We start from the raw sequence: 56379 nt of genomic DNA, 5'->3' as shown, positions 1-56379 counted from the left end.
AAACTTGGGTGAATTAATAACCCGTATTGCCCAGAACAAGAGTGAGGTGGACGATCTCACCGGTGGCCCGATTGTAGCCGAACATGAAGGTCTTGTTGGTTACAGAGAAAAGAAAAATAAATTTCCGGGAACGGACGAGGAATTCGAATATTGGAATCGGATGATGAGAGTTCAATATGACGACGAAATGAAATTTATCTGGGATACTCTCAGTAATATACAGAAATACAATCTCATGTTCGGTGACCCTTGCTATCAAGAACTGATCGAAGAGCGATCGGGGAATCTGGACGACGAGAGCGGATTTTTCGACGTGGGGATGGAAGAGTATCGTCGACAATTGAAAACGAGGAGTGTAGATGATGCTGTTATGGAGGACTTGGAGGATCTCGGTTATCTATGAGTGAGTTCATTCTTGGCACGGATATGTCAATTGGCTCTGCCAAATTGACATAGAAAAAATAACCAGAAAATATAATCCACCGAGATTACCAGAGGCACACGGTGAACCGAATTATTAGCGCACTGCGACGATTCGCTCGGCTCTGGGTACTCGGCGTTCACCATACCCTCGCCAGCCGGAATCGTCGCCCCTTCGAACTCGGAACAACCGACGTACAGACTGCGCTGAACCGCCTCGAACACGCCCAACTGCCTGGACCTGTTTTCCGCACCAGCGACGTGACGAACCACGGTAACCTCGGATTCGTCGCTGACCCCTTTCTCCACGTAGAAGGCAGGACCGTTCACCTCTTCTTTGAAGTGTTCAGTCCACACCGCGATCCGACGGCGGCAATCGGGCACGCCGTCAGTGACGACGAGGGGAAGTCATGGACGCACACGGGTCTAGCCCTCGAAGCCGACCACCACCTCTCGTTCCCGTACGTTTTCACCGCCGCCGATGAGATCTACATGGTTCCGGACATTGCGAACTCGGACGACTACAGAGCTCCGGCACGGCTCTACCGGACGACATCGTTTCCGCTCAAGTGGGAGCCTGTTGCCGACATAATCACCGGGCCCGACAAGTACCAAGACACAATCGTCTTCCAGTGGGGGTCCCGGTGGTGGGCAATCACAGGTACCGGCTCAAACGACGAACTCAGCGTATACTACTCCAAGACGCTGACGGCTCCCGATTGGACGCCACACCCGGAAAACCCGGTGGTCACAGATCGCCCGAGTGCTGGACGTCCAGCAGGCCGCCCACTCATGCGAGAGGACAGCATCGTCGCGTTCTTCCAAGATTGTACCGCCGAGTACGGCGACAAACTTCGGGCCTACGAGATTACTTCGTTGGATACGCTGACGTACGAGGATCGACCGATGTACGACGGCGCGCTGCTAGAAGGAAGCAGTGGACTGGGATGGAACTCCGGTCGAATGCATCACCTCGACATCCAATCAGTCAACGGGAAAATCCATTGTGCGTACGACGGTGACGTGGGTGTCGGCCGGAACCAAATCAGTGGGTCGATGTGGGCTATCGGAGTCGGCACGACGGACTCGACGGGCAATGGCCAGTGATTTCATGAGATGATATTAATTTCGATCATGAAAATATACGGATATTACACAATAACACTAGCGTACAACACTGGATGAAGTCGTCCAGAATATTGTTCTTCCGATAATACATTATTTGTGAACAGCTTTCGTCACCGTTGAGGCTTATTTAACGGTGCCTCGATGACTTACGAGTCGGGTTTTGAAGTCAACAGATGTCGAACTGATCCGTTCACACTCTCATCCGGATCCCACCCGAGCTGCTCTCTCGCCGCCGAAATATCCACTCCAAACTCCTCTACCATCGTCTCTCCACTCCGTGGATTTTCGACTAACTCCACGTCCACGTCGATCCCGCGCACTTCACGCGACACTTCCCGCACGATTTCCGCGACCTCCATCACGCTCATGTCCTCGTCACTCGCAATCTCATACGTCTCCGTCCCCGTCTCACCGTTCGAAAGGTGCTCCACCAACCGCTCCGCGCTCCGCACGTACGCCCGCGCTACGTCCTTCACGTGAACGAAGTTCCGCGCCTGCGTCCCGGGCTCGTACACCGTCAACGTCTCACCGGCGAGCGCCCGGTTCACGAAGAAGTTGATCACGGTCGGTTTCCCCACCTTCGTCCCGTCAACGACGTGCTCGCCGTAGAGGTTCGACTTCAAGAAGAGGTGCGCAGGGAACGCGCCGTCCGCGAACGACTCAATCGACCGCTCGCCGAGCAACTTCGTCCGCCCGTACCAATTCAACGGATCCCGCGGCTGGTCGGCCGTGATCGGGAACTCCTCGGGATCGCCTAACACGGCCATACTGAACGGGAAGGCCAACGCGGCGCCCGTCTTCCGGCAGAACCACGCCACGTTGTTCGTCCCGGTGACGTTCACCTCGTACGCGAGGTCGGGGTTCTTGTCGCAGTCGTCGACGCCGCTGATCGCCGCGAGGTGACACACCACGTCCGCGCCAGCGAGCGCGTCCTCCAGCCGGTCGCGGTTCCGAACGTCCACGTGCTCGATGTCGACGTCACCGATCGAGTCCACCTGCCCGCGGTACTGGTTGTCGATCGCGATGAGCTCCCAGTCGGGGTACGCCTCCTGGAACTCGACGATCACGCGACTGCCGATGTACCCGGCTGCGCCAGTGACCGCGATCGTCGGCGTCTCGGTTGACCTGCCGCTGCTCTTGCTGTCCGCCTCGGTGCCTGTTGTATCAGTCATGCCTGTGTCGCCTCCGTGCCGGTCAGCTCCCTCGCGATATCACGGACCCCCTCCCGCAGCGTCCACTCCGTCTCAAAGCCCGTCTCGGCCAGGCGGTCGAAGTTCACGTGATAGGAGGGGCCGGGCTGTTCGTCCTCGAGATACGTCACGTCTAGGTCGCGCTCCAGTTCCTCGCGGACGATTTCCGCGATTTCGCTGATGCGGTAGTTCCCCTCGTTCGATCCGACGTTGTACACCCGCTTGGGCCACGCGTCCGGATCCAAGGCGGCGTCGAGGTACGCTCTCGCCGCGTCGCGCACGTGGATGAACGGGCGCCAGTTCGAGCCGTCGCCGTACACCGTCAGCGGCCGGTCAGTGAGCCCGCGGAAGACGAAGTGGTTCACCACGAGGTTGAAGCGGACCCCCGGCGACCACCCGTAGTTCGTGCTCATGCGGAGCGCGGTCGCGTCGAAGTCGTAGGCGTCGACCGCCTCGTCGAGCAGCCGCTCGCAGGCTACCTTCGACTCGGCGTACGGGTTCAGCGGGTTCTGCTCTGTCGTCTCGTCGATGTCGCGGCTCGCCGCACGCCCGTAGTTGTTACACGAGGAGGCGACAACGACGCTGTCGACGTCGAACTTCCCCGCGGCCGTGAGCACGTTCTCGGTGCCGTCGCGGTTCACCGCGAACGTCTCCTCGCGCCGGTCGTGCGTCGACGCGGCGCCCGTAATCGCCGCGAGGTGGATCACGGCGTCGACGCTGCGAGTCGCGTTCTCGACGGCGCCGTAGTCGCGGACATCACCCCGGCGGAAATCTAAATTTGGCCCGACATAGCCCGCGAGATGCGCGGGCGAACCGTCAGCCAGCGAGTCGAGCATGACGGCCTCACTCACACGTTCGTCATTGAGCAGTCGCGGGACGAGCGCGCTGCCGATGTAGCCGCAGCCGCCCGTAACGAGGACCCGTTGGCCGTCGGTGGCAGCGTGGTCTCCCGGTTTACTCATCGGTCAGCACGCCGGGTAGGAACCGGTCCTCGTGGGCCGCGATCCGGTCCTGCTCTTCGACGAGCGTGCCGAGCACGTCGCGGATGCCGGCTTCGAGCTCCTGCCGCTGGCCGCCGACCAGCTCGAGGAACTTGTCGTTCTCCATCTCCATTTTGTGTTCTTCGTCCTCGTTGCGCGGGTTCTCGTAGTGTTTCACCTCGGCGTCGAGGTCGAACTCGTCACCCACTTCGGCGATCGTCTCCGCGAGCTCGACGATGGCGACCGGTCGGGTGACCTGGTTGTAGATGTCGATCCCGTCGTCACCGGAGTGGCCTTCCTCGACGAGCCGGACGAGGCTCTCGACGGTGTCTTCTAAGCTCACCATCGGCTTGCGCTGTTCGCCTTTCCCGTACACCGTGATCGGGTACCCTGCCACGGCCTGCGCGCAGAACCGGTTGACGACCGTCCCGAAGTAGTAGTCGAAGTCGAACCGCGTTGGACTCTCATGGGCGCGGGTCTCTGCGGTCTCGGTGCCGTAGACAATAGCGGTCCGGATCTCGCTCATCGGGAAGTCGAACTGCGACTCCGCGAGCCGCATGTTCGCCGCGTCGAACGACTTCGTCTGGTGGTACCAGCTACCGCCCATCGCCGGGAACGGCACCTCGTCTGTCCCCCCCTTCCGGTCGACTTCGAGCCCGCCCTCCGGGATCGGGAAGTGCGGCGCACCGTAGATGCCGGTGGTCGTCGTCTCGATGAAGTGGGTGTCCGACAGCCCCGTCTCGTGGAGCCCGTGGAGGAGGTTCAACGTCATCGAGACGTTATTGCGCTGGGTGTACAGCGCGCGCTCGCCGTTGATCGACGAGTAGGGCGCGCTGGGCTGAGCGGCCGTGTGGAGCACGGTGTCGGGCTCGTGAGTGTCCAGCAGTTGGAGGACGAAGTCGCGATCGGCGAGGTCGCCCTCGACCAAGCTGAGGTTCTCGACGCGCTCGAAGCGCTCCTCGGGGCTCTCGATTCGCGTCGCGGAAACGCTCCCCGACTCGGCGACCCAGTCGCGCCGCGAGAAGTCGTCGACGCAGACGATGCGCTCGTCGAGGCGATCCGCCAGTCGCAGCGCGGTCGGCCAGCCGAGATAGCCATCGGCACCGGTGAGTAGGACCGTCATGGTTACTCGATAGTCGAGTAACTACGAGTAAAGGCTTTCCGGTTGATCCTGTTCGCTGGTAACGCCCCATTCAGAATCGCGGCGGTCGCCTCACTCCCTAACGGTATCGCTGGCTGATGGGTCTGGGTCAGCTGGAACGCTCTCATGGCGCCACAGTAGGTCGAAATACTGCCACATCCCGGCTACGAACGATGGGTTCTCGGTAACGGCGGCCTGTCGATGGTGGTTCGGCACCTCTTCTTGTTCGACCATAAGCAGTCCTTGGCCCGACTCATACGAGAGACTCGGGTCAACGAACGTGCCCCGCCATGGCAGCATGCGGTCGCTAACGCGGACAGTAACTGACGGGAACTCGTTGGCGAGCAGTTCACGGATCTCGGCCTGCCGTTGCCGATTGTCTGGCGACAACGAGTCAGGGTGTAACAACAGGACGTCGACCGTGACGCCGCGGTCAACCGCATTTCGGATCGCAGGCCGGACCGCGTCAATGTACCCAAAGCTCTTCGAAAGCACGTACACCGCCTCCGCTGCGTCGCGAAAGAGCCGCCGCGTCTCCCGTTCGCTCGGCTCGCCCACGTCAACCACGTAAAATAGGTCCTCTGTCGGGCTGAGTTCATCAACGCCGCGGTCCCGGACTGGTGTGTATTCATCAACGAACGCTTCCTCGACGGCCTCAACATCCTCACGGAACCGCTCATATGTGTGCCGGCGGTTTTCGACCGCCCGCTCAGCGATCGCTGCCGGCTCGTGTGGCTCGTACTGTTTCGGCCGACCCGGAATCACCTTTAGGTACCCCGCCTCTGAGAGCGCGTCGAGTACGCCGTAGATCCGCGCCTTTGGGATGCCAGTCGCCTCAGCGAGGTCGGGCGCTGTTGTCCGCCCCAACAGTAGCAGTTCCTCTAACGCGTCGGCTTCGTACTCCGTCAGATCAAGCAACGAAAAGAGGTCGTCTGCGGAATCAGTCATAGATGCTCGTCCTCATTTGTTCCATAAGTACGTACTGGTGGTGCCGGAACAATTATATGCTATCCACTAATACGGTTACTCAGAAGATGAGTAACCAGACGCCCTCTGAAGAAGATGACGCTCACCTCGCTGACATTCCTGATGGAGCGGGCTGTACTGAGATCTGGGAGCGCCTCTCGGACGATCGCGATGAAGAGCCAACTGGAGAGTGAGCTCGCCACCGATACCGAACTGACGGCCGTCTACCTGATCTAGTGTACAGTCCTCCTCAAGCGCGGTGAGCGTCTGGGCCACTTGTTGTAGATGAACCCGCGAATGCGGGGCAGCCGCAAGTAGCAACAAGACGGCCCGCTTGCGATGATGGCTCAGCAAGTAGAACACGTCATCATCGCGGAGCAGTGAGAGTTCCGACCCCTCGCCGGGTCCGTCGTACGTCTCGTCACTCATCACGACGGTCTGTAGTTGCTTCACTCGAACCCCCCAGATCGCTGACCCGTCCGTCGTGGAGACAGATATCCTCAACTGGTTCACGGCCGACCGGCCGCCACGTACAGCCGGTCCACTTGTCTTCGATCCGCCACCAGCCCGGGCCGTCCGAGCGTGGTTCAAATCGTGTTCGACATCGACCTGCGCGTGTAGGCGTGTACTCGATCGCGAACGGTTCGTCATCTTGCTTTTCATTGTTGACGCCGCTGTCCGGCGTCTGTTCTGTATGGTCGCTCATCACATAGCGGGATTTTCTTGTCAGCCCGCCACCCCCACCGGGCTTATAAACAGGACTCTCAGAGCATATCTCCTGAAACAACTTACAGCTCACGCGGATGCGGCCGAGCCTGACCCTTCATCGCGCGGCAGGCCAAACTCAAACTCAAGCCGGACCGTGTCGTACGGGACATACGGTTTCTTCGCACGACCCCCCTCTTCGAAGTGGATGATGTCGTACTCAGCCAGCAGGTTGAGATCGTCGTGAACATCGTGTACGTCACGATCGAGTCGGTCGGCCGGTGAACGGATGCTCTCCGGTGGTCGCTCCATCACCTCTTCGAGTAGCTCCATCTGCCGATCCGTGAGAAGCTGACGAAGCCGAGCACGATCTTCGAAGTTGACGACGTGTGGGATATCATCGCCCTGTTCCCACTGTTCAGCGCGATTTACTGCCGCCGCCTGCGCCTGTTCAGCTGGGAGCGAGGTGATACGCAGCGTCGATGGAAACTCGACCTCCTCGCGAGCCTTCCCCGCGTCGTCACCGTTGCTGCCGTCGAACGAGAGTTCGAATCGGGGGTCGAAACGCACCCGTATCTCGACACGGCCCTCACGGCCCTCGACGCAACCGTCCCGGTCGTTGCGCCGTCACTCGCGGCGGCGCGTATCGAAGCGGAACTGCGTGAGACCCTCGATCCGGGAGAGACGCAAGCGCTGGCGGTCGCCGACGCGAGCGACGGCACGATAGTCACCGACGATGGCGACGCACGCGAGATCGCGAGCCGACGCGAAGTGGCGGTGACCGGGTCGACCGGCGTTCTCATCCGGGCCATCGAGTCAGGCGACCTCGATGCGGAGACCGCAGATACGCACTTCAAACGCTGGATCGACGAGGCGGGATTCCGATCGCCGGCCCGCGAATTCGCTGCGTTTCTCGATCGGTACTGAAGATAGGGTCATCCCTGTCGTACATATATAGCCGCCGCGTCGAGAGGTTCAGAATCTCCTGTTGGGCGCCGGACGGACGTCAATATCTGGGCACCGTCGGCCCAACGCCGATCGGAGATCGCAAGGTCGCTCACCTCGATATCGAGACTTAGAAGCGATCGACTAATCCACGACGGACCGATTGAGTTGCCAGTCAGGTTCGAATACCAGCGATTCAGGCCGTCGGACAGCTCGTCAATACTGAGTGACTCCCCCTCCGCGTGCTCGGTGAACACGGAGATGAACTGTGCGACGGCAGTCTCATATGCCTCTCTCTGTGAGCCGTCCGTCTCCAAGAGCTGGAGGTCGCGGATCGTGTCATCGTCTGCGTAGCAGATCCGCACCTCCGTGTTGATCGTGTCTGGATGAGCGACGACCGTCTCAGCGATCTCGACGGCCGCCGTGATATCGTTGAGGCAGGGTTCGATCCGCCACACCTCTGTCCTCTCAAGCAGACTCTCGATGTGATCGACTCCATCGTCTTCGAGCGCGGTCGTGGTAATTTCCGATCCGGTAACGTGCGATACGGTGTGCGGTTCTTTCGACATCTCCCGCATAGTCCGTGTGAGGGACTTCCGGGCCGCGTACTTTTCGACTGTCTCAGCTGTGTGCTTGCCGTTCATCGGCACTCGAAGGATCAGGCCATAAACACATGCGGGTTATGACGGATCGAACATCGCCGATCGGTCGACACATTCATAGATCCCCATGCTAAAAATACTGTTTCACGATACTGGTGAAAAAATGAATATCGACGGTTACACAACCCTTTAGGGACCATTTTCACCTAATCTCGTAGTCGTTGTCACGGGCGCCGACGTCCTCGCTGTTGCCCGTCCGATCGGGGAGGTAACACGGGCCGTAGCTTGCTCCAGAGAACACCGGCGCCTCGATGTCGAGGGAGCTTCGACGGTGCAACAGCAGCAGCCGATCACGCAACTCCCGGACGAACGGTTCTCGCCGCGCGCCGAGCGTTGTCTCGAGGTCGATCGCCGGGCCGCTCATTGCGGATCCTCGCTCGTCGTCGGCTGTGCGTTTGTCGTCGATGCGACTGTCGTCGAGGTGGGTGGGTTCGTCATTGGATGTTCGAGGGAGTGGTGAGCGATCTGTGCGACTCGCGACGGCTGGTCGGGGTGAACGCTCGCGACTGCCCATGGGTGCCAGTTTTGACCCGCCGGAAGCGACGTATGCCTTCGTGGCTGGAGCTCCGTCTGAACACCACGGACTTCCACAAGAGTAGCTGGCCGCCGAGACGGCACCAGCGGCGTCGAGGTGGAGCTGCCCCTGCCCTGTATGAACCCCTTGCTGGTGGAGCGTGAGTGACCGACCGGCGCTGGCGCCGCGTCGCCGGTGCTCCACCGGCGGTGGCCATCCACCTGGACGGCAACCACTCGACCGAGATTGCGGACGGCACTCAGACGGCGATCGTAGCTATTCGCCGAGATGCCGGCTCGCTCGATCAGGTCGGTCCGACCGAGCGGCCGGCCGGCGCGAAGCAGGGCGGCGTACAGGGTGGTGGCCGTCGGCGTGAGATCGGGCCGGAAGCGCGTGGGCGGGAGCGTGGCCGCCGCCCGTTCCACGTCGAGACACATCGGCGTCCGAGACTCGTTCAGCGCTCGCAGGAGGCTCGCTACAACGTCGTACGGACACGCTCTTGGGGTCGTGTCCGACAGGCCGAACGAGCGCAGACACACCCGAACTAGCCGCTGGCGCTCGCGGGCGGTCTACTGAACACTGTGGCTCATCGCAATTTCGTCGATCACCCGCCGGATGGCGGGGTAGGTCATCCCGTCGACGACCGGAATCTCGAGAGTCGGTGCGGCTTCGGTGCCATCGGCGATCGCCTCGCGGACCGTCGTGAGCTCTGTCGAGAGGGTGTCAGCGATCTCGTCGCGGAGCTCAGTGACCGTCGGACCGGTGAGCACCCACGACATCGTGAGATCCATCGTCGCGTTGCGATCGATTTCGGAGGGGAGCCGCCGGCACAGCTTTGCGGGCCGGTCTTCGAACAGCATCCGGTACCCAGAGTGGATCCCGTAGACGGACTGTTTGGGCGCCGTTTTGGCGAGGAACCCACAGAGGTCCGCACGCCGAGTCTCGTTGCGAGCGAGCGCGTCGGTGTCGGAGATCCTGATCGTCGTTGTGAGATCGATGCCGACCGCGTGGTACAGCTGCGTCGCCGAGGCGATGAGGCTGTGGAGATCTTCAAACAGTTCGCTGCGCGCGGCGGTGTCATCACTCCCTATGAGCGCGGCGACTCGTTCAAGGAGGCGGTCGCGAACGGTCGTGATCCGATCGCGCCACGCCCCGTAGGTGGTTTCCTCGTCGCTGTACCACCCGACTTGGTGGCCCCGGCGGAGGATGCGGTCGGTGGGATACTCGTGGGTGCCTTCATCGATCGCGTCGAATTCGTGGCCGAGTCGCGAGGGCGTCAGAATTGTCGAGAGTGCCTTCTCGCCCAGTAAGGTGCCCGCGAGACGTCCCAAAGTGGCGAGGGGCCCGCCCCACTAGAGGACGATGAGCGTCTCACCGTTTCTGTGACTGAGGTACGCGACACGGCCGTCGTCGAACGAGTGCGGCTGGTCGTCGACGAGCGTGAGCGCGTCGTCAGTGGCGACGGTGGCGAATCGCTCGTGAAGCCGGTGGTCGCAGGTGCGCTCCGGGCCGGTGAGCTACTGGACGTAGTCAGCGTCCGCGTCTGGGTCGCCGGTCGTCGCCAGCCACTCGTCGCTACTGGGAGTCACTTCTGGTCCCCTCCGGTGGGACGACACTGTACTTGTGAGTTCGTGAGGGGTTACAGTAAGACCCCCATCGAGTCGAGGCTGATTCGGGTGAACGAGGGCAGAGTCGCCGTCGAGGCACTCTTGGACGGCCAAGTGGCCCAGATCGGTGAGCCGGACGGTGTTGTGCTGGCCGCGACTGTCGACACTCGCAAGGCCGCGCGCTTCGAGGTCGAGGACGTACCGGCTGACGGTGCCGTGAGCGATATCGATCGCGTCGTCGTGAGCGAGGTCGCGATAGGCTCGACCGTTGGCGCGCTTGAGATTGCTGAGGAGGCGTCGTTTTCCCGGCTCGCTATCGAGATCACAGATCGCCTCCCAAACCGTATCGACCGTGGTCTCGGTGGGAGTACACTGCGTGGAACGCCTACCCTGTAGGGACCGATCCCGGCGCTCAGTAAGACCGAGGTGAATCCCGGTCCACTCAGGATACCGCTTGGCGAGGTGTCGTCGCACGGCGGGCGAGGCGACGAGTCTCACATTGAATCCGTCGGCGAGCACGGTGATCGCCGCGACTGCGCGGACGCCCGTGCGTCGACCCGTGAGCGTGGTCCACGCCTCGCCGTCCAACAAGAGTGTGAGGACGCGAGGCTGGTCGGCGAGTTCGCGGTGTACTGCGACCGGTCCCTTCGCGAGTGCGCCGAGACCGGCATTGACTGGGCCACGGCCCGTCCCGATGGTGGTGACGGTGTCAGCCAGCTCGTCATGTCGGTGGCGGTGATGCGATGAGCATTCCTTGACGGGGTCATCCTCATAGGTGAGCGCGAGTGCCGTGACCGCGCGGGTGTACGCGACGCCTTCGGCGACATCATCGGTCCACGGCTGGTCGAGATCCTGCCACGCTGGGCAGTTTTCCGAGAGGATTTGTGTACTTGCGCGTCACGGATCTGTGTCGGTAGCGGAGGTACGGATCGTCCGTTCGGTGTGCGGGTGGAGCTCACTGAGTAGCTGTGGAACCCACTCGGTCAGCCGCGGCGAGACCGCTGAACAGACGGGTCCCTCGGTGGAACGCTCCGTCTCATGGCTAATGAGCCGGATCCCCCGCTCACGACCCGCAGGCTGGCGTGGTCCCACGAGCGATCACCGACGAATGTGCTGGTGGGCGACAGCGGCCAGGATCATTCCGATCCTCCACGTGGCGTACCACCATCAGAGCGGGCGTGCTCGCGAACGGCAGTAAGCAACGGCGTTGGCTCCTGCTGTGGTGGGTGGATTGGGGTGCGGGGTGTTGGAGCGGCCGACTGGACGTGCGGCTCCGAGCTCCTTGCCGGACTCCTGACGACAACGGTTGGATCGAGGAGGATGTACGTCGTCGACTGGGTACGCACGTCAGCACAGGTTCCGATGTGACCTATGAGAACCTCCTCGCGAACCCCGCGGGTGAAGACGGTCGGATGTTCGTGACCGTCGCCTCCGCACATGACGTAGCCGATTTCGTACGCGGGGTCACCTGCCGCTCGGTAGGCGTAGGCGGTGACGTCGGCACCCTCCTGAAGCGGTTGCCCGCACACTTGGCAGATCAGGTTGTCGGTATCGAGTGAGATGCGTGCGAGTTGCTGGCGATCTGCGACTGTCCTGTCGGCGGTGGGCCGCGTCATTCGTCCTCCCTCTCCGTGGTGGAAAGATTGCCAGCCTGCCACGCTTGCCGGGCAGACAGTGCGCGTCGAGCCGACTCGGTGAGCCGGTACGTGGTGGTGTCGTAGGTCTGTTTGGCAATGAGGTCGCGTTCTCTGAGAGCCTCAAGTGTGTCACAGCAGTGGGTTCGATCGATACCGTCGGTGTAGTAGTCGGCGAGTGCTTGCCGGAGTGGAGGGAGTTCACTCGGGCCAGTCTGTGAGAGTAGCCAGAGCAGGTCGCGGTGGGTGGCTGAGAGACCGGCGAGTGGATGTGCGGTGTCGCTTTCGGCGTGGGAGTTAGGCATCGTCCCCCTCCACGGTCTCTTCGTCGACACTGCGTGTTTCAGCGCATGTCGTACAGAGTGGGCCATCGACGACAACGTCGTACCCATCAGCGGTGTTTGTACAACGGCGACAGGTGGTGCTGTTGCTGTTCGATCCGTCAGTCGTCTCGCAGGGCTTAAGCCCCGCAGTTGCCAGCGTTAGCATGGTTCTGTGTTACTGCACAGAACCCGTCCCGGCCGGGTGTTGGAGCACCGCGGTCGGGGTTTCTACACTTTCTCACGAGCCGAAGATTCGTCACTTGGGTTCCGTGATTAATCACATACGCTCTTGTCTTATTAATATGACGGCGACAATTCTAGTAGCCACCAATACTCAAGAGTGCGATCCGACCGTAATATAGACCTTGGAACAACAGAAAGACCTATGAGATATGCGGGTAGTTGGATGACTGCGGCAGATGACCGTATTCTAGAGTATCTATCTGAGCATAAATCTGGGTCACCCACCAAGATGAAGCGAGAAGGTCCAATCCGATATTCACGTCAACAAGTGGATCGGAGATGTAAGAAATTAGCTGAAGAGGGATTAGTCGATCATCTTGGAAATGGGGTCTATGTGATCACTGAAGACGGCGAGGCGTATCTCGAAGGTCGTTTGGACACTGAAGATTGGCGGTATCTCGACGAAGAGACGGGAGATCACGACACGGCCTGAACGGGAAGCTGAATGTACTGATCACGGTGGCTGACCAAACTACCGTGTTCGAAACCAGTACGACTGCGGTGACTCAAAAATGCCTCGTGCGATCTCCACTCTCGGGCTCTAGATCTGGGTCTTTTCGCTGAGGAACCGAATATACTACAGTATCGATTCCACTTGGTCCTCCCACCCTCCTTCACTATAGATATCATCATCGGGTGTATATTCAAACAGACGTACCACAGCATCAATTGATTTGAGTCTGCGTTTGAGTTCAGGTCCTTGATCTGGATCGACGTAGTAGGTCTCCGCAGAGTGGCAGATGAGTTGGTGTTCGAGTAAGTACTCCATCGTTTCGGAAATTTCTCGTTCACTAACAGTCGTCTGCTCGACGATCTCAGGTGGAGTAAAGCGCTCACCGCTGTATCGGACGAGAAAGCTGAGGACTGTATACTCGTCCGTATCAGGAAGGACCGGGAATGGGGTGTGATCATTAGATTCGCTCATACATGTTGGGTTTTATAGTACAGATCCGTGAATCCTAGCATGGTACTTTGATCGCTCAGGAGTATCGTTAGACTGCGATTCCACGACTACTGGAAGCGGATACGATCGGACCCTGTGACCTGTACGGGCTAGCGGAGCGACGGCCCGTTACACTTAGTGTCAGATATGGCACCCACTATTCAAACTAGTTTATAAATAGTATGATTAAGACACGTCACACAAAATCTAATTCAAAATGAGAACGCAATATTTGCTTTCGGAGGCACCGGGACACTACCGGGAGTCACATCCTCGTCCCTACTACATTCCAGAGAAGTTGTCCGTCTAATCCCCAATCGAGATCGATGACGAGTTCACAGCGACGATATCGGACGCGACGTTTCCGCTCGGTCGCATTGATGGAGTCAGTCCAACAACCGATTTCTCGTCGGTGTTGTACACGTCGCTTCTCAGCCTCGAGGCTCTCGAAACTGCCGAAATTGAAGGCGCAGATGTCGATATGGATGAGGTGTACGCGTATCACACACGAGGCAAGTCCGGCGACACCGAGAATGTAAGTCGTGACTTACAACAAGCACTCAACGCTGAACAAGCTCTCAGAGACGGGGCTGATGCGATCAAAAGCGGAGTGTCGATCTCGGTAGCACTACTCAAATCCCTCCATGAAACACTTCTCAAAGGGGTCCGGAATGAAGGTGAAATTGTCGGAGAGTGGCGAGATAGCGACGTTCACATTCCGTCACCACACCGAAGTCAGTCGCCGTTTGTCCCGCCGCCAGCAAGTACCGTCACAGAGTTAATGGACTTACTGGAGGCGTACATTCAGATAGGGGGCGAGTATCACCCGTTAGTTGACCTGGCGATCACTCATTACCATTTCGAGACAATTCACCCCTGTTCAGATGTCAATGGGCGCCTTGGACGCATCTTGATCGTGTTACAACTCCTCGAGGCCAGCTATCTGTCCGATCTGTATCTCTATCCGAGTGCCTATTTCAATCGGAACAAGCAGGAGTACGTTGTAAAGATGCGGGCGGTCAGCGAAGAGGGCAACTGGCGTGACTGGATTACGTTCTTTATTGACGGCATTGAAGATCAAGCCCGCAATTCCTACGAGCGGACGTTCGAGCTGATCGAACTTCGCCGAGAGTACGAAACATAATATTCGGCTCAAAAGACGAGTCACAAACTCGTGTGAAATCTATTCGAGCTTCCCTACTTCACTGCGAACGATATTACGGAGCGATTTAATGTGAGCCGACAGACAGCCTACAACTCGATCGAAGAAGTCGAAACAGAGGGCTTGATTATCGAGGTAACTGGCCAACAGCGCAACCGGGAGTACAAAGCAGTCGACATCTTCGATATCCTAGAGCGCGCCCCACACCGTTGACTGGGTTTCCGGAGGGTTCCGGAAACGGTGTGGTTCTACTCGGCGTCCTCGATAAAGGACAGATCCGGTGACTCGAGCCCCTCAGAGAACCGGAACGTCCGACCGACGAGGGTCTTGTTGTGATCGTCCTCGTCGTCAACCTCGAAGTAGGCGCGGAGTGCGCGCCCGAACCAGGTCTCATTCGGCTCCTTCAGATCGGTCTGTTCGGTGTACCAGGCTTTGAACCGCCGGCGAAGCGTGGGAATTGGGATCTCGGCGCCTTCGTCTTCGATCGTGAATAACTCGACGAATGCTTTCGCAGCATCTTCGTACCGAATTGACGCGTTTTGCTGTGGTTGCTCCCACAGCGGGGGCTTCTCGAAGATCGTGAAGCCGTTCTCCGACTGGAACTCGACGGTCGTGTTCGCGAGGTACTCGAACTGCGTCGGAATAAGCGGCTTCCAGACGAACGTGTAGCCGCTTGTGGCGGCGTCTTTTGTCCGTCGCCGGCGAAGTTCCTCGCCGGAGGCCGACTCCAGTACCCAGTCGCTGCCGTCTTTTTTCACGCGGGGCGTGTGGAACTCGTACGACTCAACCGGCTGTTCCGCGTCGCCTTCTGCGAGGATGGATCCGTCTTTGCCAACCAACTGGACAGTATCCGTTGGTAGTACCCGCCACGTTGATTCGGAGAGATCGCGGGGCAAGAGATACCAGCACGCTTCAGTCGAGACATCTTTCTGTTGGTTGTACATGATTGTCCCTCTCTCGTCAGTGTCTTTGAATGCCATACTGACAGGACCATCTTTGGCGGTGGGCGGATCCGACCACAGTTTGCCTTGCGCCTCAGACTGGGATTCGGTGATGACGTGAACAGGATGATCGTGATAGACGCCCCGTGCGAGATTCGTGAGCAGCGCTGCCGGCTTCGAGTCGTTTTCGACTTCGATCTCATGAAAGAGAATCTCGCCGTCTTTTTTGCTCACAATATCAGGCCGAGACTCGCCGCTCAGATATTGTGACTCGGTTGGATCGGGATCTGAGAGGTCAACCTCGATAACGTCCTGATCCACGGCTATAATCTTGTGACCGTGCCGAAGGAGAAACTTGATCCGCTCGATGACCAACTCTTTGTGCCTGTCTGACTCTTCGTCAGAGCTGTCAGACAGTGTTGTCGAATCACCGGGATGATCCGTGCCGTAGGACTGACGCGTACCGGGTGCATGGCTCCCGAGTTGCTCCGTCGAGAAGTCTGGTTCATCGATGGTCGTGAGTCGGCCAAACGAACTCGCCTCGAAATACGTGGGGAGGGCGGCGAAGAAGTGTTTCAGTTCGGATTTCTCAATTGGGATCCGGCCGTAGGCCCCGAAGAGTTCTTCGTAGCGATCGTCGTTATGGACGCGCCCACCAAGCATCGCGCGGAACTCGGGGTCGCCCGCAGCAAGTGCTTCGATCGATCCATCGCGGAGGCTCATCTCATCGAGCTGTTCGAGTTGCGACGGGTGTGTGGTCTGCTTGTTCGCGTATCGCTTGTGTTTCTCGATTGGGAGCCCCCAGTTATCTGTGGACGGCCCCGGCACGTAATCGGAGATTCGGTAGTCGTTGTCCGCCTCAACATGCCGCGTGAGGTCGTCTTCGGTGACGATCCCGTGGCCGGTTCCAAACGGCGCGAGTCGTGAGGTAATGAGATAATCGTGCGGCGCCGAACTCCCGGCCGGCCCCAGCAGACTCTGGTGTAGATACGAAATCCGTTCGTCGTTGAGGTCGTGAACGAGGTCAGCCGTCGCGGACTTTCGAGAGACCTCTGGCGACGTGATCGAGAGATTTGCCGGTTGGAGCAGCCGACTTGTGGGAACCGGCATCTTCCCGATGGGGCCGAGATCGACGGTACAGATCTCAGTGCCGAGTTTATCACCGTAGTGATCGTCGACGATCGCTTTGATGCGCTCAGCCCGCGTGTCTCGGTCTCCGTCTCGCCCGTCTGAGACGGGTTGGTCGGGCTCTCCGTCCGACGATCCCGTAGTGTCACCCTCACTGTCGGCATCGTCTTCACCGTTGCCACCGTCGGTTGCGGCTGAGAGCGTCGTTTGCGTGTCCGTGGTACTCACATCAGCGTCATCGGTAGTGTCTGATTCCGATTCCTCCGGATTCTTAAGTCGGGAGTCTGCTCTGCCCTGGCTACTGTGGCCGATCAGGAAATACTCCTGCTGGGCTTTCCCGGGCCACGTCAACAACTCAAGCAGGTCGATCCCGTACTCGTCAAGAATATCTTCGGCGACATCGTCCAACGGCAGCAGGCCATCGAGGCGCCGCTCGTCGGTATCGTCGGCAATCCCAGGGAAGATCAGTCGAACGGCATCAAGCCGATACGCCCGAAGATTCCCGTTTTTATCAACATACAGTCGGCTGCTGGGGTTTCGTTGCATTATCTGATGGTGGATTCCTGCGTCGGTATCACGACGGCAAGCACAGATAGGCACAGCAACGCCTGATAGCTGTGCCGCCGATCGGGGACGATACGTCGTGCTACTGATGTCCGCAGAGCGTGGAGCCCCCCCAGCCGTGATAGGCTGTGGTGACTCCCGCTTAGCAGATCGATCAATTCGAGTTCAGTGTTGTTCATGAAGTGGTTAGTTTGTGTTCGGGTGGTCAGCTGCGACGATTGTGTCGTCAGCGTGGCCGTGTGCGAGTGCGAGCGGGAGCGAGTCAGCCGGGGTCCACCACGAATGGCGGGTCAATGCCCCGGCGTCGGTGATCTCGCTGCGCCCCCGGAGCTGATCTATCTGATCAGCAACGCGCAATCGCGACGGTGGTGATCGGGTCGAATGTCCGTCATACCAACGCCGGAACTGCTCGACGAACCGCGGTGCGGTGCTGGTGTCAGCGGACGGTTGCGTCGATGTCCGTCGCGTGTAAGTCTCGATGAACTCCACGAGTCCGCGCTTGTAATGTTCTGGGCGGCGCTGGTGATCCGACCCCTCGAACTGGCCGAATGGGACGGGCGGTTCACGGAGAGAACTGCCATCCCGGGCGGCGACCGTGACATCCGTACAGAACAGCGGTCGGACTGGCATGATCGGACGCGGCACGCCCAAATACTCGGCATGGAGAGCCTCGGCAGAGGCGAACCGTTTTCGAACGTCTCCCTCGGGAGTCATGACGTACAGCGAGCCGTCGCGCTTGCGCACCCGCGGCGCCTCGAAGGCGTACGAGGCGATCGGCTCCGTCACCGGCCCCGACGCGAGACACCGATCCGCTTGATAGACCGCTCGGCGGCCAGTATCGGAGACGGTCCAGTAGACGGGGTCCGACTCCCGGGGAGCAACGACGACATCACCTTGTACTGTCTGGATGTCCATCGGGACGGTGTACAGCTGCGCGGTATCGCCCTGACGGCGAAGATAAGGGACTGTCAGCACGTCTCTGGCCCACTCGGCAGTCTGCTCTGAGGGCGTGATCACGAGGAGATGTGCGTCTGATCGGCGCGCCCGATTCGCCGCCATAATGAGTCCCCCAGCAGACGTGAGGATATTCTCCGTCGGGTCGGCCTCCGGGTCGGCGACCACGACAGGTCCCTCCGGGTCATGCGGATGTCCCCGAAAGTGCGGGTCACCACGTGAGCGGTCAGCGACCGACTCGTGAGTAATACCGCTCTCCGAGAGCCACCCGTCGACAAAGTCGGGAATCGAGTTCCCGTCTTGGACGCCAAGCAACGTCATGAGCCGTTGTGGACCGGCGAGGACTGACTCGTTGTCCGTCCCAGCGGCGTCAGAATGGACCGTGTCGCGGATGAACCGCGGCGCGAACCGTGACGGTGCTACCGGCCAGTCGCAGGATTCGTAGTGCGGCGTGACGTCAACAAGCGCCGCCAACCCCGGCTCCGAGAGGGTCATCGTCGGCGCAACCCCCAGCGATGTATACGGTTCCGCTCCCGCCGTCCCCGCCAGCAACGACGCGAACTCGTGGGTGCTGGTCCGGAGCTCTAAGGCCGTCACCGCCGCGTCCGATGCGGGCGTGAGTCCGTCGCTCGCCGCCAGCCCTGGTGTCCGAGTATGACCGGACTCAATGCTGGTCTCCCACCTGTCGGTCGCCAGACACCGACTAGAGGTGATCTCCGACGGCGTTTCGCGATCGATCGGACAGGGCGTCGGCGACGCCAGCGACGACGCCAGCCCGTACCGACCGAGGGGGCGGCACGGGACCCCGAGTTCGGCGACGCGAGCCGTCACCTGATACTGATCGGTTCCTGCGAGACGGACGAGCAGCTGACAGAGCGTCGGGACGTTGCGATTGTGGTTACGGGTGAGAATCGTCCGCAGTAGCGAATCGAGCGTTGCCGCATCAGGTGCCCCCTCGCGAACGACGAGCCGACTTGTCGGGACCGCGGCCAGCCCGACCGTATCGAGAACGAGCGTTCCCGTTTCGATGCCGTACCAGTCCGGGAACTCCTCGGTACAGATCGCCGCTAACGCCTCGCTCGGCTCTTGTGTCGACGGCGTCGACACGGGACCTATCCACCCCGTATTATGCATCTCTGTTCCGCTCCCGTGGAGCACGACAGTGGGAACCTCGACGCCGGTCAGCCCGAGCAGCTCGATCGACGGATACCCTGTTTCTCCGAGTCCGCGTGTCAGGACCCGGGATAGTGCCAGAGCAAGCGACGTAGAGATCCGGTATGAGGGATCGTCGACACCGCTTTCGCAAGCGTGAACTGCGCCATGTCGCGCGATCGCTGGCGTCTGTGCGTCCGGCGGATCAGCCGCGTTTGGAACGCGTTTGAACATCTGTACAGTGTATCCGTGCTCGGTTAGCGGTGCCCGAGGCGTCCGTCGGTGATGGTGTCGATCCTTCTCGCGAGCGCGGCGTTCTGGTCGTTGCCGATCGTGTTCCCCGGTGCTGCCAGTTGGGTCATCCTCGCCGCAGCCAGCCGGCGTGGGGGGAAAGCGACAGTGTAATTGGTCATGTATATCGGAGTGTCGGTGCGTTAGAGTCTGCCGACGCAGTCAGTTGTGAGCTCTCGGTTCGTCCGTTGGTGTGGCAGTTGCCCTCTCGTGTGACTAGAGAGAGTGACGGGAGGAAGATAATCCGCGCCGACCGATCGACGAGTCTCTATTAGTCGATGTATTTATATTGATAGAGGACACTAACCACTCATTAGTTTAGTGAGCAAAGAGAACCGATACGTCAATATTCAGAAGGAGAAAACGACAACATCCGATTTTCTCGGAGAACTATCTAGTGATAGAAATAATCTTCTGTGAAATATGGAGAGTCTGTTCTCAAGACGATCGAGATCAAAACCCGCAGCACACATATGCGGGCTAGTCACACGTCTATCATTTTCAGAAAAAGATTCAAAACGACGCACTGCGGTACAGAAACTAATGACTACAGACACTATCAATATTGATCGAGCACTCGATCAGGATCTGGGCGATCACTTACCAGACTGGGTCTTCGATGAAATTGACCAGAGCGAGACACACGCCCTCAAGGATATCTTTCCGAGCCTAGCAGGCATCCGTACGGAAGGACAACGCCACCACTGTTTCTATCCAATAACCGCCTTCCATTTAGTCCAACTGCGGACGGGTGCGACAGATCAACGGTGGTTTCGGCTCCAGACCCTCATTGATCAACACAAAAAGTTCCAGCTCAACCATACAAAAAAACCAGGGAGAGACACCTACAGGACGACATTCAAGAATTTGGTTGCGGTTGGGATTCTCGAACAGGTCGAAGACGGCTCAGATAAGAAATTGGGGCTCCCAGCGGAACGGGACGTCGCCCCAGCCTTTGATCGAACACACCCTGACGACATCCGAGATCAGATCACGATGGACGATCCGAGCCCAAGAGACGACGTCAAGACGACAGTCTGGCCCCTCCCTGAGACCGCTGATCGACCAGCAGTGATTCCCGCGCAACTCGCGGGTGGTCGGCTTTCGAATCCTTGGGGCGCTGGGATGAGCTTCAGCACCGCCGGTGTGGCACTGACAGCCCTATCCGTTGGACTGATCACGATCGCTGACGGAACTGTGACACTCCCCGTCGCCGGTGTCCTCTGGGCGATGTTCTCGATCGGAATCGCTGCCGCGTTTGTCGAGATTCTCGATCAGCTGAAGGCAGGATATCAATATTCTGAGTCGTGTTGATATTGCCGTCATCGAATCGTCGTCTTGTGGATCGACTATTGGCTTAGACAGCGCTTGGTGACAACTGCGACGACAGCGAGGGTCCAGACAGCAGAAACATATTCTCTTTCGGAGACGATCAGCTGGACATACTACTGTGAGGCCTCCATATACTAGGGTGAATCTACGACAGAGTAGGGTGTACACGCGTCACCCTACAGAACACTAAACCGCAAGACGACAGCGAGTCATCCTAGCTGGAACCGATTGGATATAAGAATAACAATGACCAACCAGCCAAAGGAATCCACCTGCTGTCGCACTATATATCTGAGATGTGATATCAAAACCAAAAAGGGACAACCAACACAACCAATGGTAGATGCTGGCGGGCGCCAACGCAGATCCGATTCGGGTTTCACCCGCGCTCTTCAGGAAAGTTCTGAGTCTCGATCCCGTATCTATAAAATCTGAGTATTTCGCTGATCTAAACCGCAGTTGTTGGTGCACCCACCCCCTAGTGAACGGATAGCCGATGTCGGTAATCGGAGGGGAGATCGAGGGTCGTCGCAGTATCTCAACACGCAGCAAAAAAAGTAACACCACGGTGGTTCTCAGATCGGTGTGAATGCCCTTCGCAAGCCAGGATTGGTGAACACGCCGCCACCATCATCGATGCGTCTGTGTCATGCGTCCAATCGGTCTCTCTGAGTCAGGACCGCTTTGGGAGCACGGGGATTCGATTACCCAGTCCGTTCGTGAGAGCGGGGGCCCGTCAGGTGGGATGTCTATCCTTGCGTCGCAGTACAGTCGTGGGGTCGTTTCTACGGGTGTCGATCCCGTCAGCCTGTACGGACGCCGTCGCCGACGCTAGTGGGAGGGTTTTCTAGATGGCGGTGTCTGGGTGCGTTCGATCTGTTTCTTTTTCCCTCCGTGGTGGCCCGCTGGCTTGGTGGCTTTCTCACACTCAGTTCCGGTAAGGGGGTTGTTATTCTTATATTCAATCGGTCACAGATAGTGTGTGAACCACCCCGTCATGGGATTTAGCGTGGAATGGTACTCACCCTTCTCACACTAAGTATAAGCTTAACACATACTAGAAGTACCGCTGGAGTACCCTAATTTGAGTGGTATTTTTCGACTATCTGTGAGTATAGTACAGTGAGTGTTCTCTTCTGATCGGCCAAAAAGAAAGAGACGAACTCGATGGACTGTACTTCCACCTAGAGCTGGAGGTATCAGCCTGATCTCTATATATAGGTGGATATCCCGTATTTCGAGATCGGTCCAGCCGATCTGTTTGTATCCCTCGGTGAAAGTGAGAGGGCGAAAGAAAGGGGAAGCAAAGCCTCCCGTTCGCCCCCTCAGTGTAATGAGTTGGAACACCCAACGAGTCACGCCTCAAATTGACAGCGAGTGCTCCGTATCTCGTTTGTCGATTTCGGGCGTGCTATGGACACCTGAATCGACATCAACCAACGCGACCGGTACCGTGTGGGGCTCACATCTGAACGGCTCACCAGCTCGATCACGATGACAGACGAATTCCGACAAGCAGTGTATGATGCATGGGGCCGTGAGTGTTTGATCTGCGGGCGGTCGCCGGAAGGCTGGCTCCAAGCGGCTGTCGGCGGGGGACAACAGGACAAACTCTCGTTACACCATCTCAACGGCGACGATACAGATGATCGAGTCGCGAACGCCATCCCGCTGTGTCAGAGTTGTCATGTCCATATCCACCGGGTAGACGAGCCGCCGTACCGGCAGTGGCACCGCCAGCTCCCAATCTCGGATCGGCATGCGTGGAACGCCCACCGGAAAGAATACGCCGAGACGCCACAGCTGACAGCAAAAGAAGCTGCGTGGCGTTACGGAGACGACGACGGCACCCCCCGGAGTACGTCGTATCTCCGATACGAACGAGACGTCACTGACTCCAATGACGAGTTCAACGCGGACGCAATCTGGAGTGACGGCGGCCACCGTGAACAGCCAGCAGATATCCAGGAAGCCACCATCGAGTACACACTCGAAGACTCCGGACGCTACCGAATACGGTTCGTTGAACGTCACGACGGCCCGGGGTGGTGGCGTGTCGTCGATAAATGGACCGATAGTGCCTGGCACCCCGTCGACCGTAAACCGATCGCTGATGTCGACGTCATCCTCGAGTACGGCGCTAACGATGGCAAGCGATCGAACCGAACAGTAGGATAGTCATCAGTTGGTCTCCGAGAAGACGGGATCGTCCTCGTGACCTGCGAGGTCATGGGTTTCAGACCCACCGCCCTCCATCGAGACTGGATCGAAGTCGTCGAACGAGCCGTACCACTGCTTGACGATCTCCACAGAGAGGTTCCCTTTTTCATCAACGTTCCACCGGAGTTTGTCGCCGGGCTCGATGTCAAGACGTCGACGGAGGTCCGCCGGGATCGTGACCATACCCCGATCGCTGACCTTGGTTTCCTCGGGAGTTCCTTCAGTCGCCATACGCAGCAGTCCAAGCTCACACACAATACATGTTGCGCCGCATGTGGACGTTTGGAGAACGGTCAGACCTCGCACCCATGCAAGCAGTCGTCCTCGCCGCGAGCAAGAGTACGCGCCTCCAGCCCTCACGGAAGACAAGCCGAAGGCGCTCGTCGAAGGTATCGGAACGTCCCTGATAGAGGATGTCTTCGAGAGCCTGATCGACTCGGAAGCCACCGAACTCACCGTCGTCGGCTACGAGGTCGAGCAGAGTATGGAACTTACAAGGCTATAGTAGTTGCTAGAAATAATTACTCACTTTTGGAATCGAGAGTTGATCAAGAGCACTGTCGATTGCTGTTGTAAGTTCGTCGAGTGAGTCGAAAAAGCGGTTGCTGAGAGCTGCTTGGAGCTGTCTCCAGCATTCCTCGACAGGATTCAGTTCCGGCGAATATGATGGGAGCGTCACAAAGGCGAGGTCGTCACGGGCCACGAGGTCCGTGACGGCCGATGCCTGAAAATACGGTGCTCCATCGAGAACGACAATCAAATCATCTTCAAATTCTTTACATAGTGCTAAAATGAAATGTTTTGCGTGATCAGCGGTAATGTACTCTGTAAATCGAGAGAAGAAGCGATCACCGTTTTCGGTGATCGCGCCCAGCAGACACGTCCAGTCCCGTTGACCAGATAATTCGACAGAAGGCCGCGTGCCGCGCGGAAACCACGCGGCACGCGGCTCAACTTGGACAGATTTCTTGGTTTGATCAATACAGACTACTGTGGCGTCCATTTCGCGCCGCTTTTTTTAATCTCGTCGTAAAACTCATCTTGCTCGTCTTCGTCGGATTCAGACGCTGAACGGCGTGGTTTTTGATAACTCAATCCCGCTTCTTTCAATAACCGCCGGCAGCTTGGGATTGAGTAGTCGACGCCGTACGTTTCTTCAAGATATTCTTGTGCGAGCGCCGGCGTCCACGCCGGCGCGTCAACGCCGATCTCTTCGGGTGATTCGTGGACTGTTTGTTCAAACTCTTATTGCTGTTTTTCTGAGAGTTTTCGTTTCCGACCAGATCGGTGAGCATCTGTAACAGCTTGTTCAAGCGGTTCGTCGGTATCGAGTCGGTTGAGCCAGTTATAGATCGTTTTTCGCTCTGTGTCGTACCACTCGGCAAGTTCGGTTTGCGTGACGCCGTTTTTGTACGCGATCGCAGCTAACAGCCGTTGAGTCGGCTTGTTTCCATCAACATTGTCAAGCGCCTCTTGGAGTTCTTCGACGGAGATCTCGTTGAGGTGATCCATTACAGGCAACATATATCTCTGAGTAAAAAGTTCTACCGACTACTATAAAACCCCGCCTTCAGGGCGGAGAAGATGCCAATTCGTCTGTTTCCGTGTTAGTAACCGAGGGTCGGGGCATGTCGGGCAGACACCCCTCATTTCGTCTGTTCTCGCAGTAGGGCGATGGGGTGCATCACTGGTGGCGATCAACCTCACCCCTCATTTCGTCTGTTCTGTATCACGGAGTTCGGGTACTGATCCTCCCTCCGGCTGTATCGAGAAAACAGACGAAACACAGTAAACAGACAAACGTCACTCTTAAGTTAGTAAGTAGTGTTACTCAGAATATCAACAATGTCTGAAGATCTCTTCACGGAGATGACTGAAACCCTTTTTGAGGACAAATCTATTCTCTCGGAGGAGTATCGTCCGGACGTTATCGTCGAACGAGACGATGAAATTGACGCGTATCGATCGGCACTCAAAGACGTGCTTTTCGGCCGAAATCCCGCAAACGTGTTCATTTATGGGAAAACCGGTGTCGGGAAGACGGCGGTCACGGAGTACATGATGAGCGCCCTCCAGACGGAAGTAAAGCGGCGGGATGAAGCCGAGGAACTCCACGTTCATTTCCGGAACTGTAACGACGACAGCGTGTACAGAACGGTTCGATCGCTTATAAATAGTCTCCGTGGAGATGCCGGAGAGAAATTTCCGGAAACCGGCCTCTCGACGTCGCACGCCCTCGAAACGTTGTACGAGGAAATGGAGTCGCGTGGTGGCACGTTTCTATTCATTCTGGACGAGATCGACCACCTTTCTGATCCTGATTCGTTACTGTACGAACTCCCTCGTGCACGAGCGAATGACCACCTCAACGCGGCGCGAGTCGGCGTGATCGGGATCAGCAATAATTACACGTTTCGCTCGTCACTGAGTCCCAAAGTCAAAGACACGCTGATGGAGAAGGAACTGGCCTTTTCGCCGTACGACGCAGATGAACTCCAGTCGATCCTCACCGCTAGAGCTGAGAAGGCACTTGTTGATGGAGCATGTGAAGACTCCGCTATTAGGCTCGCAGCCGCGAAGGCCGCGAAAGATACCGGAAGCGCACGGCAGGCGATTGACCTCCTCCGCGAGGGCGGCGATGTCGCTGAAGAACAGGGAGCGACGGCGATCACCGACGACCATATCGAGGTGGCTGCGGCGCGTGTCCAGCGAGGCCGTGTCCAAGACAAGCTGCGCGACCAGACCATGCACGGGCAGCTCATCTTAGAGTCGCTCGCACGGATCGAAGTGAACGAGGATATTCCTGCACGGTCAAAAGAGATTCAGGCGGCGTACGAACGCGTCGCACGAAACTGGGATCACGATCCGCTGACTACATTAAAAAGTATCCAGAACCATCTCGCGGATCTCACGATGCTCGGGTTTCTCGAACGAACCGAACAGAACGAAGGACGCGCAGGTGGTGTTCACTACCGATACGAACTCGCGTTAGATCCCGACATTATCTTGGAGACGCGCGAGTCGATTGAGAATCAGCCGTAGCTGTTTAAACCGAAGAACAGACGAAACGAGGGGTGTGATTCGAATGAGACAGAGCCACCACTCATTGTAGAGAACAGAACAGACGAAACGAGGGGTGTGATTCGAATGAGACAGAGCCACCACTCATTGTAGAGAACAGAACAGACGAAATGAGGGGTGTTCGAGACCTCGAGATCACTATCGACCGGCGGTAGAGTGTTGTAGTCTTTAAAAGTAAAGTACTCTCCCCGTCCCCACAATAGAGAGTACGTTTCGTCTGTCTGTGACAGCGATAGCGGGATGACAGCAAAAAGCTACTCACAAAGACAGACGAAACGTACTCTCTCACTCTTGGGTGACACGCTGTCAAAAGCCGAGAGACACTTCACCTTTGTAAGTGAAGTTAGTTCTTCAGGTCCACTCGTCCCAGTTTCACTTGTAAAACTGGGTGTATCTAGCTTGTTCTTCCCATGCTGGCCGACTTCGATCGAATCATACTAGTTCTATACCGGAGAACAGACGAAACGAGGGGTGTCCGAGAGCCATAGTATCGCTGCCAAGCAGACTTACCCACAACAAAGATGGTGTTTGGTACTGCGGGTACCAAGCCGATCTCGATCCGGAGATTGCCCTCGAAAAACGCCATGAAGCTGACACGGCTCTCTCTGTGACACTCGGCAAAGACAAACGAAATGGACTCTTTCAGTCCCAGCTGCCACGCGCCAAAACGTAGTCGTAGTCCAGTCGATCACCCGCATGTTCTCGAGACGCTCGAAGTGATCGATGTTCGCCGTCAGAACCGATCCATACTGTGCGCGGGCGGTCGCACCGATTTACACGCCGTGTAGGCCATCGAGTCGCTGCCCGCTGTCCTGAAGATCCGCAACGACGCTGATCCTGACGGGTTCTAGCGATCCAAGCGCAAATTTTTCGAGGTGGCGACGGAATATTCCTTGCGACCATGGGCGTGACCGAGGATGCGATTCGGGAAATCTGTACGGATGCGGTCTTCGAGCGCGGTGAGAACTACCTCACCGAGGGTCGTATCCGCGAGATCCACCGCGTCGACACTACCGTAACCGCCGTCGTGAGCGGGAGCCGCCAGTACGACGTTCGCGTCGATTTCGCGGCCGACGGATTCGACCCGTGGTGCAATTGTCCGTACGACGGACCGGGAGCATGTAAGCACGTCGTCGCCGTATTGCTCTGCTGTCTCAACGACCTTCCGGCCGACGAGGGAGACCGTCTCGACGCCGCGCTCGACGCTGCTGACCCCGACGCCTTGCGAGAGTTCTTTCGCGAGGCGTTGGCGACCGACGCCGCCCTCCGCGAGCAGTTTTTCGCCAGCTTCGGGGAGTCCTCGACGCGGTCGGTCGACGAGCTGCGCGCTGCCATCGATCGGCGGTTCGAGGAGACGAACCCCGAGTACTACGTCGTCTTCGAGCCGATCGACTTCTCGGAGTGGTTCGATCTCGCGGACGAGTACCGTAAGCAGGGCCGTGACGCGTCGGCGGCTGCGGTCTACCGGGCGCTCGTCGAGTCGCTTGACGACAACATGGAGCGTGTCGACGGCGCGTACGACCACTTCTCGCGGGCGTTCACGCGAGCGCTCGATGGGTACGTCGACTGCGCGGCGGCCGCAGACCGAGAGGCCGACGGAGCCACGGACGCCGTCGCCTTCCTCGAGGAACGGATAGAGTCGGGGACGCCGTATCTCGCTGACCAGTTCGAGCGGGCGACGGCTGACCTGAAAGAGGAACTGGTAGATGGATCGGACGGGTGAGACCCGGTACCAGCCGCGTGATCGGGTGACCGCTCGAGGGGATCGTCGTTCGTAAGCGTTTCTACGAATACGGTACGGTCGCCCGACTAACCGTACGGCCGCTCCCCCGATCACACGTTTCTTATCGGTGATTCCCGAAGGGACGGCAAAGATGCGCATCTCCATCGTCGGCAGCGGCTACGTCGGGACGACCGTCGCGGCGTGTTTCGCGGACCTCGGCCACGACGTGATCAACATCGACATCGACGAGACGGTCGTCGAGACGATCAACGCCGGCGAGGCCCCGATCCACGAGGAAGGCCTCTCGGAACTCATCGTCGAACACGCCGGGCCTGAGGGCACCGGTCGCCTCCGCGCGACCACCGACTACGACGCCGTGGTCGACACCAAGGTGACGTTCCTCTGTCTCCCGACCCCGCAGAATGACGACGGCAGTATCGACCTGTCGATCATGGAAGCGGGAGCCAGCCAACTTGGCGAGACGCTCGCCGACGCGGCTGACTGGCACACCGTCGTCGTGAAGAGCACAGTCGTTCCCGGCTCAACCCCGGACACGATCACGCCGATCCTGGAGGTAGAAAGCGGCAAGACCGCCGGCGAGGACTTCGGCGTCGGGATGAATCCGGAGTTCCTGCGCGAAGGCACGGCTGTCCATGACTTCCTCAATCCGGACAAGGTCGTCCTCGGCGCGGACGATGACCGCGCGCTCGAGGACATGCGATCGGTGTTCGACCCGCTCGTCGAGGCGGCTGACGCGCCGGTCGTCGAGACCGATACGCGGACCGCCGAAATGATCAAATACGCTAACAATAGTTTCCTCGCGGCAAAGGTGAGTCTCATCAACGACATCGGGAACATCTGTAAAGAGCTGGGTGTCGACGCGTACGAGGTGGCCGACGCGATCGGTTTGGATGACCGGATCAGCGAGCAGTTCCTTCAGAGCGGCGTGGGGTTTGGGGGGAGTTGTTTTCCAAAAGACGTTCGCGCAATAATCTCGGCTGCGGAGGGGACGGGCTACGATCCGGCAGTCCTCAATGCGGCTATCGATGTTAACAATCGACAGCCGGAACGGTTAGTTGCCCTGCTTGCGGACCATCTCGACGGGGAGTTCGAGGGCGCACAGATTGCCGTCCTCGGCCTCGCGTTCAAGCCCGGCACCGACGACATGCGGAACTCACGCGCGATTCCGGTGATCCGCGATCTTCAGGCGCGCGGCGCGACGGTCACCGCCTACGATCCGGTCGCGGCCGACAACGCTCCCGACTACGTCGACGACGTGACCTACGCCGACTCGGCCGCGGCGGCGCTTGAGGGCGCCGACGGCGCAGTCATCGTCACGGACTGGGACGAGTTCGCCGCGCTCGACGAGGAGTTCGACGCGATGGCGACCCCGATCGTCGTCGACGGGCGGCGGATTATCGAGCGCCGCGACGGGATTATCTATGAAGGGCTGACCTGGTAAGAGCCGGAATGCTGTTCGACTACTCCACCGTCACGCTCTTCGCGAGGTTGCGCGGCTTGTCGATCGACCGACCCTTGTCGTTGGCCACGTGGTACGCGAACAGCTGGAGGTAGACGTTCGCGACGAGCGGCTCGACGAGCCCCACGTCCGGAACCGGCAGCGAGACGTCCAGCGTGGCGTACTCCTCGCCAGCGGACACACACCCGATCGCGGGCGCGCCGCGCGTCTGCGCCTCGGTCACGTTGTTCATCGTCTCGTCGGCGCGCGCGCCGTCGGTCAGGACGGCCAGCACAGGCGTGTCGGGCGTCACCAGCGCGAGTGGGCCGTGTTTGAGCTCGCCGGCGGCGAACCCCTCTGCGTGGTCGTAGGAGATCTCCTTGAGTTTCAGCGCGCCCTCCAGGGCGACGGGCACACCGAGCTGCCGCCCGACGAAGAAGAACGCCCCGCTGTCGCCGTACTCGGTCGCGGCCTCGCGCACCGCGTCCTCGTTGTCAAGCACCTGCTGGACCGCGCCGGGGAGGTCGCGGAGCCCCTCCAGCACGGGCCGCGCGTCGGCGGCGGCCAAGGCCCCGCGCTCGCGGCCGATCGCCACCGCGAGCATCGTCAGCGTCGCCACCTGCGAGGCGAACGTCTTCGTCGCCGCGACGCCGATCTCCGGGCCGGCGCGGATGAACGCGGTATCGTCGACCTCGCGTGTGACGGTACTGCCGAGGGTGTTCGTCACGGCGAACGTCCGCGCGCCGGCGGCGTTCGCGCGCCGGACCGCGCCGAGCGTGTCCGCGGTCTCACCGCTCTGTGTCACCGCGACCACGAGCGTCCGGTCCGGACTGCGCCCGGCGCCGAACTCGTACTCGCTGGCGATTTCGACGGTCGCGCGCACCCCCGAGAGCTCCTCGAACAGCCGCGCGGCGTACCGCCCGGCGTAGTTTGAGGTGCCGCAGGCAACGATCTGGATCTCTTCGAGGTCCGCGAGGAAGCCCGGCGGGAAGGAGACGTCCAGATCGACGCCGCCGCCGTCGACGTCGAGCCGGCCCGCGATGGTCTGCCGGAGCGCCTCCGGCTGCTCGTGAATCTCCTTACGCATGTAGTGCTCGTAGCCGCCCTTCTCGGCGGCGTCGGCCTCCCAGGTGACCGTCTCGGTGCCGCGGTCGACGGACTCGCCGTCGGCGTATATTTCGACGCCGTCGGCCGACAGCGCCGCCACGTCGCCGTCCTCGAGATACGTCACGTCGCGAGTGTGCTCCAAGAAGGCCGTCACGTCACTGGCGACGAACGTCGCGTCGTCGTCGCGACCTAACACGAGCGGGCTCCCGCGGCGCGCGACGACGATTTCGTCTTCCCCTTCGCGGACCGCGCAGATCGCGTAGCTTCCCTCTAAGCGGTCCTCGACGGCGCGGACTGCGTTGAGGAGGTCGCCCTCGCCGCGCTGCGCAGCGAGTTCCTCCTCGATCAGGTGGGGGATGACCTCGGTGTCGGTGTCGCTCGTGAACTCGTGGTCAGCCAGTTCGGCTTTGAGCGCCTCGTGGTTCTCAACGATCCCATTGTGGACGACCGCGACATCACCCGTACAGTCCGTGTGCGGGTGGGCGTTGGCGTCCGTCGGCGGGCCGTGTGTGCTCCAGCGCGTGTGGCCGACGCCGAGCGTCGCGTCGGGCACGTTGGGGACGGTGAGGTTGTCGACCTCGCCCGACCGCTTCGCGACGGTGAGCCCGCTCGCCTCGCCGACGAGCGCGACCCCCGCCGAGTCGTAGCCGCGGTACTCTAGATTGCGGAGCCCCTCGTGGACGATGTCGCCCACGCGGGCGAACCCGCCCCCGTCGCCCGCGGCGTCGCCGGTCGCCCCGTCGTTCGCGGCCGACTCTCCGTCGTCCAGCGCGATACCGTCGCCGATGTAGCCGGTGATTCCACACATCGTTATCCCCTCCGAACGACCGCGCCCGACTCGATCCGCCCGTCGATCACGACCCCCGCGTCGGCGGTGACGTCGTCGCCGACGACCGCGCCGTCGGCGAGCGTCGCGCCGCTCCCGACGGTGGCGTTGTCGCCGACCACGCCGCCGAGCTCAACGCCGCGGTGGACGGCGTCGCCCACGACGACCGTCGCCGGGCCGCCGGCGACCGTCGCGTTCGGACCGATCCGGGCGTTGCCGGCGACGATCGCGTCCCTGACCACCGCCCCGGCGCCGATCACGGCGTCGGGGAAGATCACGGCGTTCTCCACGACCGCGCCCGCCTCGACGGTCGCGTTACTGCCGACCGCGGTGCTGCCGCCGATCGTCACGTTCGGGCCCACGCGGACGTTGCCCGCGAGCGCTGCGTCGTCGGCGACGGTCACCGAGTCGCCGAAGGTGGGACCGTCGGCGTCCGACGCCCCGGAATCGCCGATCAGTGCCGCGTTCACGGTCAGGAGGTCCCACAGGTTCGACACGTCGAGCCAGCGGCCGTCGTACCGGACGGCGGACAGCGTTTCGGTCGCGGCGAGGTCGTCGAGCGTCGCCGTGATCGCCAGCTCGCCGGCCACGTGCGTCTCGCGGATCGCGTCGAAGACGGCCGGGGAGAAGGCGTAGACGCCGGCGTTGATCTGGTTCGTCTCGACGGCCCCCTCCGGCTTCTCGTCGATGTCAGTCACGCGGTCGCCGTCGAGCGTCACCACGCCGTACTGGCGCGGGTTCGCGGCGGTCGTGACGGCCATCGCGGGGAGGTCGTCGTCGATCGCCCGGTCGCGGACCTGCGAGACGACGGCGGGGTCGACGATCCGATCGCCGTTGAGCACGACGAACGGGCCGTCGACGACCGGCTCGGCCTGTAACACGGCGTGGCCGGTTCCCAGCTGGGTCGACTGCTCGACGTACTCGATCGTCACCCCCCAGTCGTCGCCGTCGCCGAAGTGGTTCCGGATGCGCTCCTGCTCGTAGCCGACGACGAGGACGATCCGGTCGATCGCCGTCGCCGTGATCGCCTCGACCACGTGTTCGAGCAGGGGCCGGTTCGCCACCGGCACCATCGGCTTCGGCCGCCGGTTCGTCAGCGGCGTCAGGCGCCGTCCCTCGCCCGCGGCGAGGATCACCGCGGTCACGGATTCGCTTCCCATACGGGAACGGTCCGTCCGCCGCGATTTAAATCGTTCGCGGGACCGAGCGTCGGTGCCGAAAAGTAAAGTGGCCAACCGAACGTATTTCTGACGTGGCTAAATCGGCCGTCATCGCGGACGACGACGAGACGATCCGGTCGATCCTCCAGTACAAACTGTCGAACGCGGGGTACGACCTAACGGTGTGTCTCGACGGCGAGGAGTGCCGGCAGGCGTTAGACGAGGCCGACGCCGCCCCCGACGTGGTCGTCCTCGACGTGATGATGCCGCGGATGAAGGGTACTCAGCTGCTGCGGACGATCCGGCGCGGCGAGCTCGCGGTCGACCCCGAGGTCCCCGTCGTGATGCTCACCTCGCGCGGCCAAGAGGCCGACGTGTTGAAGGGGCTCGACTCCGGCGCCGACGAGTATCTCACGAAGCCGTTCAGCCCGAACGAACTGCTGGCCCGGATAGACCGACTGGTCGAGGCGTAACCGTGCCGCTCGCGGCCCCGACTACGGCGACGTCCGTGTACGGTCCGCTCGCGGGTCCTCAGTCGGGGACGCTCTCGCTCGCCGTCGTCGTGCTCGGCTCGCTGCTGTTCGCGGCCGCGGTCCTCACGCTCGGGTACTCGCTTCTCGCGGCCCGGCGACGTCGACGTCGCGTCCCGATGCGCGCCGCGCTGCGGTCGGAGCTCCTCGACCGGCTCTACGGCCGCGACGACCCGGCGTGGGACGAGTGGGTCGCCGGCCTCTCGGCGGCGGAGCGGGACGAACTGGAGTCGCTGCTCGACGTGTACCTCCGCGAGCTCGACGGTCGCGACGCCGACGCGCTGGCCGGACTCGGGCGAGCACTGGGCGTCCACGAGCGGGCCCGCCGCGAGATCGCGAACGGCGGCTACTGGGACCGCACCCACGCGCTCGTCTGGCTCGCCCTGCTCCGCGACGCGCCCGACCGCGACCTGCTCAGAACGCACTGTACCGAGACGCCGCGGGAGCGCGCCGCGGCCGCTCGGATACTGTACGCGGCCGAGACGGACGACTGCGCGACGACCGGCGTCGACCTGCTCCTCCGCGACGAGCCGGAGTCGTTCTCGGTGTTCGGCGTCGACACGCTGTACCGCGTCGCTGAGCGCGACCCGAGCCCGTTCTTCGAGCGGGCGGCCGCCGACTTCGCGAGGTGGCCGCCGGCGCTCCAGCGGCAGGCGCTGCTCGTCGTCCGCCACCTCACCACCGTGGTCGGGGATGCCGATCTCTCGTGGGTCGTCGGGTCGCTGTCGAGCCCCGACCCGAGCGTCCGGTCGGCAGCGTGGCGGGCGCTGGGCGCGTACGGGTGGAACCGGGCGGTCAGGGACACTGTCGACCTCGCCGCGATCGCCGCCGACCCGACCCCGCCGGTCCGCGCGAGCGCGTACCGAGCGCTCGGGACGTGGGGGGACGCGGAGGCGATCGCGGCGATCGAGGCCGCCGGGACCGCGGACCCCGACGCGCGGGCGCGGGTCACCGCGGCCGAGACGCTGGTCTCACAGCGGACCTCGGCGGAAGCGGTGGACCCGAACGACCCGCCGCGCGCCGACCTCGGGGCGGGCCGAACCGCGTCCGCCAACGGTCGCTCCGTCGACGAGACCGCCGCATTCGACATCGCGTGGGCGTGGGCGGTCGAGCACGCCCGCTTCGATCGGCTCGCGCGAGACATCTCTCGCGACCGCGACCGGCTCCACGACGAGGTGCGCGGATGACGACGCTCGAAGCCCTCGGGACGACGCTCGTCGTCGGGTCCGGCGTGTTCATCGTCACGTACTACCTGCTGATCAACGTCGGCTACCTGCTGATCCACGTGCTCGCGCTGTTCCAGCTCCGGGACAGCGTCCGCGAGTCGGAGTGGACCCCGTCGTTCCGCGCGTTCGACAGCCCGTTCTACCCCGGCGTCGCGATGGTCGTGCCGGCGTACAACGAGGCGGCGAGCATCGTCGAGAGCGTGCGCTCGATGCTCGCGCTCAACTACCCCGACCAGGAGATCGTCGTGGTCAACGACGGCTCCTCGGACGCCACGCTCGAACGGCTCGAAGAGGCGTTCGGGCTCCGCCCGGTCGACGCCGAGGTGCCGTACGACGTGCCCTCGGAGCCGATCCGGGGCGTGTACCGCTCCGCGACCCACGAGGACCTCCTCGTGGTCGACAAGGAGAACGGCGGGAAGAGCGACGCGCTCAACGCCGGCGTCTGGCTCACCGACCAAGAGCTGTTCTGCGCGGTCGACGCGGACACCGTGATCGACCGCGACGCGTTGTTAGACGTCGTCGCGCCGTTCCTCGAGGAGCCCTCGCGGACGGTCGCCAGCGGGGGCACGATCCGTGTGGCGAACGAGTGCGTCGTTCAGGACGGACAGGTCAAGGAGGTGAACCTCCCGAAGACCGGGCTCGCGGGCGTTCAGGTGATGGAGTACCTGCGGGCGTTCTACTCGGGGCGGCTCGGACTCGCCCGGTTGAAGGGGCTGATCCTCATCTCCGGCGCGTTCGGCGTGTTTCGGACCGACCGCGTCCGCGAGATCGGCGGCTACCGCCACGACACGATCACGGAGGACTTCGACGTGGTGGTCCGCCTCCACGAACACCTCTCGGACAACGACATCGACTACCGGATCGAGTTCGTCCCAGAGCCCGTCGCGTGGACCGAAGTCCCGGAGACGCTCCGGACGCTGGGGCGCCAGCGGCGGCGCTGGTACCGCGGCATGATGGAGACCGTTGTCGCGAGCCGGCGGATGTTCTTCCGTCGGGCGTACGGTCGCGTCGGCACGGTCGTGTTACCGTTCTTCACCGCCGCCGAGGCGCTCGGCCCGCTCATCGAGGGGTTCGGCTACGTGTTGCTTCCGCTGGGGTGGTACCTCGGCATCCTCAACGTCGAGTTCTTCCTCCTCTTCCTGCTGCTCACGGTCGGCGCCGGCGTGTTCCTCTCCTGGTTCGGCGTGTTCAGCGAGGTGTGGAGCTACAACCGCTACGAGTCCCCGTGGGAAGTCCTCCGACTGCTCTGGTACGGCGTGTTAGAGAACTTCGGCTACCGCCAGTGGAAGACGATCGTCGCCTGGCACGGCCTGATCGAGTACCTCCGCGGCGACCAGTCGTGGGGCGCCATGGAGCGGCGGGGCTTCGGCGATGCGGGGACCGACAGCGCCGAGGCGGCGGGCGCCGCCGGGCCAGGTGTCGCAACGGCCGCGGCGACGGACTCAGAGGCCGGACCGGACGATTCGGCGTCCGAAACGGGTGCCGCCGCGGCGGCGGCGGACGACGGCGGATTCGTCTGGGTCGACCGGCTCGTCGACGCGTCGGACACGGACGGGTTCCGCTGGCTCGCCGGGGTCGCGGCCGACGAGAGCACCGGCCGGTTCGTCCCGAGCGGGGAGCTGACCGCCGGCGCCGGCGACGGAGGATTCGTCTGGACGACCGACTTCTCGGAGGGGGTCGGCGACGGGGGATTTGTCTGGGTCACCGACCCGTCGCTCGGCGCCGGCGACGGGGGGTTCGTCATCGCGCTCGACGACGACGAATCCGCGCGGCTCGCGGCGACGACCGACTTCTCGGAAGGGGTCGGTGACGGCGGGTTCGTCTGGGTCACCGACCCGTCGCTCGGCCCCGCTGACGGCGGATTCGTCTGGACTCGCGACCCCTTGGACGGCGCCGGCGACGAGGAGTTCGTCTGGGTCCTCGACGGGGGCAGTTAGTCCGAGCGCAGCGCCTCGTGGACCGGCTCCGCGGCGTTGACGTCGCTCACGGCGAACCGCGTCCCGTCGTCGTCGCTGTCGACGGCGAGGTCCCAGCCGTGGCCCGTCACCACGCGCTGGACGACCAACAGCCCGAGCCCGAACGACTTGACATTCTCCGCGTCGGCCGCGGTGAGCGCCGCCTCGACCGCCGGCGGGAGCCCGGGCCCGTCGTCCGCGATCACGAAGCCGTCCGCGTCGCCGGTCACGGTCACCGAGACGCCCGGCCCGCCGTGTTCCACGCTGTTGCGGAAGAGGTTCTCGAAGAGCCGTCGGAGGCGCATCTCGTCGGCGACGATAGCCGTCTCGGAGGCCACGTCCACCGTCAGCGTCGCGTCGCGCGTCTGGACCGTGTCCCACGCCTCTCTGACGAGGGGTTCGAGCGCGACCGAACTCCGCTCGCCCACGTCGGCGCCCTCCTTCGCGAGGATCAGGCACTCCGCGATCATCGACTCCATCCGGTCGAGCGCCCCCCGGACGCGGTCGAGGAACTCGGCCGTCTGCCCGCTGACGCGCTCCTGCGCGAGTTCGACGAAGCCGATGGCCCCCGACAGCGGGTTCCGGAGGTCGTGCGCGACGATCCCGGTGAACTCGTCGAGGCGCTCGTTCTGTTCGCGCAGCTCCGCGTAGTGTTTCCGCCGTTCGAGCTCGGTGCTCACCCACCGCGCGAGCACCGAGACGAAGTCGCGCTCGGCGTCCGTGATCGGGTCGTCTCGCGGAACGTCGTCGGAGAAGCAGAGCGTTCCGTACGTCTCTCCGTCGACGGTCACTTCGGCGCCGACGTAGCAGTGGAGCCCGGTCGTCTCCAGCGCGCGGTCGTCGCGGTACTCGGTTTCGCTCGCGTCCGCGAAGCCCATCGCCTCGCCGCTTTCGACGACGTGGCGACACCACGTCCCGTCGAGGTCGACGACGCCCCCCTGGGTGTAGGGGCCGGTCTGGATGTTCGTCTCGACCACCTCGTAGCGCCCCTCGCCGGTGTACGAGAGCACGCCGTTGTCGACGCCGAGGTACTCCCGGCCGACGTCTATCGCCTTCAGGAGGCGCTCCTCGGTCGACTGGTCGGTCGCGGTCAGCTGTAGCAGGCTCTTGAACGGTTCGGAACGGGACGTGTCAGATACCATGGTGAAGCGGGTCGCTGGCTAGGATCCGGTTTGTCGCGGGTCCGGCATAAAACCGCATCTCGAACCGGGCCGAAGACAGCCTTATTCCGGTCCGCCGACACGTGCCCTCATGCGCAGACGCCGATTCCTCGGTCGCGTCGGGGTCGCCGGTGCGGTCGGGACCGCCGGCTGCGGCTTCCGCGGTCTCGGCTTGAGCGAGGGCCCGCCGCGCCGGTTCCGCGTCGGCGACGACGGGTTCGAGGTCGCGGTCGACGGCGGGGCGTTCGACTCTCTGTCGGTCCGCGGCGTGAACCTCGGGATGGCCAAGCCCGGCCGGTTCCCCGGCGAGGCGGCGATCACTCGCGCCGAGTACGACCGGTGGCTGGGGCTGATGGGCGAGCTGAACGTCAACGTCGTCCGGGTGTACACCGTCCACCCGCCCGCGTTCTACCGGGCGCTCGCGGCGTACAACCGGTCGCACGCGGACCCGATCTACGTCATCCACGGCAACTGGATCGGAGAGGAGACCCTCCGGGAGGCGGGCGACGCGACCGCGCTGTCGCCCTCGTTCGACCGCTCAATGCGGCAGGTGGTCGACGCCGTCCACGGCGCGACGACGATCGACCCGGAGCCCGGGTACGCCAGCGGCACGTACGACGCCGACGTGAGCAACGCCGTCCTCGGCTACGTCGTCGGCATCGAGTGGCCGCCGGCGGTCGTTCGGGAGACCGACCGGCTCGGCGAGGCGACCGGCTACGACGGCGAGTTCTTCGCCGCGCCAGCGGCGAGCCCCTTCGAGGCGTGGCTCGCGGCCCGCCTCGACGCCGCCGTCGCGTACGAGGCGGACGAGTACGGCGCGCAGCGCCCGGCGGCGTTCACGAACTGGGTGACGACCGACCCGCTCGAACACCCGTACGAGCCGTTCCACGACGAGGACTCCGTTTCCGTCGACCCCGACGCGATCCAGGCGACCGACGCGTCCGAGGCCGGCACGTTCGCGGCGTACCACGTGTACCCCTACTACCCGCCGCTGTTGAACGAGACGCCCGAGTACGCGAACTACGTCGACCACCGCGGCGAGCCGAACAGCTACGCCGGCTACCTGAACGACCTCGTCGGCGCGACCGACCACCCGCTGCTCGTCGCCGAGTTCGGCGTCCCGGCCTCCCGCGGCATCGCCCAGCGCGACGTTCACGGCCGCGATCAGGGCCGACACACCGAGACGGAGCAGGGAGAGATCCTCGCCGCCATGTACGAGGACATCCGTGAGGCCGGCACGCTCGGCGGGATCGCCTTCAGCTGGCACGACGAGTGGTTCAAGCGGACGTGGAACCTCGCCCCGTTCTCCGACTCCGACCGTCGGCCGTTCTGGTCGAACGTCCAGACGCCCGAACAGCGGTTCGGCCTGCTCGCGTTCGACCCCGCGGGCGCCGTTCCGCTCGACGGGTCGGCCGACGCGTGGGCGGACGCGGCCACCGCGACGCCCGAGCGCGACCCCGTCCGGCTCGGCGACGGCGCGGACGCGAGCCGCGAACTGACCGGGCTCCGCGTCACGAGCGACGCGGCGTACCTCTCGGTCAGGATCGAAGCGGACGCCCTCGGCGGCGGGGTCGACTGGGACGCGACCAACTACTTCCTCGCGATCGGGCTCACCGACCGGGGCGAGCGAGCGCTCCCGCACGGTCTCGGTGCGGCGGCACCGGCCGACTTCGTCGTCCGCCTCGGCGGTCCCGATGCCTCTCGAGTGACCGTCCGTCCCCGCTACGACGCCTTCGCGTACGAGTACGGCGCAGAGGCCGGGCTCGACCTCGACCGCTACCGGGAGCCGGACCCGGGCGTCTTCTCGCCGCTGCGGCTGGTGATCAATCGCGGCTACACGGTTCCGAAGACCGGCGAGCGCGTTCCGTTCGAGTCGGTGGAGACCGGACGGCTCCGCTACGGTAACGGGAACCCGGACTCCGACCGGTACGACTCGCTCGCTGACGTCCACGTCTCGCCGTCGAACGACGCGATCGAGGTCAGGCTCCCCTGGCAGCTGCTCAACGTCGCCGACCCGAGTCGCCGCCGTCGGCTGGGCGACTTCTGGAGCGAGGGACTCGACGACTACGAGACGTTCGAGGCGATCGACGTCGCCGCGGCCTCCTACGTCCCGGTCGACGCAGACGGGACCGCGGCCGAACTCGACGCCAAGACGAACCTGACGCACGCGGTTCCGGGCGTCCCTGACGGGAGCCTGCGCTCCCTCCGGTTCGAGCCGCCGACGTGGGACCGACCGGCGTACACGGAACGGCTCAAGGAGTCCGGTCGGATCGTGGGCGACGTGTTCGGGCGCTACGCGAACGGAGAATAACGCGAGCGGTCGCCGCGCAGGCGTCCCGAGCGGCCGACCCCGGTTCACGCGTCGACGAGCGCCGTGACTCCGAGCCCCCTATTCGGAGAGCCGGTCCCGCGTCAGCGACTCACCCGGCCCGGTGGTCTCGCCGGCCCCCAGTTTGACGCCGGCGTTCAGGGCGGTGTTGATGCCGGTCTTCGCACCGCCGCCGACGATCGCGCCCAGCTTGCGGCGCCCGGTGTCGACGCGCTCGCCTTTCACCGTCAGCCGCACGTTCTCGCCGTCGTGGCGGAGGTTGGCGACGTTCGTTCCCGCGCCGAAGTTGACGCCGCGGCCCAGCACGGAGTCGCCGACGTACGAGAGGTGCCCGACCGACGCGCCGGCCATTAGCACCGAGTTCTTCACCTCGACGGCGTGGCCGACGTGGGCATCCGGTCCAACAACGGTGGCCCCGCGGAGGTAGGCGTTCGGCCCCACGTCCGCGCCCTCGCGGATCAGCGCCGGCCCCTCGACGTACGCCCCCGAGCGGACGCGCGCGCCGTCTTCGACGACGACCGGGCCGCGGAGCTCGACGCCGTCCTCGACGGTACCGCCGATCGCCGTTCCGTCGTCGAGTGCCGCCAGCGCCAGCTCGTTCGCTTCCAACAGCTCCCACGGGCGCCCCACGTCGAGCCACGTCCCGTCGTAGGTCGCGACCGCGATCCGCCGACCGTCACCGAGCAATCGGTCGATCGTCGTCGTGATCTCGTACTCGCCGCGCTCGCTCTCCGGGGTGTCCTCGATGTACTCGAACACCTCCGGTTCGAACGCGTAACAGCCGACGTTCGCGAGGGTCGTCGGCGGGTCGTCGGGCTTCTCGACGATCCCGGCGAGCGCTCCGTCGTCGCCGACCGAGAGCACGCCGTACGCCCGTGGGTCCTCGACCTCGGTGGCGGCGATAGCGGGGGCGCCGGCCTCGGCGAGCGCGTCCGGGAGCGACGCGTCGACGACCACGTCGCCGTTGAGCACGAGGAAGTCGTCGTCGACGACCGGTTCGGCCTGCGCGACGGCGTGGGCCGTCCCCAGCGCCTCGGCCTGCTCGACGTAGTGGACCGGGCGGCCGCGGTACGACTCGCCAACGGCATCGCGGATCGCGTCGCCGCGGTACCCCGTCACGACGACGAACTCGTCGACCACGTCGCGGGCCGTGTCGAACACCCGTTCGAGCAGCGAGCGGTCCCCGACCGGCAGCAGCGGTTTCGGGCGGCGGTCCGTCAGCGGTCGCATCCGAGTCCCGCGGCCGGCCGCGAGCACGACTCCGTACATGTGCGGAGCCGACGGCGGGCCGAGGTTTATTGACTGCGGTCGGATCCGGGGCGTCAGTCGAGGCTCGCGTCCGCTCGATCGATGAGCCCGCGCGCCGTCTCGAACAGCGCGTCTGCGTCGGCCTCGTCGCGCGCTTCGGCCGTGATCCGCACCAGCGGCTCGGTCCCGCTCGCGCGCACGAGGAACCAGCCCGCGTCCGTCTCGACACGGACGCCGTCGAGGGTCGACACGTCGTCGTACTCGGCGGCCGCGGCCTCGCCGACGCGCTCGACGGTCTCGGACTTCCGGCCCGTGCGCACGGAGTCGCGGCGGATCGGGTACTCGGGGAGGCCGTCGACGAGCGCCGCCAGCGATCCCTCCGCGCCGACGAGCGCGGTCAGGATACAGGCCGCGAGCGGGCCGTCGGGACACAGCGTCCGGTCCGGCCAGATCCACGCGCCGCTCGGCTCGCCGCCGAAGGCGACGCCGGGCTTCGCCGCCTCCGCGGCCACGTACGCGTCGCCGACGGGCGTGTACGTGACCGCGGCGTCGACTTCGCTCAGCGCGTCCGCGACGAGGAGGCTCGTGTCGACCGGGACCGCGACGCGGTCGCCCGCGCCGGCCTCGCGGCGGGCGAACAGCGCGAGTAGCGCGTCGCCGGCGACGAACCGCCCGCGCTCGTCGACCGCCATCAGGCGATCGGCGTCGCCGTCGTGGACCAGCCCGAGGTCGGCGTCGGTCGCGGCGACCACCTCGCAGGCGGTCTCGCAGTTCGCCGCGGTCGGCTCGCTCGGTCGCCCCGGGAACCGACCGTCGCGCTGCCCGTTGAGCGTCTCGACGTCGCAGCCCGCGGCGTGGAGCGCGTCGGCGGTGACGCGCCCGACGCCGTTGCCGAGGTCGACGACGACAGAGAGGTCGTCCGGCAGCGGAACGGTCTCGCGCAGCGCGCGCTCGTGGCGTCGTCGCGCGTCGCCGCCCGCGACCGCGTCGCGCGTCTCGACCGTGCCGATCCCGTCGTGGCTTGCGAGGTCGAACGCCTCCGTCCCGACGATCTCGGCGATCCGATCGTTCCGGTCCTCGTCGAAGGCGCGCCCGGACGCCGTCCAGAGCTTGATACCGTTGTCGGGCGCGGGGTTGTGCGAGGCCGTGACGACGGCGCCGGCGTCCGCGCCCTCCCGGGCGACCGCCCGCGCAACCGTCGGGGTCGCCTCGACGCCGACGTCGATCACGTCGCTCCCGCACTCGGTGAGTCCCGCGGCGAGCGCCCGCGTGAGCATCGCGCCGCTGTCCCGGGCGTCGCGCCCGATCACGACCGTCTCCGCGCCGTCCGTCGCGAGCGCGCGCCCCACGTCGAGCGCGAGGGCCGCCGTGACCTCGTCGCCGACCGGGCCGCGAACGCCGCTGGTGCCGAACATACCGAGGCGATCGCCGGCCACCGCAAAGACGGTTCGGGACGGCGGCCAGAACGGAATCGCTCCAAGGCTTTTACTGATCGAACCCCGCAGCCTCGCGCATGGTCCCCGACCCCTCCTCGGTTAGCAGACGGACGGTTTTGGCGACGCTCGGCGGCGGCGCCGCGGTACTCGCCGGCGGCACCGCGGTCGTCGGCGTGACGGAACCGACCGCGCTGCCGGACTCGATCACGGACGCGGCGACGACGCATTACCCGACCCCGCCGGAGGTCGACGCCCTCTGGCGGCCGCCGGTGACCGAGGCGCACGCCCGCGAGGCCGTCGAGACGCTCGCGGAAACGGTCGCGGAGAGCCGGCGCCGGTGGGCCGAGATGGACTCCGTCGGGGACGACGCCGCGCCGATCACGACGGATGCGGGCGGCTGGCTCGAGGACGCCCGCGAGGCGCTCGACGAGGCCGACCACGACACGGCCCTGTTCCGAGCGCGGTACGGCCTCCAGTTCGCGGGCGAGGCGCTGGGGTACGCCCGCGCCGAGCAGGACGCGGTCGACCGGGCGACGCTCCGCGACCGCGCCGCCGTACTGACGGACCGCGCGCGGGCGGTCGCGGACGACCTGAAGCCCTACCCGACGACGGATCCCGCGCGCGACCTCGGGTGGTACGTCCGCATCGAGGGCGAGGTGCAGTCGGCGAGCGCGCTGGCGGCCCGCGCGCTCCCGGACGATTCCGACTCAGGGCAAAACGCCGATTCCGGGGGCGAAAGCGACGCCTCCGCCGACGCGGTCGACCCGGAAGTCGCAGGTGAGGTGACGGCCGCGCTGCTCCGAGGCGAGGTCGACGCCATGACCGCGGAGCGGTACCGCGACACCCTCTTCGACCGCCTCGGGAGCGACACGGGCCCGCACGCGGAGGCGCTGCGCGCGGCCGCCGAGCGCTTCCGCGCCGACCTCCGCGAGTACCCGTCCCGGGACGATGTCCGGGACCGGTACGTCGGGGAGGTCGACGAGTACGGGCCGTGGGAGTTCGCGCACTCGCGGCTGGCGCGGTGGTGTCTCGGATCGACCGCGCCCGTTCCGTGGCGGACGCCGATCGACACGGACCTGCTCGCGTTGCGGACCGTCGCGCTCTCGATCGGGGTAGCGCGCCGTCGTGCCCACGGGACGGCAGTCGACCGGCTCGTCGTCGAGCCGGACGACACCGCGTTCGACTCGGGCCACACCCTCGCCGCGAAGCGCCGGGCGCAGGCGACCTACGAGTCGGTCGTCGGCTCCGCCCCTGAACCCCTGCTCGTCACGCAGATCGGCCGCGCGGTCGAGGACCTCCAGGTCGCGGAGGTCGGGTTCGGCGGCGGCCGCGACCGGCCGATGTGGCGCGAACGGTTGGAGGCGTACCTCTACGCGCTGGTCGGGCGCGCCAAATTAGAGGCGTTCCCGCCGCTACGGGACGCGATTCTCGACCCCGACTGATCGGCCGCGGCGCTCCGGCCGTCGAGGGGGCGACGGGCCGCCGGCACGCCCGACCGCGTCAGTCGGTCACCGACCGCGCCAGCGCGCCGAGTCCAATTAGGTGCGCCACGGTGACGCCGAACACGGTTGCCGCGTCGGAGAGCCCCAACAGCGGCGTCAGGCCGTACGCGACGACGTACGGGAGGACCGCGATACAGGCGACGCCGACGGCCAGAAGCAGCATCGTCCGGCTCTCGTTCCGGCGCCAGCCGTCGTAGGCGAGGTACGACACGTACGCCCCGAGGCAGGCGGTGGCGACCCCGCCCGCGGTCGCGACGACGGAGAGCGTCACCGGTAGACCACCCCGAGGATCAGCAGGAGCCCGCAGAGCTTGCTCGCGGTCACGACCACGGTCCGCTCGGTGGCGGTCACCCACGCGACGTTGCCGGACGCCAGCCGGAGGAACATCGGGAGGGGCGCCAACAGCAGTAGCCCGAGCGTCAGGAACAGCAGCGGCCGGCGGCGCGTTCGCAGGTATCCACGCGCGAAGCGGTAGGTGACGAACACCGCGAGCAGCACCGACAGGAAGAACGCGGCGATCGTGATCGCGGCGAGCCCACCGCCGCCGCCGACCACGTCGACCTGAATCGGGAGACTCTGTCGCCCGATTACCGAGAGGCTCTGCTCCGTGACCGCCGCAAGCGCCGTCGCCACGGGCCACGTTCCGATCATCCCGAAAGCTCCTCGTAGAGCCGCGTCAGTCGGTCGGCGGCCGTCTCCTCGACGTAGTCGACGCTCACTTCGAACCCGCTCGCGGTCAGGTCGACGGAGACGCGGTTGAGCCGAGCGGCGTACACCTGCTGGGGACCGCGGTCCGGGTCGACCTCCTGTACCGTCTCGACGAGGTCCTGCTCGCGGAGGCGTTCGAGCCGGCGGTAGACGGTCGCCTCGGAGGCGTCGCAGGCCTCGCTGAGCGCGCTCGCCGACCGCGTCTCCTCGTAGGTCTCGATGAGGATCTGCCGGGCGTACTCGTCGTCGAGCAGCGAGTACACTTCCCGCGGATCGACCGACGCCTCCGTGCCCATTCGGTCGAACCTCGTAATCGGGAAACTTAGTCTTCCCGCCGAGGACTGAGTTCGGTCGCGCCGCAGTCCGGCGCGCAGCGTCGGTCCGCGTCACGAGAACCGTCGGATCGCTGACGAGACCGAGATTTCTTACGGCTGCTGGCCGACGCTTCACTCAGCCGATGGCCCTCTCGGACGCGCTCTCGGATCCCCCCGCGAACAGACGGGTCGCCGAAGCGGTGCTCTCAGCGCCGTTCCGGATTCGGACCTACGCCGCTGCGGCGTACCTGGCGCTGTCGTTTCCCCTCGGGATCGCGTACTTCGTCTGTACCGTGGTCGGGCTGTCGCTCGGTGTCAGCCTCTCCGTACTCCTCGTCGGCGTACCGATCCTCGCGGCGACGCTGGGCGGCGTGGTGCTGGTGTCGATCGGCGAACGCGTGCTCGCTCGTCGGCTCCTCGGCGCCGACATCGCCGACCCGTCGTGGAAGGTGACGGAGGCGTCGGGCATCGCCGACCGGGCCCTCGCCGCGGCGACCGACCTCGCCGTGTGGGGCGCCCTCCTGTTCGTCCTGTCGAAGCTGATCATCGGCGTCGCCGGCTTCACGCTCCTCACGGTCGTGCTCAGCGTCGGCGCGTCGCTGCTGGCGGCGCCGCTGTACTACGACGCGCCCGGCGCGTCCGTCGGGCTCATCCTCCCGGAGCCGATCCGTCGGGAGCTGTCGGTCGTCGTCCCGTGGGAGCAGTTCGAGGTCGGCGTCTCGTTCATCGTCCGACTCACGTCGTGGGAGGTGTCGACGTTGCCGGGCGCGCTCCTCATGTCTCTGTTCGGCGTGCTGGCGGCCCTCGTCGGGCTGAACGTCGTGAGCGCCGCCGGCTGGCTCTGCGCGCGGTGGGCCGAGTTCGCGCTCGGCGCTGGCACCTCGCCGGTGAGCGACGACTGACCCGGCGTTCGCCCGCTGCGAAAAACATCGTACTTATATTTTTGGTGGCGTTGCCCGCTGAGCAGCGTTCGATTCTTTATATGTGAGCTCGGTCGCAAGCGGTAGGTACAGCATGAGCGATCACCGCTGGTCCCCACGCTCACCGGTCGCGGCGCTCGCGCGCTTCGTCGGTGTGCCGTTCGACGCGCAGACGTATCGCAACCTAGCGTACCTCCTGTTAGCGTTCCCGCTGGGCATCGCCTACTTCACCGTCGTCACGACGGGCCTCTCGACGGGACTCGGGCTCCTCGTCACGTTCGCCGGCGTCCCGATCGTCCTCGCGACGCTGGTCGTGACGCTCGGTATCAGCTCGTTCGAGCGCCGGCTCGCCGACCACCTCCTCGACGTCGAGGTCGACGGCGACGACGGAGGGATCGAACTCGCCTTCGGGTCGGTCGAGGAGGCGATCGGCACGACGAAGCGGGTCCTCACCGCGCCGGCGGCGTGGACCGGGCTGCTGCTCGTCGGGCTCAAGTTCGTTTACGGCGTCGTCGCGTTCACCGCGCTCGTCACCGCGTTCGCGGTGTCTGCGACGCTGCTCGCCGCGCCGGCGCTCTACGACGCGCCCGGCGTCACCTACACGTTCGGCCCGTACGTGGTCGACACGCTGGGCGAGGCGGTCGCCGGGGGCGGCCTCGGCGTCCTCCTCGTCCTCGTGTCGCTCCACGTGACCAACGGCGTCGCCCGGTTCGGCGGCTTCCTCACCGACGCGCTGCTCGGCGGCGCGGCGCGGTCCGCGGAGGCGGCCGATGCGTGACCGTTCGGCAGCCGACGGGTCGTCGACGCGGCGGCGACTGCTCGGCGCGGTCGGTGTTGGACTGGGAACGACCCTCGCCGGCTGTAGCGGCGTCGTCGACGTCGACCGCCGGACGGAGACGGAGCGGCGCAGCGTCGACCCCTCGACGGTCTCGACGCTCGCCGTGACGGAGGCCACCGGCGATATCGACTTCCGCGCGGAGTCCCGCGACGACATCGCGGTCGTCGCCCGGAAGCGCGCCCTCGGCCGCGTCTCGTTCGACGAACTCGGCGCGACCGTGCGGACCGTCGGCGACCGCCTCGAAGTGACGACGGACGAGCCGCGGGTCGTCGGGTTCGGCGGCGGCCGCGTCGACCTCGAGATCCGCGCGCCGCCGAGCGTCGCGGTCGACGAGGTCCGCACCGCCGACGGCGACGTGCGGGCGGAGTCGGTCCCCGACGGCGCGACGCTGGCGACGACGGACGGCGACGTGTCGGTCACCGACGCCCGCGGCGACGTGCGCGCCGAGTCCCGCGACGGCGACGTTCTCGTCGACGGGACCGACGGAACGCTCTCGGCGACGACCGTGGACGGCGAGATACGCGCGCGGGATCCCGCCCGCGTCGACGCCCTGCGGACGCGGGACGGCGACGTCGTCGCGGACGTGCCCGCCGCGGCGTCTGACGCGGTCGTCGCGTCGACCGACGGCGACCTCCTGCTCCGGCTCGGCGACGATCTGAGCGCGACCCTGACCGCGAGAACCGACGACGGGGAGTTCGTCGTCACGGACGGCGGCGGCGCGGTCAGCGTCCGCGAGCGGACGGAGTCTCGGCTCCGAGCGGCCGTCAACGGCGGCGACGCCGCGGTGACAGCCCGGACCCGCGACGGCGACATCACGATCCGGGCGTGAGCCGTCGGCGTCGCCGTTGTCGACAGCGGCGACCTGCGCTCCCGCGCGAAACCGAAGCGCTGAATTGTCGCCTCCGAGGACACTCGATCATGCAAGGCAAACGCGTCCTCGTCACGGGCGGCGCCGGGTTCATCGGCTCGAACCTCGCGAACCGCCTCGCGGTCGATAACGACGTGATTGCCGTCGACGACCTCTACCTCGGCGCCGCCGAGAACCTCGACGACGCCGTCGAGTTCGTCGAGGCCTCCGTGGTCGACGACGACTACCCCGTCGACGTCGACGTCGTCTTCCACCTCGCCGCGCTCTCCTCGCGGAACATGCACGAGAACGACCCCCAGCGCGGCTGCCGCGTCAACGTCGAGGGGTTCGTCAACGCTGTCGAGCGTGCCCGCGAAGCGGGCTGTGAGACGGTCGTCTACGCCTCCACCTCCTCGATCTATGGGAGCCGAACCGAGCCCTCGCCCGTCGACATGGACGTGGAGGCGCACACCGCCTACGAGGCCTCGAAGCTCGCCCGCGAACGCTACGCCGAGTACTTCGCCAACCACCACGACATGAACGTGGCCGGCCTGCGCTTCTTCTCGGTGTACCAGGGCTTCGGCGGCAACGAGGAGCACAAGGGCGAGTACGCGAACACGGTCGCGCAGTTCGCGGACGCGATCGCCTCCGGCGAGGCGCCCGAGCTGTTCGGCGACGGGAGCCAGACCCGCGACTTCACGCACGTCTCAGACGTGGCCCGCGCCTGCGAGCTCGCCGCCGACCACGAGCTGACGGGCGTGTACAACGTCGGCACCCAGGAGGCGTACACGTTCAACGAGATGGTCGCGATGATCAACGACGCGCTCGGGACGGACGTCGACCCCGAGTACATCGAGTGCCCGTTCGACGGCTACGTCCACGACACGATGGCCGACTACTCGACGTTCCACGAGGCCACCGGCTGGGAGCCCGAGATCGGCTTCGAGGAGGGCGTCGAGAGGGTCTGCGAACCGTATCAGTAGCGCGACGACGGCCCGGTAGGGAGGGCCGCGGCCTCCGGCGACGACCGGCCGCTCGACGGCTCAGATGATCGAGGCGACCGCGTCGGAGAGCGACGCGTCGCCGTCGGCGACGTCGCGGCGGTAGTGCATATACACCGCGCCCAGCGGCGGTTGGACGACGTACGCCAACGTGATCGGCAGCACGGCGGTCTCGGGGACCGCCGGCGCGGCGACGACGACCGCCACCGCGATCGAGAGGTTGCGCATGCTCGTGGCGTACACGAGCGCGACGCCGCTGGCGGCGTCCCGGAGCGCGCGTCCGAGCCCCGACCCGACGGCGAGCAGGAGCGCGTAGAACGCCACGATGGGGACGATCGTGGCCCCCGATGCGACGGGGTCGGCGAGAATGCTCTCGGATCGCATCGCCATGGCGATGAACACGATCAGCATGACGCCGAAGGAGCTGAGCCCGCCGAGCGTCGGCTTCAGTCGGCTGAACCCGTCCGCGCCCAGCCGACCGAGCAGCACCCGCCGCGTGAGCGTGCCGGCGATCATCGGGAGGACGACCACGCGGGCGAGCTGCCCGTACAGCGCGGCGGCGTCGAAGCCGACGCTCGCCGGGATCAGCGCGGCGAGGTACGTCGGCAGGACCGCGACGGCGACCAGCAGGTTCACCGCCATCGCCACGAGCGCGGACTCCAAGTCGCCGTTGGCGAGCCCGGTCCAAGCGGCGGTCATTCCGGAGGTCGGGATGAGCGCGATGAAGTAGAGCCCGAACGCGTAGCCGACGCTCCCGTCGAAGAACAGCCGCGCGAGCCCGACCGCGAGTAGCGGGGCGACACCGAAGTTGACGAGGAGACTGAGCGCGACGACCCGCGCGTGGCTGCGGACGTTCACCACCTCCCTGAGGTCGATGTTGATCATCATCGGGTAGATCATCAGGAACAGCACGGGGACCACCGCGGACTGGAGGAGTCGCTTGAACGACGCCCCGGTGAACTGCCCGACGATCAGCCCCGCCGCCAGCGACCCGGCCACGACGTAGATCAGGTTCGACTTGATCCCTGTGAGGAACCGCCGTATCATCGTGTATATTATTGTGGTTACTACACAATAATATTTCGGGCAGAACGCGGGTGACCCGACAATTTCCGGCGCGGCCCGACGCGCACGGCGATGCGGGCCGACGCGCACGGCGATGCGGGCCGACGCGTGCGGCGACGCGAGCGCGCGGGGGCTGCTCCTGTCGAGACGGGCGCGTCGCGGGTCGCGGCCGGGCTAGTGCCCCTCGACCGCGCTGCCAGCGGCGATCAGGAATCCGGTGATCGCGGTGATCAGCGCCACCGTCCCGATCGCGATAGCGCCGATCCGGAACGTGTCGCCGGAGAGGCGCTCGGCGATAAGAAACAGGAAGACGGTCGTGACGAAGCCGATGAGCACGAGCGTTCGCCCGAAACGGCCCGTGTCGATGCCGGGCTCGCTAGACACGATTTAATATCTCCTTGAGCACGCCCTGATACTCGTCCTCGGTGGCGGCGTTGCCGAGCGAGTGGATCGACTGGCAGATCCACAAGCCGGCGGTGAAGTTGATGAACGCCGCCATCGAGACGACGCCGAGCTGTCCGTCGACGAACAACCCCGTGACGACCGCGCCGACGAACCCCACCGCCATGAGCGCGTGGGTGACGAGCGATCGGGTGCCGAAGTCGGCGAGCTGTAGTGATAACCGAGTGCCAACGGCCATGCGATCCGTTGCGGCTGCCAGTGTAAAGAGGTAGCGCGTCACAGCGTCCTGCCGCGTCGGGTTCGGCGGCGTCCCGGTTCCGGCGACGCGTACCCCCGTTGGTTTAGGCGGCCGGCCCGTACGCGCTCATGGATGTCGAACGCGGATCGGAAACACGACGTGGTGGTGTGGGGCGCGACCGGCGTCGCCGGGCGCTTCGCGGCCGAGTACCTGACCGAGCGATACGACCCCGAAGCCCTCTCGCTCGCCGTCGGCGGGCGGAGTCGAGAGCGGCTCGACGCGCTCGTCGACGACCTCACGCGGCGGAGCGACGCGTGGGACGACGTGCCCGTCGTCGTCGGCGACGCGACCGACCCGGAGAGCCTGCGCGCCATCGCCCGCGACACCGAGGTCGTCTGTACGACGGTCGGCCCGTACACGGCGTACGGAACGCCGCTGGTCGAGGCCTGCGTCGAGACCGGGACGGACTACTGCGACCTCACGGGCGAGGTGAACTGGGTGCGCGAGACGGTCGACCGGTTCCACGAGGCCGCCGTCGAGAACGAGGCGCGGATCGTCCACAGCTGCGGGTTCGACTCCGTGCCGGCGGACATCGGGACGCTGCTCGTCCAGTCGTTCGCGGCGGAGGCCCACGGCGCGCCCTGCGAGTCAGTCCGGATCTACCTCGACGGCGGGAGCGGGAGCGTCAGCGGCGGCACGCTTGCGAGCTTCGGCGAGCTGTTCGAGGCGGCCGCGACCGACCCGCTCGCCCGCGAGGCGCTCCGGAACCCGTACTCGCTGGCCCCCCGCGGCGAGCGGAGCGGCGTCGACCCCGGCGAGCAGCGCTGGCCGCGGCGCGATCCGCTCCGGGGCGAGTGGACCGCCCCGTCGCCGATGGCGCCGGTGAACGAGCGCGTGGTCCGGCGGAGCAACGCCCTGCTCGGCTACCCGTGGGGCCGCGAGTTCAAGTGCGGAGAGGTCGTGCCGACCGGGTCGGGACCGGTCGGCGCGGCGACCGCGACCGCCGCCGCCGGCGGACTCGGGCTGTTCTCCGCGGCCATGTCGGTCGGGCCGGTGCGCGACGCGCTGCGGCGCTACGTCTTCCCCGACCCCGGCGAGGGGCCGACGCGGGAGGAGGCGGAAGCGGGGAGCTTCCTGATCCGGGTGTTGGGCCGCGGGACGGGCGCTGACGGGCCGTTCACCGTCGAGGCCGAGTTCGGGGCCGACCGAGACCCCGGCTACGGCGCGACGGCGCGGATGCTCGGCGAGTCGGCCGTCTGTCTGGCGCGCGACGACGTCGACTCCCCGTTCGACGGTGGCGTGTTGACGCCGGCGTCGGGGATCGGGATCCCGCTCGCGGAGCGACTCCGCGACGTGGGGTTCACCGCAGCGGTCGGCGAGTCGTAAAAGAAGCGTATCGGGCGGACCGCTCCCGCCCGTCGATTACATGTAGCCGAGGTCGCGCAGGCGCTCCATCAGGTCCTCCTTGTCCTGGGCGCGGCCGGCGCGCTCGGTCGTGCCTTCGAGGTTCTGGAGCCAGGCGGGCTCCTCGGTCGTCTTCTCGGTCGAAACCTCGCTGCCGAGCGAGCGGAACCCGGCGAAGTACTTCGGCGAGATCGGGATGTCCTCCTGCGTGACACCCTCCGGCAGATCGTCGTCGGCCTGCGGGATGTACCCCTCGTCGGGGAACGCCTCGACGGTGTCGGGGACGACGAAGTTCCAGAAGGCGTCCCACACGTCGGCCTCGGCGAACTGGAGGATAGGCTGGATGCGGTCGTGCGGCGGGAACAGGTCGGGGTCGTGGCGCGGCGAGAAGAACGTCTCGTCGGCGCGGGCCTCCTGCTCGTCCCAGCGGACGCCGGAGATGACGCCGTCGATGTCGTACTCCTCGAGGGCGTCGTTGAGCGCGACCGTCTTCAGCAGGTGGTTGCCGACGTAGGTGTCGAGCAGGAACGGGAACGTGTCCTCCTCGAACTCGAGGATCTCCCGGATGTGGTGCTGGTTGTGCTCCGAGAGCGCGTCGACGGGGATGTCGTCGCCGGGTTCGAGGCCGTGTTCCTCGACGTACGCGCCCACGTCGTCGTTGCGGGCGTACACGAGGTCGATCTCCCACTCGTCCGCCCAGTGCTCGACGAAGTCGGTGATCGAGTCGAAGTGCTGGAAGTGGTCGATGAACACGGCGGTGGGCTTCTCGTAGCCGTACTCCTCGGCCACCTGATTGATGAAGTACAGCGTCAGCGTGGAGTCTTTCCCGCCCGTCCACATCACGGCGGGGTTGTCGTACTGTTCGAGCCCGCGGCGCGTGACCTCGACCGCCTTCTCGATTTTGTGCTGGATCGACGGGTAGTCGTCGGGGGTCTCCCCCTCGCCGTCGGCGTAATCGACGTCGACGCTCGCCGGGAAGTCGTCGCTCATACGCCCGAGATGTCGCCGCGAAAGGAAATAGGCCTTCTGAATCGCGGCCGGGGGCCGCCGGTCCGTTGCCGGGCCGCCGTCGCCGCGCCCTCGCGGAACACAAGGGATATGCCGACCGCCCCGGAATCGTCGGTCATGGGTCTGTTCGACCGGCTCCGCGGCGAGGACGACGACCGCGTCGTCTTCCTCGGCATCGACGGCGTACCGCTCGACCTCGTCGAGGACCACCCGGAAGTCTTCGAGAACCTGACCGACATCGCCGAGACCGGCTCCGGCGGGCGGTTGGAGAGCATCGTGCCGCCGGAGTCGAGCGCCTGCTGGCCGAGCCTCACGACCGGCGTGAACCCCGGCGAAACGGGCGTGTACGGCTTCCAGGACCGCGAGGTCGACTCCTACGAGACGTACGTCCCGCTCGGGCGCCACGTACAGGCGACCCGGCTGTGGGACCGCGTCACCGACGCCGGGCGCGACGCGACCGTCCTCAACGTCCCGGTCACCTTCCCGCCCTCGACGCGGATCCAGCGGATGGCCTCCGGCTTCCTCTCGCCCGACCTCGAGTCGGCTACGAGCGACGAGTCGCTCCGCGAGACGCTCGACGGCTTCGACTACAAGATCGACGTCAACGCCAAGCTCGGCCACGACGACGACAAGACGGAGTTCATCGAAGACGCGCACGCGACCCTCGACGCCCGGTACGAGGCGTTCGACCACTACCTCGCCGAGGACGACTGGGACCTCTTTTTCGGCGTGTTCATGAGCACCGACCGCGTGAACCACTTCCTCTTCGGCGACTACGCGACGGACGGCGAGTACGCCGAGGAGTTCCTCGAGTTCTACCGCACGCTCGACGAGTACATCGGTGCGATCCGCGACTCGCTCGACGACGACACCACCCTGGTCGTCGCCTCCGACCACGGCTTCACCCGGCTGGAGTGGGAGGTGAACTGTAACCAGTTCCTCGCCGACGAGGGGTGGCTCTCATACGAGGACGACGACCACGATTCGCTGACCGACATCGACGACGAGGCGCGCGCGTACTCGCTCATTCCCGGGCGCTTCTACCTCAACGTGGAGGGCCGCGAGCCGAACGGCGTCGTGCCCGAGGACGAGTACGAGGCGACGCGCGAGGAGCTCATCGACGACCTCGAATCGCTCACCGGCCCCGACGGCCGACAGGTGTGTAAGCGGATCGTGAAAGGCGAGGACGCCTTCGACGGCGCCCACGACGACATCGCCCCCGACCTGGTCGTCATCCCCGCGGACGGGTTCGACCTCAAGTCGGGCTTCTCCGGCAAGGAGGCGGTGTTCACCGAGGGACCGCGCAACGGGATGCACAAGTTCGAGAACTCGCTGCTGTACGCGACCGATCCAGACCTCGACCTGGCCGACGCGAACCTCTTCGACGTGACGCCGACGGTGCTCGACCTGCTCGACGTCGACGCCGACGCCGAGTTCGACGGCGAGAGCCTGCTGTCGTAGCGACCTCGCCGACGCCGCCGTCCCGCGGCGGGCGTATCCGACACGGTCACCCTCCGGGCGGACGGCGTATCGCGTGTGATGACCGACGGCGTTCGCTTCGTCGCGCTCGGCGCCGTTCGACGAACACAGCCGCGAGGGGGTCGTCCGCGAGTTCGACGAGATGCTCGGCGTGGAGCCGCTCGACCCGACGGCGGTCGGTACCTTCGAGCGCGTCTTCGAGCGCGGCGGGGAGCCTGCCCACGAGGTGTGGCGCGTCTACGAGGGTCGAATCGCTGAGGAATGGCCGTATTGCGGCGATTCGTTCGCGCTCGTTGAACCGGAGCGAGGGACCGAACACGTCTCGCGGTGGATTCCGATCGACCGACTACGGCAGCCCAACACGACGTTCTCCGTCTCGGATGTGCTCGACGCGCTCACCGCGTAGCCGGACGACGCCCCGGACTCACAGCCCTCACAGCGGCGACCAGCGCTCGCCCGGGGTCGCGCGGAACGCGTACGCGGTCTCGCGCTCGACGGCGACCAGTCGGCCGCCGATGGCGAACAGGGCCCGCGGTTCGATCTCGTCGGGAAACGGCGCCTCCCACCGCATGGACCCGCCGGAACCGAGCGCGACCATGCGCCCCCGGGTGGGATCGTTGAATCCGCCCGAGTTCTCCGCGACGTACGCTCCCGTCGCGTCGACCGCGAGGTGGTCGGACGGGAGGTCCGACCGCTCGTCGCTCCCGAACGAGGGAATGGAGGGCGACATCGGTGTCGATCGGCCGGTTCGACTCCGACCGTTAAATGCTCTCGGTCGGCGTCGAACACCGCAGACAGAGGATCCCGGTGCCGGCCCAGTTCACGTGGGTCGACCCGCAGTTCGGACAGCGGTTCCCGTCGTTGTTGTACTCGGTCGTCCCTCGGGGCGCGGCGAGGTGGCCGTCATCAACCGCGCGCTCGATCAGGCCGCGGAACCGCTGCTTCTTGAATCGGGCGCGGTGCGCGAGGAAATCGCCCGGGCGGTCGGGGTCGGCGCCGTGGAGGTCCTCCCACTTGATCGCGATCTCGCCGTCCGCCTGTCCCCGCGCGACCTGCTTGATCGTCGCGGCCGCGGCCTCAAAGAGCGGCGTCGTCGCGAGCGCCTGCGGCGCGTCGACGCCGTCGCCCGCCGCCTCGTAGCGCGCCGCCGCGTCGTCGTACGCGTCGTCGGCGCCGCCCAGCCCGCCGGCGACCCGGAAGTCTGCGACGAACTCGCTCAGGCAGGCCCCCTGCCCCGGCTCGTCGAGGACGCGTCCGAAGTCGCGGCTCGCGGCGATCCCCTCGACCGCGCGCTGGGTCGCGCGACCGTCGGCGCCCGCGACGCGGTACGCGACCGCCGCGGCGAGCAGCTGTTGGAGCCCCTGTCCGATCCACCCCTTCTCGTCGGGCTCGAAGGGGTCGACCTCCGGCCGCGGGTCGGCCAGCACGCGTCGCCCCCCGCGGGTGTAGCGGTCGCCCGCCCGCTCGTACGCTCGCGCCGCCAGCGCGTCGACCGCCGCGTCGTGGTGGCCGCCGTCGTCAGTGTTCACACCCTGCTTACGGGCGGCGATGAGTTACGCTTGACGGGGACCGCTCGCGCGGCGGCGCCGACGCACCGCCGACCCGACGCACCGCCGCCCCGACGCCCCGACCATACTTACTTCCGGGCGTCGAACCGCTCGCATGGAGAGACCGGACGGCGCTTCGGGGTCGGGGTCGCAGTCGCCGGCCGAATCGACCGCACGGCCGGAGGCGGAATCGAGGCCCCGACCCGCGTCGAAGTCGGACGGCCCGTCGACCAGCGGGCGCGTCGAATGGCTCCTCGCCGCCGCGTTGCTCGCGGTCCCGATGGCGGTCGTGCCCGGCGGCGACGGGACCGCGACGCTGGTGAGCCTCTGGGGATTCGTGACGCTCGGCGCCGACGGCGGGATCGGCGGGTACCCGGTGTGGTCGTACTTCCTCGACCAGCCGCGGCCGTTCGCGACGCTCCCTCCGTCGATCCGCGCGTGGCCGCTCGCCGTCGGGTTCCACCTGCTCGCGCTCGGGAGCGCCACGGGCGGAGTCGCGCTCGGTCGCGAGGACCGGCGGGTCACCGGCGGCCTGCTCGTGTTCGCCGCGGCCGCGACGCTGTGGGTCGCCGCGGGGCTGGGCGTGCGCTTCGGCGTCGGGTCGACCGCCGGCTGGCTCTCGGTCATCCCCGCGGGCGCGGTCGCGGCGCTCCTCGTCGCCCTCGGGGCCTACGGGCGCGACCTCGCCGGGATAGCCACTCGCTGAGCGGCCGCCGGAACC

At 64.7% G+C, this 56379-nt stretch carries 55 protein-coding genes and 2 pseudogenes (1 of these 57 only partly in view); 27 read left to right on the top strand and 30 right to left on the bottom strand.

Annotation, left to right across the window (positions count from 1 at the left end; all coding sequences use genetic code 11):
• Window positions 1-403, top strand: partial view of a sulfatase-like hydrolase/transferase gene (locus tag EXE52_RS00265; protein ID WP_137703390.1) — the 3' end only. The gene continues 986 nt to the left of window position 1, outside the view; only the last 403 of its 1389 coding nucleotides appear in the window; the start codon falls outside the window, past its left edge; the stop codon is at window positions 401-403.
• 278 nt (window positions 404-681) lie between these two features.
• Window positions 682-1527, top strand: a complete 846-nt coding sequence (locus EXE52_RS00260; protein WP_137703389.1) for a hypothetical protein — start codon at window positions 682-684, stop codon at window positions 1525-1527.
• 167 nt (window positions 1528-1694) lie between these two features.
• Here the strand turns inward: EXE52_RS00260 and EXE52_RS00255 are convergent, their stop codons facing one another.
• The 4 genes from EXE52_RS00255 to EXE52_RS00240 all read right to left on the bottom strand — a co-directional run bounded on the left by EXE52_RS00255 (window position 1695) and on the right by EXE52_RS00240 (window position 5807).
• A complete protein-coding gene (locus EXE52_RS00255; RefSeq protein WP_137703388.1) occupies window positions 1695-2720 on the bottom strand; it encodes an NAD(P)-dependent oxidoreductase in 1026 nt (341 codons plus the stop codon).
• The gene (locus EXE52_RS00250; protein ID WP_137703387.1) at window positions 2717-3700 is read right to left on the bottom strand and encodes an NAD(P)-dependent oxidoreductase; all 984 of its coding nucleotides are present in this window, start codon (window positions 3698-3700) and stop codon (window positions 2717-2719) included. The genes EXE52_RS00255 and EXE52_RS00250 overlap by 4 nt, the downstream gene beginning before the upstream one ends.
• A complete protein-coding gene (locus EXE52_RS00245) occupies window positions 3693-4841 on the bottom strand; it encodes an NAD-dependent epimerase/dehydratase family protein (RefSeq protein ID WP_137703386.1) in 1149 nt (382 codons plus the stop codon). Before EXE52_RS00245 ends, EXE52_RS00250 begins: the two co-directional genes overlap by 8 nt.
• A 90-nt stretch (window positions 4842-4931) precedes the next feature.
• Window positions 4932-5807, bottom strand: coding sequence for a TrmB family transcriptional regulator (locus tag EXE52_RS00240; protein WP_137703385.1), 876 nt, complete (start codon window positions 5805-5807; stop codon window positions 4932-4934).
• Between the two features lie 86 nt (window positions 5808-5893).
• Here EXE52_RS00240 and EXE52_RS18950 point away from each other — a divergent pair, with 86 nt between their 5' ends.
• Window positions 5894-6019, top strand: a complete 126-nt coding sequence (locus EXE52_RS18950) for a hypothetical protein (RefSeq protein WP_255510307.1) — start codon at window positions 5894-5896, stop codon at window positions 6017-6019.
• A 601-nt stretch (window positions 6020-6620) separates the two neighbouring features.
• Here EXE52_RS18950 and EXE52_RS19085 read toward each other — a convergent pair.
• Window positions 6621-7007 carry a transcriptional regulator gene (locus EXE52_RS19085; protein ID WP_080508549.1) on the bottom strand — a complete coding sequence of 129 codons (387 nt, stop codon included), beginning with the start codon at window positions 7005-7007 and terminating at the stop codon, window positions 6621-6623.
• Between EXE52_RS19085 and EXE52_RS18350 the strand changes: the two genes are divergently transcribed.
• The gene (locus EXE52_RS18350; protein ID WP_199239128.1) at window positions 6918-7457 is read left to right on the top strand and encodes a twitching motility protein PilT; all 540 of its coding nucleotides are present in this window, start codon (window positions 6918-6920) and stop codon (window positions 7455-7457) included. The genes EXE52_RS19085 and EXE52_RS18350 overlap by 90 nt on opposite strands.
• Before the next feature lie 8 nt (window positions 7458-7465).
• Here the strand turns inward: EXE52_RS18350 and EXE52_RS00225 are convergent, their stop codons facing one another.
• The 3 genes from EXE52_RS00225 to EXE52_RS19080 all read right to left on the bottom strand — a co-directional run bounded on the left by EXE52_RS00225 (window position 7466) and on the right by EXE52_RS19080 (window position 9982).
• Window positions 7466-8119 (bottom strand): hypothetical protein, encoded by a 654-nt coding sequence (locus EXE52_RS00225; RefSeq protein ID WP_049929717.1) that lies wholly within the window; start codon window positions 8117-8119, stop codon window positions 7466-7468.
• A 160-nt stretch (window positions 8120-8279) separates the two neighbouring features.
• The gene (locus EXE52_RS00220) at window positions 8280-8501 is read right to left on the bottom strand and encodes a hypothetical protein (protein ID WP_199239125.1); all 222 of its coding nucleotides are present in this window, start codon (window positions 8499-8501) and stop codon (window positions 8280-8282) included.
• Between the two features lie 719 nt (window positions 8502-9220).
• Window positions 9221-9982, bottom strand: coding sequence for a hypothetical protein (locus tag EXE52_RS19080; protein ID WP_321167067.1), 762 nt, complete (start codon window positions 9980-9982; stop codon window positions 9221-9223).
• A gap of 51 nt (window positions 9983-10033) precedes the next feature.
• Between EXE52_RS19080 and EXE52_RS19075 the strand changes: the two genes are divergently transcribed.
• Entirely contained in the window at window positions 10034-10654 is a 621-nt protein-coding gene (locus EXE52_RS19075) for a hypothetical protein (protein WP_308203698.1), read from the top strand.
• 740 nt (window positions 10655-11394) lie between these two features.
• On the opposite strand, the gene EXE52_RS00210 is transcribed toward EXE52_RS19075, so the two are convergent.
• Window positions 11395-11874: a hypothetical protein gene (locus EXE52_RS00210; protein WP_080508540.1), complete on the bottom strand. Its 480-nt coding sequence runs from the start codon at window positions 11872-11874 to the stop codon at window positions 11395-11397.
• Window positions 11871-12197: a PadR family transcriptional regulator gene (locus tag EXE52_RS00205; RefSeq protein ID WP_137703384.1), complete on the bottom strand. Its 327-nt coding sequence runs from the start codon at window positions 12195-12197 to the stop codon at window positions 11871-11873. Before EXE52_RS00205 ends, EXE52_RS00210 begins: the two co-directional genes overlap by 4 nt.
• Before the next feature lie 403 nt (window positions 12198-12600).
• Here EXE52_RS00205 and EXE52_RS18650 point away from each other — a divergent pair, with 403 nt between their 5' ends.
• Complete coding sequence (locus EXE52_RS18650; RefSeq protein WP_080508538.1) at window positions 12601-12891, top strand: winged helix-turn-helix domain-containing protein; 291 nt, start codon at window positions 12601-12603, stop codon at window positions 12889-12891.
• 144 nt (window positions 12892-13035) lie between these two features.
• Here EXE52_RS18650 and EXE52_RS00195 read toward each other — a convergent pair whose 3' ends face one another.
• Entirely contained in the window at window positions 13036-13383 is a 348-nt protein-coding gene (locus EXE52_RS00195) for a hypothetical protein (protein ID WP_080508537.1), read from the bottom strand.
• Window positions 13384-13723: 340 nt separating this feature from the next.
• On the opposite strand from EXE52_RS00195, the pseudogene EXE52_RS00190 reads away from it, so the two are divergent.
• A pseudogene (locus EXE52_RS00190) lies at window positions 13724-14776 on the top strand (Fic family protein).
• 35 nt (window positions 14777-14811) lie between these two features.
• Here EXE52_RS00190 and EXE52_RS00185 read toward each other — a convergent pair.
• On the bottom strand, window positions 14812-17040 hold the full coding sequence (locus tag EXE52_RS00185) for a hypothetical protein (protein ID WP_394347639.1): 2229 nt from the start codon (window positions 17038-17040) through the stop codon (window positions 14812-14814).
• Here EXE52_RS00185 and EXE52_RS18640 point away from each other — a divergent pair.
• The gene (locus tag EXE52_RS18640; RefSeq protein ID WP_241988183.1) at window positions 16936-17244 is read left to right on the top strand and encodes a hypothetical protein; all 309 of its coding nucleotides are present in this window, start codon (window positions 16936-16938) and stop codon (window positions 17242-17244) included. The two genes, EXE52_RS00185 and EXE52_RS18640, sit on opposite strands and share 105 nt — an antisense overlap.
• 138 nt (window positions 17245-17382) lie before the next feature.
• On the opposite strand, the gene EXE52_RS00180 is transcribed toward EXE52_RS18640, so the two are convergent.
• A complete protein-coding gene (locus EXE52_RS00180) occupies window positions 17383-19257 on the bottom strand; it encodes a hypothetical protein (protein ID WP_199239123.1) in 1875 nt (624 codons plus the stop codon).
• A gap of 879 nt (window positions 19258-20136) precedes the next feature.
• Here EXE52_RS00180 and EXE52_RS00175 point away from each other — a divergent pair.
• Window positions 20137-20907 (top strand): hypothetical protein, encoded by a 771-nt coding sequence (locus EXE52_RS00175; protein WP_137703382.1) that lies wholly within the window; start codon window positions 20137-20139, stop codon window positions 20905-20907.
• Window positions 20908-22419: 1512 nt separating this feature from the next.
• Entirely contained in the window at window positions 22420-23103 is a 684-nt protein-coding gene (locus tag EXE52_RS00170) for an HNH endonuclease (protein ID WP_137703381.1), read from the top strand.
• Window positions 23104-23106: 3 nt separating this feature from the next.
• Here EXE52_RS00170 and EXE52_RS00165 read toward each other — a convergent pair whose 3' ends face one another.
• The gene (locus EXE52_RS00165) at window positions 23107-23376 is read right to left on the bottom strand and encodes an AbrB/MazE/SpoVT family DNA-binding domain-containing protein (protein ID WP_049929712.1); all 270 of its coding nucleotides are present in this window, start codon (window positions 23374-23376) and stop codon (window positions 23107-23109) included.
• Window positions 23377-23419: 43 nt separating this feature from the next.
• Here EXE52_RS00165 and EXE52_RS00160 point away from each other — a divergent pair, with 43 nt between their 5' ends.
• Complete coding sequence (locus tag EXE52_RS00160) at window positions 23420-23650, top strand: hypothetical protein (RefSeq protein ID WP_199239122.1); 231 nt, start codon at window positions 23420-23422, stop codon at window positions 23648-23650.
• Between the two features lie 6 nt (window positions 23651-23656).
• On the opposite strand, the pseudogene EXE52_RS00155 reads toward EXE52_RS00160, so the two are convergent.
• A pseudogene (locus EXE52_RS00155) lies at window positions 23657-24657 on the bottom strand (IS630 family transposase).
• A 333-nt stretch (window positions 24658-24990) separates the two neighbouring features.
• Between EXE52_RS00155 and EXE52_RS00150 the strand changes: the two are divergent.
• The 3 genes from EXE52_RS00150 to aglM all read left to right on the top strand — a co-directional run bounded on the left by EXE52_RS00150 (window position 24991) and on the right by aglM (window position 29411).
• Entirely contained in the window at window positions 24991-26187 is a 1197-nt protein-coding gene (locus EXE52_RS00150; RefSeq protein ID WP_049929711.1) for an orc1/cdc6 family replication initiation protein, read from the top strand.
• A gap of 940 nt (window positions 26188-27127) precedes the next feature.
• Entirely contained in the window at window positions 27128-27949 is an 822-nt protein-coding gene (locus tag EXE52_RS00145; RefSeq protein ID WP_049929710.1) for an SWIM zinc finger domain-containing protein, read from the top strand.
• Between the two features lie 151 nt (window positions 27950-28100).
• Window positions 28101-29411 carry a UDP-glucose 6-dehydrogenase AglM gene (aglM, locus tag EXE52_RS00140; protein WP_137703380.1) on the top strand — a complete coding sequence of 437 codons (1311 nt, stop codon included), beginning with the start codon at window positions 28101-28103 and terminating at the stop codon, window positions 29409-29411.
• Between the two features lie 19 nt (window positions 29412-29430).
• On the opposite strand, the gene glmS is transcribed toward aglM, so the two are convergent.
• The gene (gene glmS / locus EXE52_RS00135) at window positions 29431-31323 is read right to left on the bottom strand and encodes a glutamine--fructose-6-phosphate transaminase (isomerizing) (RefSeq protein ID WP_137703379.1); all 1893 of its coding nucleotides are present in this window, start codon (window positions 31321-31323) and stop codon (window positions 29431-29433) included.
• A 2-nt stretch (window positions 31324-31325) separates the two neighbouring features.
• Complete coding sequence (locus tag EXE52_RS00130; protein ID WP_086215936.1) at window positions 31326-32501, bottom strand: sugar phosphate nucleotidyltransferase; 1176 nt, start codon at window positions 32499-32501, stop codon at window positions 31326-31328.
• A 92-nt stretch (window positions 32502-32593) separates the two neighbouring features.
• On the opposite strand from EXE52_RS00130, the gene EXE52_RS00125 reads away from it, so the two are divergent.
• The 3 genes from EXE52_RS00125 to EXE52_RS00115 all read left to right on the top strand — a co-directional run bounded on the left by EXE52_RS00125 (window position 32594) and on the right by EXE52_RS00115 (window position 36194).
• Window positions 32594-32974 (top strand): response regulator transcription factor, encoded by a 381-nt coding sequence (locus EXE52_RS00125; RefSeq protein WP_049929707.1) that lies wholly within the window; start codon window positions 32594-32596, stop codon window positions 32972-32974.
• Between the two features lie 176 nt (window positions 32975-33150).
• A complete protein-coding gene (locus EXE52_RS00120) occupies window positions 33151-34218 on the top strand; it encodes a HEAT repeat domain-containing protein (RefSeq protein WP_137703405.1) in 1068 nt (355 codons plus the stop codon).
• Window positions 34215-36194 (top strand): glycosyltransferase family 2 protein, encoded by a 1980-nt coding sequence (locus EXE52_RS00115; RefSeq protein ID WP_137703378.1) that lies wholly within the window; start codon window positions 34215-34217, stop codon window positions 36192-36194. The genes EXE52_RS00120 and EXE52_RS00115 overlap by 4 nt, the downstream gene beginning before the upstream one ends.
• Here the strand turns inward: EXE52_RS00115 and EXE52_RS00110 are convergent.
• Complete coding sequence (locus tag EXE52_RS00110) at window positions 36191-37354, bottom strand: GAF domain-containing sensor histidine kinase (RefSeq protein WP_176454996.1); 1164 nt, start codon at window positions 37352-37354, stop codon at window positions 36191-36193. The two genes, EXE52_RS00115 and EXE52_RS00110, sit on opposite strands and share 4 nt — an antisense overlap.
• Window positions 37355-37463: 109 nt before the next feature.
• Between EXE52_RS00110 and EXE52_RS00105 the strand changes: the two genes are divergently transcribed.
• Window positions 37464-39683: a hypothetical protein gene (locus EXE52_RS00105; protein ID WP_089307719.1), complete on the top strand. Its 2220-nt coding sequence runs from the start codon at window positions 37464-37466 to the stop codon at window positions 39681-39683.
• Window positions 39684-39761: 78 nt separating this feature from the next.
• Here EXE52_RS00105 and glmU read toward each other — a convergent pair whose 3' ends face one another.
• Both glmU and glmM read right to left on the bottom strand, forming a co-directional pair.
• Entirely contained in the window at window positions 39762-40970 is a 1209-nt protein-coding gene (gene glmU / locus EXE52_RS00100) for a bifunctional sugar-1-phosphate nucleotidylyltransferase/acetyltransferase (RefSeq protein WP_049929704.1), read from the bottom strand.
• 53 nt (window positions 40971-41023) lie between these two features.
• The gene (gene glmM / locus EXE52_RS00095) at window positions 41024-42364 is read right to left on the bottom strand and encodes a phosphoglucosamine mutase (RefSeq protein ID WP_089307718.1); all 1341 of its coding nucleotides are present in this window, start codon (window positions 42362-42364) and stop codon (window positions 41024-41026) included.
• Between the two features lie 98 nt (window positions 42365-42462).
• On the opposite strand from glmM, the gene EXE52_RS00090 reads away from it, so the two are divergent.
• Window positions 42463-43827 (top strand): hypothetical protein, encoded by a 1365-nt coding sequence (locus EXE52_RS00090; protein WP_089307717.1) that lies wholly within the window; start codon window positions 42463-42465, stop codon window positions 43825-43827.
• Between the two features lie 58 nt (window positions 43828-43885).
• Here EXE52_RS00090 and EXE52_RS00085 read toward each other — a convergent pair whose 3' ends face one another.
• Genes EXE52_RS00085 through EXE52_RS00075 form a run of 3 tightly spaced genes read right to left on the bottom strand, consistent with a single transcriptional unit; the run spans window position 43886 to window position 44891 of the window.
• Window positions 43886-44158, bottom strand: a complete 273-nt coding sequence (locus EXE52_RS00085; RefSeq protein ID WP_049929701.1) for a hypothetical protein — start codon at window positions 44156-44158, stop codon at window positions 43886-43888.
• Entirely contained in the window at window positions 44155-44538 is a 384-nt protein-coding gene (locus tag EXE52_RS00080) for a hypothetical protein (RefSeq protein ID WP_241988181.1), read from the bottom strand. Before EXE52_RS00080 ends, EXE52_RS00085 begins: the two co-directional genes overlap by 4 nt.
• Complete coding sequence (locus EXE52_RS00075; protein ID WP_049929700.1) at window positions 44535-44891, bottom strand: winged helix-turn-helix domain-containing protein; 357 nt, start codon at window positions 44889-44891, stop codon at window positions 44535-44537. Before EXE52_RS00075 ends, EXE52_RS00080 begins: the two co-directional genes overlap by 4 nt.
• A gap of 161 nt (window positions 44892-45052) precedes the next feature.
• Between EXE52_RS00075 and EXE52_RS00070 the strand changes: the two genes are divergently transcribed.
• The 4 genes from EXE52_RS00070 (at window position 45053) to EXE52_RS00055 (ending at window position 48497) form a co-directional block, all read left to right on the top strand.
• On the top strand, window positions 45053-45811 hold the full coding sequence (locus tag EXE52_RS00070; RefSeq protein WP_049929699.1) for a sensor domain-containing protein: 759 nt from the start codon (window positions 45053-45055) through the stop codon (window positions 45809-45811).
• A 112-nt stretch (window positions 45812-45923) separates the two neighbouring features.
• Complete coding sequence (locus tag EXE52_RS00065; protein WP_233125175.1) at window positions 45924-46607, top strand: sensor domain-containing protein; 684 nt, start codon at window positions 45924-45926, stop codon at window positions 46605-46607.
• Window positions 46600-47496: a DUF4097 family beta strand repeat-containing protein gene (locus EXE52_RS00060; protein ID WP_089307716.1), complete on the top strand. Its 897-nt coding sequence runs from the start codon at window positions 46600-46602 to the stop codon at window positions 47494-47496. The genes EXE52_RS00065 and EXE52_RS00060 overlap by 8 nt, the downstream gene beginning before the upstream one ends.
• 89 nt (window positions 47497-47585) lie before the next feature.
• A complete protein-coding gene (locus EXE52_RS00055) occupies window positions 47586-48497 on the top strand; it encodes an NAD-dependent epimerase/dehydratase family protein (protein ID WP_086220510.1) in 912 nt (303 codons plus the stop codon).
• A 60-nt stretch (window positions 48498-48557) separates the two neighbouring features.
• On the opposite strand, the gene EXE52_RS00050 is transcribed toward EXE52_RS00055, so the two are convergent.
• The 3 genes from EXE52_RS00050 to EXE52_RS00040 all read right to left on the bottom strand — a co-directional run bounded on the left by EXE52_RS00050 (window position 48558) and on the right by EXE52_RS00040 (window position 50220).
• Window positions 48558-49562 carry an arsenic resistance protein gene (locus EXE52_RS00050; RefSeq protein ID WP_089307715.1) on the bottom strand — a complete coding sequence of 335 codons (1005 nt, stop codon included), beginning with the start codon at window positions 49560-49562 and terminating at the stop codon, window positions 48558-48560.
• 192 nt (window positions 49563-49754) lie between these two features.
• Complete coding sequence (locus tag EXE52_RS00045; protein WP_049911035.1) at window positions 49755-49964, bottom strand: hypothetical protein; 210 nt, start codon at window positions 49962-49964, stop codon at window positions 49755-49757.
• Entirely contained in the window at window positions 49957-50220 is a 264-nt protein-coding gene (locus EXE52_RS00040; protein WP_049929695.1) for a hypothetical protein, read from the bottom strand. The genes EXE52_RS00045 and EXE52_RS00040 overlap by 8 nt, the downstream gene beginning before the upstream one ends.
• 132 nt (window positions 50221-50352) lie before the next feature.
• Between EXE52_RS00040 and EXE52_RS00035 the strand changes: the two genes are divergently transcribed.
• The gene (locus tag EXE52_RS00035) at window positions 50353-51606 is read left to right on the top strand and encodes a trans-acting enoyl reductase family protein (RefSeq protein ID WP_089307714.1); all 1254 of its coding nucleotides are present in this window, start codon (window positions 50353-50355) and stop codon (window positions 51604-51606) included.
• Window positions 51607-51642: 36 nt separating this feature from the next.
• On the opposite strand, the gene EXE52_RS00030 is transcribed toward EXE52_RS00035, so the two are convergent.
• Both EXE52_RS00030 and EXE52_RS18175 read right to left on the bottom strand, forming a co-directional pair.
• Window positions 51643-52614 carry a phosphoadenosine phosphosulfate reductase family protein gene (locus tag EXE52_RS00030; RefSeq protein ID WP_049930091.1) on the bottom strand — a complete coding sequence of 324 codons (972 nt, stop codon included), beginning with the start codon at window positions 52612-52614 and terminating at the stop codon, window positions 51643-51645.
• Window positions 52611-52751, bottom strand: a complete 141-nt coding sequence (locus EXE52_RS18175; protein WP_158293619.1) for a hypothetical protein — start codon at window positions 52749-52751, stop codon at window positions 52611-52613. The genes EXE52_RS00030 and EXE52_RS18175 overlap by 4 nt, the downstream gene beginning before the upstream one ends.
• On the opposite strand from EXE52_RS18175, the gene EXE52_RS00025 reads away from it, so the two are divergent.
• Entirely contained in the window at window positions 52750-54093 is a 1344-nt protein-coding gene (locus EXE52_RS00025) for an alkaline phosphatase family protein (RefSeq protein ID WP_049929693.1), read from the top strand. The genes EXE52_RS18175 and EXE52_RS00025 overlap by 2 nt on opposite strands.
• A gap of 160 nt (window positions 54094-54253) precedes the next feature.
• Complete coding sequence (locus EXE52_RS00020; protein ID WP_089307713.1) at window positions 54254-54517, top strand: hypothetical protein; 264 nt, start codon at window positions 54254-54256, stop codon at window positions 54515-54517.
• A gap of 27 nt (window positions 54518-54544) precedes the next feature.
• On the opposite strand, the gene EXE52_RS00015 is transcribed toward EXE52_RS00020, so the two are convergent.
• Window positions 54545-54841 carry a hypothetical protein gene (locus EXE52_RS00015; RefSeq protein WP_241988180.1) on the bottom strand — a complete coding sequence of 99 codons (297 nt, stop codon included), beginning with the start codon at window positions 54839-54841 and terminating at the stop codon, window positions 54545-54547.
• Between the two features lie 31 nt (window positions 54842-54872).
• On the bottom strand, window positions 54873-55640 hold the full coding sequence (locus EXE52_RS00010; protein WP_049929691.1) for a hypothetical protein: 768 nt from the start codon (window positions 55638-55640) through the stop codon (window positions 54873-54875).
• A gap of 133 nt (window positions 55641-55773) precedes the next feature.
• Here EXE52_RS00010 and EXE52_RS00005 point away from each other — a divergent pair, with 133 nt between their 5' ends.
• Window positions 55774-56364 (top strand): TIGR04206 family protein, encoded by a 591-nt coding sequence (locus tag EXE52_RS00005; protein ID WP_089307712.1) that lies wholly within the window; start codon window positions 55774-55776, stop codon window positions 56362-56364.
• Window positions 56365-56379 lie beyond the last annotated feature (15 nt).

The organism is Halorubrum sp. CGM4_25_10-8A (assembly GCF_005435025.1).
GTDB classification, from domain to species: domain Archaea; phylum Halobacteriota; class Halobacteria; order Halobacteriales; family Haloferacaceae; genus Halorubrum; species Halorubrum ezzemoulense.
Note: the sequence above shows the minus strand (reverse complement) of the source record. Positions and strands in the feature narration are given on the sequence as shown.

Coding starts and splice junctions, on each gene's coding strand:
- EXE52_RS00220 (WP_199239125.1), bottom strand. CDS start 8,501: ATGAGCGGCCCGGCGATCGACCTCGAGACAACGCTCGGCGCGCGGCGA.
- EXE52_RS00110 (WP_176454996.1), bottom strand. CDS start 37,354: ATGGTATCTGACACGTCCCGTTCCGAACCGTTCAAGAGCCTGCTACAG.
- glmS (WP_137703379.1), bottom strand. CDS start 31,323: ATGTGTGGAATCACCGGCTACATCGGCGACGGTATCGCGCTGGACGAC.
- EXE52_RS00070 (WP_049929699.1), top strand. CDS start 45,053: ATGGCCCTCTCGGACGCGCTCTCGGATCCCCCCGCGAACAGACGGGTC.
- EXE52_RS00255 (WP_137703388.1), bottom strand. CDS start 2,720: ATGACTGATACAACAGGCACCGAGGCGGACAGCAAGAGCAGCGGCAGG.
- EXE52_RS00065 (WP_233125175.1), top strand. CDS start 45,924: ATGAGCGATCACCGCTGGTCCCCACGCTCACCGGTCGCGGCGCTCGCG.
- EXE52_RS00195 (WP_080508537.1), bottom strand. CDS start 13,383: ATGAGCGAATCTAATGATCACACCCCATTCCCGGTCCTTCCTGATACG.
- EXE52_RS00060 (WP_089307716.1), top strand. CDS start 46,600: ATGCGTGACCGTTCGGCAGCCGACGGGTCGTCGACGCGGCGGCGACTG.
- EXE52_RS00205 (WP_137703384.1), bottom strand. CDS start 12,197: ATGCCTAACTCCCACGCCGAAAGCGACACCGCACATCCACTCGCCGGT.
- EXE52_RS18175 (WP_158293619.1), bottom strand. CDS start 52,751: ATGACCGACGATTCCGGGGCGGTCGGCATATCCCTTGTGTTCCGCGAG.
- glmM (WP_089307718.1), bottom strand. CDS start 42,364: ATGTTCGGCACCAGCGGCGTTCGCGGCCCGGTCGGCGACGAGGTCACG.
- EXE52_RS00025 (WP_049929693.1), top strand. CDS start 52,750: ATGGGTCTGTTCGACCGGCTCCGCGGCGAGGACGACGACCGCGTCGTC.
- EXE52_RS00050 (WP_089307715.1), bottom strand. CDS start 49,562: ATGATACGGCGGTTCCTCACAGGGATCAAGTCGAACCTGATCTACGTC.
- EXE52_RS00015 (WP_241988180.1), bottom strand. CDS start 54,841: ATGTCGCCCTCCATTCCCTCGTTCGGGAGCGACGAGCGGTCGGACCTC.
- EXE52_RS00165 (WP_049929712.1), bottom strand. CDS start 23,376: ATGGCGACTGAAGGAACTCCCGAGGAAACCAAGGTCAGCGATCGGGGT.
- aglM (WP_137703380.1), top strand. CDS start 28,101: ATGCGCATCTCCATCGTCGGCAGCGGCTACGTCGGGACGACCGTCGCG.
- EXE52_RS00075 (WP_049929700.1), bottom strand. CDS start 44,891: ATGGGCACGGAGGCGTCGGTCGATCCGCGGGAAGTGTACTCGCTGCTC.
- EXE52_RS00090 (WP_089307717.1), top strand. CDS start 42,463: ATGGTCCCCGACCCCTCCTCGGTTAGCAGACGGACGGTTTTGGCGACG.
- EXE52_RS00240 (WP_137703385.1), bottom strand. CDS start 5,807: ATGACTGATTCCGCAGACGACCTCTTTTCGTTGCTTGATCTGACGGAG.
- EXE52_RS00105 (WP_089307719.1), top strand. CDS start 37,464: ATGCGCAGACGCCGATTCCTCGGTCGCGTCGGGGTCGCCGGTGCGGTC.
- EXE52_RS00245 (WP_137703386.1), bottom strand. CDS start 4,841: ATGACGGTCCTACTCACCGGTGCCGATGGCTATCTCGGCTGGCCGACC.
- EXE52_RS00225 (WP_049929717.1), bottom strand. CDS start 8,119: ATGAACGGCAAGCACACAGCTGAGACAGTCGAAAAGTACGCGGCCCGG.
- EXE52_RS18650 (WP_080508538.1), top strand. CDS start 12,601: ATGAGATATGCGGGTAGTTGGATGACTGCGGCAGATGACCGTATTCTA.
- EXE52_RS00250 (WP_137703387.1), bottom strand. CDS start 3,700: ATGAGTAAACCGGGAGACCACGCTGCCACCGACGGCCAACGGGTCCTC.
- EXE52_RS00120 (WP_137703405.1), top strand. CDS start 33,151: ATGCGCGCCGCGCTGCGGTCGGAGCTCCTCGACCGGCTCTACGGCCGC.
- EXE52_RS00130 (WP_086215936.1), bottom strand. CDS start 32,501: ATGGGAAGCGAATCCGTGACCGCGGTGATCCTCGCCGCGGGCGAGGGA.
- EXE52_RS00030 (WP_049930091.1), bottom strand. CDS start 52,614: ATGAGCGACGACTTCCCGGCGAGCGTCGACGTCGATTACGCCGACGGC.
- EXE52_RS00035 (WP_089307714.1), top strand. CDS start 50,353: ATGTCGAACGCGGATCGGAAACACGACGTGGTGGTGTGGGGCGCGACC.
- EXE52_RS00210 (WP_080508540.1), bottom strand. CDS start 11,874: ATGACGCGGCCCACCGCCGACAGGACAGTCGCAGATCGCCAGCAACTC.
- EXE52_RS00020 (WP_089307713.1), top strand. CDS start 54,254: ATGCTCGGCGTGGAGCCGCTCGACCCGACGGCGGTCGGTACCTTCGAG.
- EXE52_RS00150 (WP_049929711.1), top strand. CDS start 24,991: ATGTCTGAAGATCTCTTCACGGAGATGACTGAAACCCTTTTTGAGGAC.
- EXE52_RS00115 (WP_137703378.1), top strand. CDS start 34,215: ATGACGACGCTCGAAGCCCTCGGGACGACGCTCGTCGTCGGGTCCGGC.
- EXE52_RS00080 (WP_241988181.1), bottom strand. CDS start 44,538: ATGATCGGAACGTGGCCCGTGGCGACGGCGCTTGCGGCGGTCACGGAG.
- EXE52_RS00175 (WP_137703382.1), top strand. CDS start 20,137: ATGACTACAGACACTATCAATATTGATCGAGCACTCGATCAGGATCTG.
- EXE52_RS18950 (WP_255510307.1), top strand. CDS start 5,894: ATGAGTAACCAGACGCCCTCTGAAGAAGATGACGCTCACCTCGCTGAC.
- EXE52_RS00170 (WP_137703381.1), top strand. CDS start 22,420: ATGACAGACGAATTCCGACAAGCAGTGTATGATGCATGGGGCCGTGAG.
- EXE52_RS00055 (WP_086220510.1), top strand. CDS start 47,586: ATGCAAGGCAAACGCGTCCTCGTCACGGGCGGCGCCGGGTTCATCGGC.
- glmU (WP_049929704.1), bottom strand. CDS start 40,970: ATGTACGGAGTCGTGCTCGCGGCCGGCCGCGGGACTCGGATGCGACCG.
- EXE52_RS00145 (WP_049929710.1), top strand. CDS start 27,128: ATGGGCGTGACCGAGGATGCGATTCGGGAAATCTGTACGGATGCGGTC.
- EXE52_RS00005 (WP_089307712.1), top strand. CDS start 55,774: ATGGAGAGACCGGACGGCGCTTCGGGGTCGGGGTCGCAGTCGCCGGCC.
- EXE52_RS00040 (WP_049929695.1), bottom strand. CDS start 50,220: ATGGCCGTTGGCACTCGGTTATCACTACAGCTCGCCGACTTCGGCACC.